Genomic DNA, 51,312 nt, shown 5'->3' on the forward strand with positions numbered 1-51,312 from the left:
GAAAGTTGCGTTTGGGATCAAGATGAAGATGGCATGGCACTTGTCTTGTCTTACCACACGCACGGGGGGTTTGACCCAGAATACAGTGCTGAAGTTCCGAGCGTTGCCGACATTGAGGCAGACGAAGATGAAGGTATCGACGGCTTTGTAGCAACGCCTGGCGGACGCTTGTGGTACGTTGATACGGAGCGAATGGAAGTACGACAAATCTGCGATATCGGATGCTTGCCGAAAGACCCCAATTTTGTTTCGGGTCTCGAGGGCGAAATCTCCTCAGTCTATTCTTATGAAGATCTTCTTGATTACGAGAGTGATTAGGTTGGGACAAGAACACCACGAAACCTTTGTTCTCCATTAAAACCGTAGATCACAATCGGATGCCTTTGGCGTTTCTGAATGTCCGCGCCTGGGCTCGCTGAAAAAGCTCATCGGTCTCGGATTTCATTGACGACTTGAGCTCAAGAAGTTGACTTAGCACCTGCAGCGAAGGTTAGCTTGATGACCAGCCTGTCTTCACTTCGCTTCAAATTCGCAGGACATACCACGCATAATCGTACTTGAGATCAACGACTCACGATTGAACAATCACTTTTTGCTGCCGGAACAGAACGGGGTCAGAACGTGAGAGTTTAAGTCGAAAGTGTGAGCAAGCCAAAACCCCGAAAAGAAAAAACAGAGGGTAGGTTCCCCTAACCCTCTGTTTTTACTTTGGTACCCAAGGCCGGACTCGAACCGGCACGGTATCACTACCGGGGGATTTTGAATCCCCTGCGTCTACCATTCCGCCACTTGGGCCACGGACACTGAATTAGCGCTCATCCAAGCGAAGGTCCAGAGGCAAAAACCATCCAATAATCCATTTGTTTCAACCTCGGCTGTTGACGGTCCGTCAGGCGCATGGTTTGGCTTAGCTCCAGACCGAGAACGGGATTTGAGTGCTTTATGTTACGATCGCTTTATGACTGGACCATTCGTCTGGCCGAACACCCTCACGCGCTGTGGGCGCTGGCCATCGTGGCTTTCATCGAAAGTTCGTTTTTTCCGATCCCTCCGGATGTGTTGATGATTCCGATGATTCTGGCCCGCCCGTCCCGGGCATGGTTGATCGCAACTGTGGCGCTGGTGGCTTCGGTTCTGGGTGGCATGCTGGGTTATGCGATTGGTGCGTTTTTCTATGAAAGCATCGGGCAGCCCATTCTGGAATCCATGGGGAAAGCCCATGCCATGGAAGAATTCAATACCCGTTTCAACGACTTCGGATTCTGGGCCGTTCTGGCCGCTGGTGTGACCCCCTTTCCCTACAAGGTCATCACCATTATGTCCGGCTGGACCGGCATGCCGATTGGAACCTTCATAGCGACCTCGATTCTGGCCCGCGCCTTGAGGTTCTTCCTTGTCGCAGGCCTGCTCTGGAGATTCGGTGAGCCGATACGCGATTTCATCGAAAAGCGCCTGGGGCTAATGTTCACTCTGTTCATCATCCTCCTGTTTGGCGGATTTCTGGTGGTGAAATACTTATGACAAGACGTTCGCAACTTGTCGCACTGGCAAGTCTTGGATCATTGGCCCTTCTTCTGGCCGCTTTTGGCTTTCAGCATCTGGGCGGGCTTGCACCATGTAAAATGTGCATCTGGCAGCGCTATCCTCATGCGGTGGCCATCGCGATTGGCGCAGTGGCGCTGGTGTTGCCCAGGCTGCGATTCCTGCCTTTGCTGGGCGCGGCAGCTGCGGCGGCGACTTCGGCTGTGGGTGCATTTCACGCCGGAGTCGAGCAAGGCTGGTGGGAAGGTCCAAGCAGCTGCACATCGGGTAGCATCAGCGGCCTGTCCACTGACGATCTGTTCGATCAAATCATGTCCGCGCCTTTGGTGCGTTGCGATGACATCCCTTGGGAGATGTTCGGCATCTCGATGGCAGGTTGGAACGCCGTTGCTTCTGCCATACTGGTGCTGATCTGGCTGGCCGCGTGGAAATCCCGGGCGGTTTAGAACTGATCCAACTCTGCATCCCAGTAAAGAAAATCGATCCAACTTTCATGCAGGTGGTTCGGTGGGAATTTCCGTCCGATATTGCGCAGCGCTTCGGCATCAGGTTGGCGCGGCGGCTTGCGTAAGGTCATCCGGGCCTGGCGCAGCGATTTTGATCCTTTGCGCAGGTTGCACGGGCTGCACGCCGCCACCACGTTCTGCCAACTGGTCACACCACCGGCGGCCCGCGGCACCACATGATCGAAGGTCAGGTTGTCCCGGCTGCCGCAGTACTGGCAGCGGAATTCATCCCGTAAAAATAAATTAAAGCGCGTGAAGGCCACGCGCTTTCTGGGTTTTACATAGTCTTTCAAAACAACGACCGAAGGTATTCGGATTTCGGTGCTCGGACTGCGAACGACTTCGTCATATTCAGCCACGATATCCACCCTGTCCAACCAGGCGGCCTTGATCGCTTCTTGCCAGGGCCACAGTGACAGCGGGTAATAGGACAAGGGGCGATAATCGGCGTTCAAAACCAGGGCTGGGTGTTGTTTGAGCGTACCCGGCTCCCTTACAAATTCGGTCCTGAAGTCTCCGTCCATCACAGAATCGCTCCTCGCTCTCAGCTGCCTGTTTGTGACACCAGAGCGGGGAGCACCCGCCCCGGTCTTTTAATAACTATATATCGTGTTAAAGCTCTGACAAGCCCTGAGTTTCCACAATATGTCGCAGACTGGGTAAAGCGAATCCGTAACAGGCACATGACAGTTATCCACAGCTTGCGCCGGGGGCGCCCTTCGGGCTATGCGCGGGTCATGTCCTGGTTCATTCGCTTCAACAAACCATATGACGTGCTGCCGCAGTTCACGGACCGCGCCAATGCGGATAGCCCACGCAGCACGCTGTCCGATTTCATCGATCTGCCCGGTGTCTATCCGGCGGGAAGGTTGGACCGTGACAGTGAAGGTTTGATGCTGCTAACGGATCATGGAAGGCTGCAATCACAGATTTCGGACCCAAAGCACAAGATGCCCAAGACCTACTGGGTTCAGGTCGAAGGCATCCCCGACGAGGCTGCCCTGAAAACGCTTCGAAACGGGGTCGAATTGAAGGACGGCCTGACCCGCCCTGCCAAGGCCTGCCAGATCGACGAGCCCGTGGCGCTCTGGCCCCGAACCCCACCGATCCGCGACCGCAAGACCGTGCCGGACAGTTGGCTTGAACTGACCATCCGCGAGGGCAAGAACCGACAGGTGCGGCGGATGACGGCGGCAGTTGGCCTGCCGACCCTGCGCCTGATCCGGTACCGCATCGGAGACTGGACCCTGGATGATCTTGAACCTGGGCACTGGGACAGTCTGCCAATGCCGACGCTGAACGCGGCCCCGCAACGCAAGCGCGACCGTCGCCCGCGCCGGTGACAGACCCTGCCCTGATCTGCTAAACTGGGGTCATGAAGATAACGCCTGACATCCCGGCCCCGTCGGCCATTCTTGAAGCGGCGCTCTACGTCGACGATCTGGACGCGGCAGAACAGTTTTACGGTGAAGTTCTTGGGCTGGAGCGTATTCAACGTGTTGCTGATCGCCATGTTTTCTATCGCATCGGCGGATCGGTGTTGCTGATTTTTAATCCCGACAAGACCGAACAACCGCCCCTCAGCCCCGACATGCCCGTTCCGCCTCATGGTGCGCGCGGCCCCGGACATGTGTGTTTTGTGCTGTCGCGTGAGGACATCGCGGCGATGCGCAAACACCTTCTGGACTGGAATATTCCGGTAGACGCCGAGTTTGACTGGCCCGGAGGCGTAAGTTCCTTGTATGTGCGCGATCCGGCCGGAAACTCGGTAGAGTTCGCCGAAGGTCACTTGTGGGACTGAACCTGTTCAAACCGTTTCGAGATTCTGTTTACCGGCGTGCCATCACGCAACGGCACTCCATAAGCGATCGAGTAATCCCGGAAACCCATTTTTTCATAATAACTTAGACCCGAAATATTATCGGCCCGGATTGTTGCATTGATTGCACGAATCCCCAATGCGGCGGCCGTTTTGATCGTTTCCCGAAACAGGGCACGTCCAGCACCACGAAGTGCGGGTCTGCGACGTGTGAACGTGGCGATGTCCGCGCAATCCTCAGGCAACGTGTCATGCGTACCCAACCACTGAAAGCCAACCACGTCACCCTGTTCATCCAAGCCAACGTGGCAGCATATCTTATCCAAGCCTTCCAGATAGCTTTGCGCGAACAAGGGCTCGGAAAACGGAACTTCGAACGCGGTTGTGCCTCCAATCTCGATGACCTGATTGAGGATGCGGCACGCTTCGGCCACATCCTCCCGCATCATTGGTCGCACGACGATCACTTTTACAAGCTCAGTTTGTCGCGCATGAAGGCCAGCGCCACGCTGAGCCCATCCGGCGCGATACCGTGCCCCGTGCCTTTCATGACATGGGCATAGACCTCTTTGAAACCAGCAGCTTGCAAGGCTTCGGCCGCTTCCGGCAATGATTGAGGCGGGACAACGTCATCAGCGTCGCCATGCACCAGCAAGACAGGCATCTGGCTGACGGTTTCATCCGGCAGCATATCGGGCTCCAGCAAACGGCCTGAAAAGGCTACAACCCCGGCCACGGGATCTTCCCGGCGTGGTGCGACATGCAGGCTCATCATCGTGCCCTGGCTGAAACCAAACAGAACAACCTGTTCGGGCAGCACATCTTCGTCCACCATCAGCGCGTCCAGAAAGGCGTTGAAGTCCTCGACAGCCATTTCCATACCACGGCGGGCCTCATCCTCGGAAGACCCATCGATCCAAGGGATCGGGAACCACTGATACCCATTGGGCATTCCGGGGATCTGCTCGGGCGCGTCCGGGGCCACGAACAATGTGTCAGGCAGATGCTCGCCCAGCGGATCGGCCAAACCCAGCAGATCGGCACCGTTTGCGCCATAGCCATGCACGAACACCACGACCGAGCGCGTGTCTCCCGAAACAGGCTCTTTCCGGAGCGCATTCAAAACCCGTGTCATCTGATCCCTTCTCTTTGCTTTGCAACCCGGTAATAGGCCCACAGAACCCGCGCCGCAACCGAACGCCAGGGCGACCAGGCCTCGGCCATTTTGCGCAGTTCCTTGTCTGTCGGACGTTCAGGCAGGTCATAGAGGATGCGCGCCGCCTCTTGCAGGGCCAGATCACCGGGTGCGATGACATCTGCGCGACCCAGCGAGAACATGGCATAGATTTCGGCTGTCCAGACACCGATTCCCGATACTTGCGTCAAAGTAGCGACGACATCTGCGTCAGTTGCATCGCGCAACGCCTTATAGTCGATGCGTGCCTCGGCCAGAGCCCGCGCATATCGGATCTTCTGACGGCTCAGGCCAACGGCCCGCAGATCATCATCCGTCGCCCACAGGATCTTGCGCGGGCCGGTCAGCTTGGCATCCCGAAGCCGTTTCCAGATCGCATTGGCCGAAGCCACACTCACCTGCTGGCTGACAATTGCACTCAGCAATTGCGCAAACCCGTCAGGGCGGCGGCGCAGCGGCAACGGGCCGGTCTGATCCATCGCGTAGGCCATTCGCGGACAGGATTGGGCCAGCCATTCGGCCCCTTCGGCAACACAGTCCGGTGTTTCGATGATGCGGCCTGCGGACATGCGGCCTCCCTGCTCTGCTATCTCGGGCACGTTAGGCGCATGTGACGCAGATGCAACCCGCTTGTGCCGCAAACACTTAGCCGATAACCATTCGCCCATGACCATGATTTCAACCCTTCCGGACGACCGGCAGGCCAAACGCAATGTGGCCGTGCTGGTGGCTGCCCAAGCCATACTGGGCGCGCAGATGCCCATGATGTTCATCGTTGGCGGACTTGCAGGTCAGTCGCTGGCTTCGAACCCCTGTTTGGCGACCCTGCCGATATCCCTGATCGTTCTGGGATCGATGCTGGCGGCCACGCCGATCTCGGCCATCATGCAAAAATGGGGCCGCCGCGTGGGGTTTCTTGTCGGGGCAACCGCCGGCGCTTTGGGCGGATTGATCGGAGCTTATGGCCTGTTCCTTGGTTCCTTCCCCATCTTTCTGGTCGGCAGCCTGCTGACCGGCATCTATATGAGCGCACACGGGTTCTATCGCTTTGCAGCAGCAGACACCGCTTCAGACGATTTCCGCCCCAAGGCGATTTCATATGTCATGGCGGGCGGATTGGCGGCCGCCATCATTGGGCCTCAGATCGTGAAGCTGACGTCTGAAGCTTACGTCATCCCTTTTCTGGGTACATATATGGCCGTAATCGGCATCAACGTTCTGGGTTCGGTGCTGTTCTTCTTTCTCGACATTCCGACGCCTGCGAAACCTGCGGCTGATGAACCCAAGGGGCGGTCACGGATCGAGCTGTTGAAAACGCCCCGCATTGCCGTCGCGATCATCTGTGCCATGGTGTCTTATGCGCTGATGAATCTTGTCATGACCTCGACACCGCTTGCGGTTGTCGGATGTGGGTTTTCGGCCAATGACGCGGCGGATATCGTGACAAGTCACGTGCTGGCAATGTATGTTCCCAGCTTCTTCACCGGGCACCTGATCGCCCGGTTTGGCGTTGAAAAGATCGTCGCTCTGGGCCTGGCCATACTTGCCGCATCAGGAGTGGTTGCGCTGCAAGGCGTTGAATTGGGAAACTTTTTTGTTGCCCTCGTCCTTCTGGGCATTGGTTGGAATTTCGGCTTTATCGGCGCGACCACGATGCTGGCCGCATCTCATGAACCGCAAGAGCGTGGTCGGATGCAGGGCCTCAATGACCTGCTGGTGTTTGGCGGTGTGACACTTGCATCGCTGGCCTCGGGTGGGTTGATGAACTGCTCGGGCGGATCCGCGATCGAGGGGTGGAATGCTGTTAACCTTGCCATGATCCCCTTGCTGACACTGGCAGGTGGCGCATTGCTGTGGCTGGTTCTGCGCCCGGCCGATCCCGAAAGCGTCTGATCACCAGCGCCCGCTGCCGACGGTCCACATCAGGGACAGGCGCTGACGCATTTCGCCTGGTTCAAGCGTTCCTGCCGCCACCCGCTGGGGCTGGGCGATGGCCTGCTTCAGAACCCGTTCCGCCAGCCAGCCCGCATACAGCGCGGGACGCGCCTCAGGCGCTATCTCGCCTCGGTTTGATCGTGCATTGCGCAATCGATCCAAGGCGGTTTGTGCCAATTGCTGAACGCCACCCGTCGTGCCATCAAGCAAAGGTACACGACCCCGCTTTTCCAGTTCGGGAATGGCGCGGAACCAATTTGCCACACCGACTCCGTACCCGAAGTCGCGCAGCACGCTTTCCTCCGCCGCACCCAGCGCCTGCGCTGAGGCCACGAAAAGCGACCCGGAACTGTGTTGGATATAGGCGTCAAAATGCTCCTGATCCTCAAACGGGTCCTTATATATATCCCAACGCCTTACGGCGACAAATTCATCCAGAATACCTGCCAGATGAGGCGACAGGACCCGAGACAGAGGCGTCACCACCTCATGCCGCCGCACAGGGGCGCCTTCTGCAATCTCCTGCAACGCGTCGCGCCACCATTGCAGCCGCATTTCGGCGATCATGGGCTCTTGCGTCACCCACGGAGCGCGGGCGACTTCAACATTCAGCGCATAGACCGGAAACAACACCGACCGGGCCGACACCGGAGCCGCCATCGTCGCGCGGAACCGGTCAGGATCAGCCCGCTGCACCAGCGCGGCGCAGGCTTTGACATCGTCATCAAAAACCACGCTCACTCGGCCGCTGCCTTTTGCGGATCACAATCACGGACCAGTTTCCACTGGATCGCATCCAGCAGCGCCTCAAAGGACGCATCAACTATGTTCGCGCTCACGCCAACGGTCGACCAGCGCCGCCCCTGACCGTCTTCGCTGTCGATGATGACGCGGGTCACCGCCTCGGTCCCGCCCTGGGTGATACGGACCTTGAAATCGACAAGGCGCATGTCTGACAGGACCTGCGAGTATTGACCCAGATCCTTCGCCAACGCTTTGGCCAGCGCGTTCACAGGCCCCCTGTCGTTGCCGGACTCGTCCATGGATTCGCTGACCGACAGTTTCTTTTCACCGTCCACTTTCACCACGACGACAGCCTCGGACAGGCTGACCATCTTGTTGTATTTGTTCTTCCGACGCTCAACAGTGACCTTGTAGCGCTTGACCTCGAAGAATTCTGGCAGTTGCCCCAGTTCATCCCGCGCCAACAGTTCGAAACTGGCCTGTGCGGTGTCATAGGAATACCCTTCAGCTTCACGGAGCTTGATCCGTTCAAGGATGCGGCCCAATGCGGGATCGCCGGATTCAACGCTCAGCCCTGCTTCGGTCAGACGTTTGCGCAGGTTCGACTGGCCAGCCTGGTTCGACATCGGAATGATGCGTTCATTGCCAACGCTCGCCGGGTCCACGTGTTCATAAGTCGACGGGTCCTTGAGGATCGCGCTGGCGTGCAAACCAGCCTTATGCGCGAAGGCCGATGCGCCTACATAAGCCGCCTGCTTGCTGGGCACCCGGTTCAGAACATCATCCAACATGCGGCTGGTTCGGGTCAGCCCGGCCAACGCATCAAGGCTGACGCCTGTTGCAAACTGCGAGGCGTAGGGTTCTTTCAGCAGCAATGTCGGGATCAGCGCCGTCAGGTTTGCGTTGCCACAACGTTCACCCAGACCATTCAGCGTTCCCTGAATTTGCCGCGCACCTGCTTCGACAGCCGCCAGAGAACAGGCCACTGCGTTCTCGGTGTCGTTATGGGTGTGGATACCCAACCGTTCACCCGGCAGGCCTGCCGCGATCACTTCGGACACGATCCGCCCGACCTCGGACGGCAACGCGCCACCGTTGGTATCGCATAGCACAACCCATCTCGCACCCGCCTCCAGTGCCGCACGGCAAACTTCGGTCGCGTATTCCGGGTTGTCCTTGTACCCGTCAAAGAAATGTTCCGCATCGAACAGCGCCTCGCGCCCTTGCGCAACGATATGTGCCACCGAAGCACGAACGTTTTCCGTGTTCTCTTCAAGCGAAATACCAAGCGCATCGGTCACGTGATAGTCATGAGACTTGCCAACCAGACAAACGGCCTGCGTTCCCGCATTCATCACCGCAGCCAGCACATCGTCATTCTCGGCCGAGCGCCCCGCCCGCTTGGTCATGCCAAAGGCCGTCAACCGGGCCGCGGTCTTTGGGGCGGCGTCAAAAAACGCGCTGTCGGTGGGGTTGGCACCGGGCCAACCGCCTTCGATGTAATCCACCCCCAATGCGTCCAGCGCCTGTGCGATCTGTACTTTTTCAGCGGTCGAAAACTGCACGCCCTGCGTCTGCTGCCCGTCACGCAGGGTGGTGTCATAGAGGTAGAGGCGTTCTCTGGTCATCAGACCTCCTCCAGCTTGGCGGCATCAAAGCCGGCACCCGGCACCAGTTCAACACCTTCCTTGCTCATCCGGACCTCAAGCCCCGCTGCAACATACGCTGCCTTTAGTCGATCAACTTCCGAGAAGTCTTTGTTTTGCATCGCAGAGGCGCGCGCGTTCGCCAAACGATCGGCATGGGCGGTAAGGTCAATAGACGTTGTGTCCGCCCAATCACCCATCTCGGGCAATAGCAGACCTAGCAGTTGCGCACTTGCCAGCAAACTTGCCGCGTTACCATCTGAAGCCAAACGGTAAAGCTCGGCCATGGCACCTGCTGAGTTCAGGTCGTCACTCAGCGCTGCGATCACTTCAGGTGCCGCGCTGGCGGCGGGTTCGATGCCTGATGTCAGCGCCCGCCACTTGCGCAGCGTCGCCTCTGCCTCACGGGCCTTCTTCTCGGTCCAGTCCATCGGCTTGCGATAATGCGTCTGCAGAAAAACGAACCGGATCACTTCGCCCGGAACGCCCTGCTCCAGCAGATCATGCACGGTAAAGAAATTGCCCAGAGATTTGGACATCTTCTTGCCTTCGACCTGCAACATCTCATTGTGCAGCCAGACCCGCGCGAATTCACCATGCGGATGCGCGCATTTGCTCTGCGCGATCTCGTTCTCGTGGTGCGGGAACATCAGGTCGTTTCCGCCACCGTGGATATCAAAACTCTCGCCCAACAACTCATAGCTCATGGCCGAGCATTCGATGTGCCACCCCGGACGTCCCCGCCCCCATGGGCTGTCCCAGCCCGGCAGTTCATCAGTTGACGGTTTCCACAGAACAAAATCCATCGGGTTCTTCTTGTAGGGCGCCACCTCGACCCGCGCGCCTGCGATCATGTCGTCCACCGAGCGCCCCGACAGTTTTCCGTAGCTCTCTTTCCAACTGTCGACAGCAAACAGAACATGGCCTTCGGCGGCATAGGCATGGCCCTTGGCGATCAGATCTTCGATCATTGCGATCATCTGAGCAATGTACTGGGTCGCGCGCGGCATTTCGGTTGGCTCCAACGTGCCCAAAGCACCCATATCATGCAGGTACCAGCCGATGGTTTCATCAGATCGTTCCTGCACCAACTGCTCGAGCGTTCCTTCGGCCCCGGCCTGCTTGCGCTTGAGGGCGGTCGCGTTGATTTTATCGTCCACGTCGGTGAAGTTGCGCACATAGATCACGTGTTCTGCGCCGTAGACATGGCGCAACAGACGATAAAGAACGTCGAACACCACAACCGGGCGGGCGTTGCCCAGATGCGCGCGGTCATAGACCGTCGGACCACAGACATACATCCGCACGTTTTCAGGATCGATCGGTACGAAGTCTTCTTTCGTCCGCGTCCGCGTGTTGTGCAGCTTGATCGTCGTCATCGGTCGGGCTCCTAGGAAACAGCAAAGGCTTGCGCGTTGGCGCGGGCTTAGCAACTTGTCTCAGGGATGAAAACGAAAGAAACCGGCCCGCTTGATAAATCAGCAGGTAATGCAGCAGATAATGATGCAGGTCACCGGGTTCATGTCCCATCGGTTATCATGGCGTCACCCTCAAGCCAAGCATTGAGTTTACTCGAACGCTTCGGCACAGTGCCGGTCATGGATCGAAACTACGTCAATTCCATCTGCAAAGAACTCCCCGGAGCCGAGCTGTCGGACCTGTGGGGCGGCGGGCATGACGCCTGGAAAATCGGCGGCAAGATGTTTGCCTGTATCGGAATTGCAAATGACGGCGTGTCGGTCAAAACGCCCGACGTTGAAACGGCGCAGATGGTGATCGATGCTGGTGTCGGAATGAAAGCCCCCTATTTTCACCGTAGCTGGGTCCGCCTGCCGTTTGATGCCGAAACAGACGAGCTGCGCCATCGTTTGACGGTTTCATATGACCTCGTTCGCGCGTCGTTGACTAAAAAACTTCAGGCGACCTTGCCACCGCGAAGCTGATTGACAAACCGTTTCTGCTCTGCCCCATTCAGCGCAAGGCAACCAGGGGCGATGGTATGAAATTGTCTGAACGCATCACGCAGATCACCGGCGGCGGCAGCGACGGCTGGGACGTGTTTTACCGCGCCCGCCGGATGCTGAGCGAAGGACTAGCCGTAACCGAGCTGACAATCGGTGAACATGACACCCGAACCGACCCTTCGATTCTTCAGGCGATGGAGCTCTCGGCCCGCAACGGCCATACAGGTTACGCGATGGTGCCCGGCACGGACCTGCTGCGCGACACGGTTGCCGCACGGGTTCAGACCCGCACAGGTGTTCCGACCTCGCGGAAGAACGTTCTGATCACCCCCGGCGGGCAAGCCGCCCTGTTCGCGTCACATATGGCCGTGTGCGACCCCGGTGATGTGGGCCTGTTCCTCGACCCTTACTATGCCACCTATCCCGGAACAATTCGGGGCGTTGGCGCTGTTGCCCGCGCGGTTCAAACCACCGCTGAAGACGCTTTCCAGCCCAAAGCCGAGTGGATCGACGCTGCTGCTGAAGGCGCTGTTTCGCTGTTGATCAACACGCCGAACAATCCGACCGGTGTGGTCTATTCCCGTCAATCGCTGGAGGAGGTCGCCGATGTCTGCCAGCAGCGCGATCTCTGGCTGATTTCGGATGAGGTTTACGACACGCAGGTCTGGGACGGCGAACACATTTCTCCGCGTACGCTGCCCGGCATGGCAGAACGCACACTTGTGGTTGGATCCATGTCCAAGTCCCACGCCATGACCGGGTCGCGGTGTGGATGGGTCGTCGGCCCCGAGGAGGTCATCAGCCATCTGATCAACCTGGCCACCCACACCACCTACGGCGTTCCCGGGTTCGTGCAGGATGCCTCCAGTTATGCGCTGACCGCAGGTGTTGAACTGGAAGAAAAGATCGCCGCCCCGTTCCGCCGTCGACGTGCCCTGGCAATGGATATACTGGCCTCGCAAAACACCGTAGGCCTCGTACCTACGCAGGGTGCCATGTATCTGATGCTGGATATCCGCGCGACCGGGTTGTCGGGGGACGCGTTTGCCAACGCGCTGCTGAACGCACACAGAATTGCCGTCATGCCCGGCGAAAGCTTCGGCAAGGCTGCTACCGGGCACATACGGGTTGCCATGACCGTGGAGGATGAACGCTTTGCAGTGGCACTGAAAACGCTTTGTACTTTCGCGTCACAACTTGCGAGGAAGCACGCAGCAGAATAGACCGTTTGTCAGAAACGGAATGTTGTACGCAGATTGAAGACGTTGGAATCCAAGCCACCGGTGGATCGGGTAACATCATCGAAGTCTTGCCGCAGCGCTTCACCGCTGATGACAAAATTCTCACCAATCGGATAAGCAATGCCGATTCCGTAAACGGCGGCGGTATCGCTATCGACGGATGTTTCGGCCCGTGCCGCGCCAACGACCACATACCCCAGCGCACTGCCGAAATCGTACCCGCCACGCAGTTTCAAACGGGTCATGCTGTCCAGGCTTCCCTGAGACTGGTTTAGGTTCAGGGACAGGCGGTTGTATTCAAGTTCACCGCCAAGAACGAAATTCCCGAAGTCCTGATCATAGCCTACATGCGCCCCAAAAGAAGTGTCATCTCCGCTTGATCCCCCCGGTCCATCCGCATCCGCGTATCCAAAGCTGAGCCCTACGTAGCCACCCGTCCAATCCTCTGCCAAACCAGAGCTGGCGCTGACGATCAGAGCCGCAGCAATCAGGGCAGGAAGAGGTTTAAAAGTCTGGTTCAACGCAACTTCGCTCGGGCTTCAGATCATGTGTTAGGTTCAAAATTAACTGGGATCGCTTTGGTCGGAATTCAATTCCCTGCACGTAAAGCTCAAGGGTAAGTGAATGCAGTATAACAGATTTCAGTCATCGCGGGAGAAAATCTGTCTCAGAAATCCGTCAGAGTTTTGTTGGGCAGATATTTGCTGAAGTAAATTCCGTCGAGGTCGCAAACAGAACAGAATGCGTCGCCGTGTTTTGGAATTCTTGCGCCAAACGTTGAGAGGCGGAATGACGGACCACGACTGGAAAATCAGCCTGATCAGCCGCACCATTGGTGCGGACAGGGGGCGTGCAGCGAGAGGGCGGCCGTAAGCGGCCATTAGCCAGTTCCCCAAACATCTCTCAACGATCGGAAAAAGAAATGAACGACCAATCCCGCAACACCTCGCGCAGCGGCGGACGCGCAGCGCGTCGCGCGGCCCGTGCCACTGCATTGCCTGATCATCTGCGCCCCGTGCGCCCCGGTATGGAAGGCGGCGTTCTGAATGTCCTGACACAGGCCCAGATAGAACGTATCCACGAGGCCGCCCTGACAGCACTTGAGACTATTGGTCTTGCCGACGCTCCGCAAAGCGGAATCGACTATTTGGTCGGTGCAGGCTGTATTTTGGGTGATGATGGCCGCATCCGCTTTCCCCGTGCCCTTGTCGAAGACACGATCGCAAAAGCGAACCGCAAGGTTACGTTGTACAGCCGCGATGGAAAGACCGATCTGGAACTGGCAGGTACCAAAGTACATTACGGCACGGCTGGCGCCGCCGTTTCCATGGTCGACGTTCATGGTCGTGAATATCGCGATTCAACCGTGCAGGACCTGCATGATGCCGCACGCATCTGCCAGCAGCTTGACAATATTCACTTTGTTCAACGCCCCATGGTCTGTCGCGATATCGCCGACAACCTGGAAATGGACCTGAACACGATCTACGCAAGTTGCTCGGGAACGTTCAAACATATCGGCACGTCCTTCACGGAACCAAGCCACGTCGCCCCCGCGATGGAGATGATCTACATGATCGCGGGCGGCGAAGACAAATATCGCGAGCGCCCTTTTGTCTCGAACTCGAACTGCTTCGTCGTCCCGCCGATGAAATTCGCCACAGAAAGCTGTGAAGTGATGGAGGAGTGCATTAAGGCCGGTATGCCGGTGCTGTTGCTGTCAGCCGGGATGGCTGGTGCCACCGCGCCATCGACAATCGCCGGTGCAATCGCCCAGGCGACAGCGGAATGCCTTGCTGGTCTGGTTTATGTAAATGCCGTAAGCCCCGGTGCCCCCGCAATTTTTGGCACCTGGCCTTTTGGCCTTGATCTGCGAACTGGCGCAATGTCCATCGGTTCGGGTGAACAAGCCCTGTTGACGGCAGGTTGTGCCCAGATGCACCGTTTCTACGATTTGCCAGGAGGCGCAGCAGCCGGTGCATCAGATTCGAAGCTGCCTGACATGCAAGCCGGATGGGAACAGATGTGCTCGAACGTGATGGCGGGGTTGTCCGGGTTGAACATGGTTTATGAGGCCGCTGGTATGCACGCTTCTCTGCTGGGTTTCTGCTTTGAAAGCCTCATTCTCAGCGACGACCTGATCGGTCAGGCACAGCGCTGTGTGCGCGGGATCGAAGTGACGGATGAAACCTTGGCACTGGATCAGATTGCGTCCGTATGCATGGGGGGGCCTGGTCATTATCTGGGAACGGATGCAACCCTCAGCCGGATGCAGGCTGACTATGTCTATCCGACGTTTGGCGACCGCTCTTCCCCCAAGGAGTGGGTGGAGCTCGGCAAGCCGGATCTGGTTGAAAAGGCAACTGCCCGCAAGGAAGAGATACTGTCCACCCCGTCAGCGGCCCGGTTCGACCCGCTGCTTGACGCGGAGCTTCGGGAAAAGTTCGACATTCACTTGCCGATATAGCATCTGAAAAAGCGGCCCGATGAGTGTCGGGCCGCCCTTTCTTGTTTACCCGTTGCTGGGCGGCAGCAATCCTGCCTCTTGCGCAACGGCCACCTCATCAGCGTCCAGCGCCCCGTCGCCGTTTGCGTCCATCGCCGAGAACGTGTCGGCGTCAACGTCGGGCAACACGGCCTGGATTTCCTCGATGGTCAGAACGCCATCGCCATTGGCATCGGTTGAGGACTGCGCCGAGAGCACTCCCGGTAGGGTCAGAGCAGCGATGGAAATCCCAATCAAATACTGCGGTTTCATTTTGGTGCCTCCTGGATAGGTTGATTATGTCTTCGTCCGGACAGGACCCAGAAACACCGCAACAGCCACGCGCGTCACCCGTTTTGCGCGATCGGGAGGAAATCGCGCCAATCCTTGCGTGTTTGACCGAGTCGGAGTCGCGAAGCGCCGCCGGGCAAAACTCCGCCAGACCCATTTCGGCGGGACATGCCCGAAAGGCATTGCCTGATCCGGCAAGACTGCGCTTATCCGAGCAGCTCGGCGCAAAAAAAGAAAGGGGGCCGAAGCCCCCTGTCAGTTTCGCCATCCAGGCTCATTTCGTTGACCGCCCGGTATTTTTTTGCCTGCGGCCTGGACGTCGCATGGAACGAGCGCACCCGTTCCGTGAAAGAGTGGGAGGGAGCAAGTATTCCGCCCCACCCTGTTCCCGGCCAACACTGGCATGTCGGCCGAGTGGAGAAAGGTCAATTGGTAAGTTATGTGTCCTTTCTCCGTGTTCGTCGGGGTCGGTTACCTAGGACAGCGTCCGACCCCTACGCCCCGGGGTGCCGGGGCGTTGTTCTCAGCTACACCCGCTTGTCGCGCCGCAGGTGTTGCACTTCATGCAGGTGCCGTTGCGCACCAGCGTGTAGTTTCCGCATTCACCACAAGGGTCACCTTCATAACCCTGCATCTTGGCCTTTGTGCGGGCGTCCATGCTGGTGGCCACCGCCGTTTCGGCTGGCGGTTCTTCGAAACCAGCTGCGGGTTCGGCCATGCCATTCAATTCAGCCTGGCCAGCATTGAACACAGCCAGATCCTGTGGCAAGCGCTTGCGCAGATACCCAGTCGAGCTGATTTGCTTCAGCACTTCCAATGACTTGGACGCGGCACTTTCGCTGATTTCAGAGACGTTCGAGACACCCTCGTCTTCACCGCGACCCAGATCGTCAAAGGTAGCGCCCTCGGGTTTCACATGGGCCAGATCGGTGCGATCCAGGTAGGACACGGCCAGTTCGCGGAAGATGTAATCCAGGATCGACGTCGCATTCTTGATCGAATCGTTACCCTGCACCATCCCCGCCGGTTCGAACTTGGTGAATGTGAACGCATCCACGAACTCTTCCAGCGGCACGCCATATTGCAGGCCAACCGACACGGCGATGGCGAAGTTGTTCATCATCGCCCGGAAGCCAGCGCCTTCCTTGTGCATGTCGATGAAAATCTCGCCCAACTGACCGTCTTCGAACTCACCTGTGCGCAGGTACACCTTGTGGCCACCGACGATTGCCTTCTGGGTATAGCCCTTGCGGCGATGCGGCAGTTTCTCGCGATGGCTGCGGATGATCTCTTTGACCACAACCTTCTCGATCACCTTTTCTGCCAGGACGACGGCCTTTTCCTGCATCGAACCGCTTTCCAGCACTTCTGCCGCCTCGTCGTCATCCTCGACCAGTGCAGCCGCCAGCGGCTGCGACAGTTTCGAGCCGTCACGATAAAGCGCGTTGGCCTTCACACCCAACGACCAGCTGAGTTCATAGGCTTTCTGGCAATCCTCGATGGTTGCGTCATTCGGCATGTTGATCGTTTTCGAGATCGCACCCGAGATGAAGCTCTGTGCCGCCGCCATCATGGTGATATGACTGTCAACTCCAAGGAAACGCTTGCCTTTCTTGCCACACGGATTGGCGCAATCGAAGATCGAGTAGTGCTGTTCCTTCAGATGCGGCGCACCTTCCAGTGTCATGGTTCCGCAAACGTGGTCATTGGCTGCCTCGATATCCGCACGGGTAAAGCCCAGATGCCGCAGCAGATCGAAGGTCGGATCGTTCAGTTTGGTCGCCGGGATGCCAAGAACGCCCGTGCAGAAATCTTCACCCAGTGTCCATTGGTTGAAGACGAACCGGATGTCGAAGGCGCTTTCCAGCGCGGCGTCCACCTTTGCCAGTTCATTCGGGCCAAAGCCGTGACCGGTCAGCGAGGTATGGTTGATCCCCGGCGCGTTGCCGATGGTGCCGTGACCTACGGCATAGGATACGATCTCTTCGATCTGCGACGAGGAATAGCCCAGCTTTTCCAGCGCCGAAGGCACCGAGCGGTTGATGATCTTGAAGTAGCCGCCACCGGCCAGCTTCTTGAACTTCACCAGTGCAAAGTCAGGCTCAATCCCGGTGGTGTCGCAATCCATCACCAGACCAATGGTGCCGGTTGGAGCAATCACGGTGGCCTGCGCGTTGCGATAGCCGTTCTTCTCACCAAGGCTCAGCGCCTCATCCCAGGCTGACATGGCCAAATCGACCAGACGTTTGTCGGGGCAGTTGCCATGATCCAGCGGCACTGGCTTGACCGCCAGTTTCTCGTATCCGTCTGTCACGCCTTGCGCCGCACGGCGATGGTTGCGGATGACGCGCAGCATATGGTCCGCGTTGCGCTCATAGCCTGTGAACGGGCCAAGCTCACCGGCAATCTCGGCCGAGGTCGCATAGGCCACGCCGGTCATGATCGCAGTCAGCGCGCCACAGATCGCCCGACCCTCGTCCGAGTCGTAGCTGTAGCCCATGTTCATCAGCAATCCGCCGATATTGGCATAGCCCAGACCCAAGGTGCGGAAGTCATAGGACAGTTGCGCAATTTCTTTCGACGGGAACTGCGCCATCGTCACCGAGATTTCCAGCGTCAGGGTCCACAGGCGTGAGGCATGCATATAATCCGCTGCCTGGAACTCTCCATCCTTGAGGAAGGTCAGCAGGTTCATCGACGCCAGATTACAGGCCGTGTCGTCAAGGAACATGTATTCCGAGCACGGGTTCGAGCCGCGGATCTCACCATCTTCGGGGCATGTGTGCCATTCGTTAACGGTGTCATGAAACTGGATACCCGGATCAGCACAAGCCCATGCCGCATGGCCGACTTTCTCCCACAGATCGCGCGCCTTGACGGTCTTTGCGACTTTGCCATCGGTGCGGTTGATCAGCTGCCAGTCCGCGTCTTTCTCGACAGCAGTCAGGAACGCGTTGGTCACGCGGATCGAGTTGTTCGAGTTCTGGCCCGAGACCGAGCTATAAGCGTCCGAATCCCAGTCTGTATCATAAGTCGGGAACTCGATGCTGTCGTGGCCCTGCTTGGCGTAATCCAGAACGCGTTTGATATAAGTTTCCGGGATCGCGACCTTTTTTGCCTCTCGAACGGCCGTTTTCAACGCGTCGTTCTTTTTCGGATCGTAGGCATCTTCCTGCGCACCGTCCCACGTGCGGATAGCCTCGAAAAGGCCGTTCAGCATCTTCTCGTGCATCTTCGATCCGGCAACGATCGAGGCCACCTTCTGCTCTTCAATCACCTTCCATTCGATGAATTTCTCGATGTCAGGGTGATCTGCATCGACGATCACCATCTTTGCTGCCCGACGGGTTGTCCCGCCTGATTTGATCGCGCCAGCGGCGCGGTCGCCGATCTTGAGAAAGCCCATCAGCCCCGAAGACTTACCGCCACCCGACAGCGCCTCGCCTTCTGCACGCAGATGGCTGAAGTTGGTCCCGGTGCCCGAGCCGTATTTGAACAGGCGCGCCTCGCGCACCCACAGGTCCATGATGCCGCCTTCGTTCACCAGGTCGTCATCAACCGACTGGATGAAGCAGGCATGCGGCTGCGGATGTTCATAGGCCGATTTCGACTTGGTCAGCTTGCCGGTCTTGTAGTCGACATAGTGGTGCCCCTGCGCCGGTCCGTCGATGCCATAGGCCCAGTGCAGGCCAGTGTTGAACCATTGCGGAGAGTTCGGTGCCGCGCGCTGGGTCGCCAGCATATAGCGCATCTCGTCAAAATAGGCGCGCGCGTCTTCTTCGGTCGAGAAATAGCCGCCCTTCCAGCCCCAATAGGCCCAGGCACCGGCCAGACGGTCGAACACTTGCTTCGACGATGTTTCTCCTTCGAACTCTGCGCCCTCAGCCGGAACCGAGCGCCACAGAAATTCGGGAACATCTTTTTCTTTCACTTTCTTGAGCTTGGTGGGCACCCCCGCCTTGCGGAAGTATTTCTGCGCAATTACATCGCTTGCGACCTGCGACCAGCTGGAAGGGACTTCGACGTCATCCAGCCGAAAAACAATTGTACCGTCCGGATTTCGGATTTCAGACGTTGCGGACACAAAATTCAGTTCCGCATAGGCGTCCTGATCCGATTTGGTGAATTTTCTTTCAATCTTCATGTCCGCAGCCCTGGTTAATACAGCTCAATTTTCGATTCCCGACACCAAATCTTGTGTTGCAGGGTGTCGCCCACAACGCCCTGAGAAGCGTGCAAAAAGGTACTGTTCGCTGCCTGAGACAGCGTAAAGCCGCTAGTGCGACCGCACGTTAATCGCTTGTGCTTATCCGACCCTCGCCCGCTGCCTTTTCCGGTTTAAACACCAGATATTGTGGCACTCTCGTTGGCTCATACAATTTGACGTATGTTCCCATAGTAGGTCAACGCCCTTTTTCGGTCATTTTTGAAATCTTTTATATTGACCTGACAGTTGTGTAAGCCCGTCTGCGAGCGGGCTGCGATTCCTCCACAGCTTCATCCACGGCAAATTTCCGCCGACGCTTGGAAGTCTCATAACGAATTCCCGTTTTTACCAGCATAGTTATCAGCATTTGATCAACTAATGGCATGCTGGTTACGCTGAACGAGAATCAACACCGTTCGGGCAGACGGACCCGCGCCCTGCACAAAACGGTGCCCCCAAGAGGGAGGAGACTCAAACGAATGAAGTTGTTTCATTCTATCCCGGCGGTAGCCTGCATCGTGGCGTGCGCACCACAAGATGTGCCCATCGCGTCACGCAGCGCACAGTTTGAAACCTTCCCTCAGCGCCTGTTCGACACGTTTGAAACCAGTTGTTCGGGCCCCGGCGAGTCTTTCAAGAAAACCAGGAATCAAGTTTTTGAATGCAGTGAATTCCTGCCTCCCAAGGCGACGGCTTATCTGATTCTGAACTATGACGGCCATCCGCAGGATCTTCCTCAAAGTGTCATGCGCCTTACATCAACGAAAACAAACGCCGGATATCGAGTAGACGCACGCGTTTTCTTCCACGTGCCGCAAAAATCCGGCACCGCAGTTGAAGTTCCAGTTGAAAGCAAGGTTATGGACCAAGCCATCAGCGAGCTCTACCAGTCAATGGGAGGCTCGCCGAATTAGCTTGATGGAAATGGTCGGGGCGGCAGGATTCGAACCTACGACCCCCTGTACCCAAAACAGGTGCGCTACCAGACTGCGCCACGCCCCGGACCGTGCGCCTTCCTAACGATGCCGATCTGATTTGAAAAGCCCTAACAGGGCCAAATTGCGGGTCCTTGCGAAAAAATTTCGTGCTTCATCTCTGTCCCGGGCGCGATGGAGTAGCGCGCAGACAATCCGCCATTAATTTCCAACACCGCAAAAACGGAATCGCCCCCTTCAATCGGCGTAAGATCACCCGGAATCGCCCCTTCATGCACACGCGTCACCAAACCGGTGCGATCCACAAAAATCATATCAAGCGGGATCAGGGTGTTCTTCATCCAGAAGGCAACAGGCTGCGGCGGATCAAACACGAACAACATGCCGGATCGAGTCGGCAACGATTCGCGAAACATCAATCCGCGGGCTCTCTCCTGCGGCGTGACAGCGACTTCGACGTTAAACTGCACCGTCGCACTGTCATTTCTGAGCGCCACCCGGTCCGACCTGCATGCAGCAACAGCACTTCCTGCCCACAACGTTAAGAATATGGTCAAGACTGCCAGAATCCGTTTCATGCGGTTCAGCTATCCAATGCTGCTTCCCAGGCCAGAACCTGCGCGGCCATCCGGCCACGCTTGCCGTCGATCACTCTCATGGCCAGCGCTTCGCCGGGCTGAAGATCAGCGAGCCCCGAGCGGCGCAACACCTCAATGTGAAGGAATACGTCTTCGTTACGCCCAAAGACATTCGCAAATCCGAAACCTTTGCCTTTGTCGAACCACTTTACCCGCGCGGCTTCCAGGGGCGCTTCTGCAATAACCTCCGGATCCAGCTCGGCGAAGTCGGCAAGCATCATCGAGTCGGTCCGCGCCGGCGGATCAATGGCGACAACCTCTACCGCCTGAACCCCCCGGTCCGTGCGGTGAGTCATGATTTCAATGCTGGCACCGTCCGCAACCGAGCTCTGGCCGAAATTGCGCAGAACATTCACGTGCAACAGGATATCAGGGCCGCCCTCTTCGGACACAACAAAGCCATACCCCTTGGCAGGGTCGAACCATTTTACGTGTCCACGGACGCGGTACATGTTGTTCAGGTCTTCTGGCACGGTTTTCCCATCGCGAATATCAACAGTTCGTTAAGGGTTTGTTGTTTATGGGAATGGCAGGCAAATTCAAGCTGAAAAAATCCTTTATTTTCTGCTTGTTGCATTTCACGACACGTGAACGTCATGGATTCAACCTTTCAACATGCCACGCCGATCCCGGCTCAATTCGTTGCCATCTGAACCGATCATGCAAGCGGAATGCTCCATCGGCCCAGAACTCAATCTCTGTAGGCGTCAATCTGTACCCGCCCCAAAATGGCGGACGCGGTGGATTCGGCCCAAGTTTCGCGGTCACTTTTGCGACCTCTGCCATCAAAGCTGTCCGGCTCGAAAGCGGTTGCGACTGCTTTGAAGCCCACGCGCCCAGCCGGCTTTTCAATGACCTTGATGCATAATACTCATCTGCCTGGGGCCCGTTTTCACGACTTATTGTACCACGAACACGAAGTTGACGCCGCAAAGATTTCCAATGCATCACAAACGCAGCTTTTCCGGCGGTGTCCAGTTCTCTGGCTTTGGCACTTTCGTAGTTGGTAAAGAAAACAAACGAATCCGCTTCGATTTCCTTCAACAACACCATGCGTGCATTGGGCAAGCCATCCGGGTCAACGGTTGCAAGCGCAATCGCATTCGGATCGTTCAGTTCGGTTTCTTCAGCCTCAGCCAACCACCGGGCCGCTATTTCAAACGGATCGGAGCCAGCAAAGATGCCATCACGCTCGGTCATTTCCATCCCCTGGAAAGTATTAACGACGAACCTAAGGCGAGAACCCGCTGCGGGCAAGAGCGCACGGCCTTGATGCAACGCAACCAATGGCATAAACCAACTCAACATAACGCGAAGACAGGCGGAGAACCGAACATGTCAAATCAGTTGATGGCCGGCAAGCGCGGCCTCATCATGGGACTGGCCAATGACAAATCAATAGCATGGGGAATCGCCCGCGCCTTGTCGAATGCCGGGGCCGAGCTGGCCTTTTCCTATCAAGGCGACGCTTTGAAAAAGCGCGTCGACCCACTGGCGGCGCAATTGGCGAGCGAAATCGTTCTGCCCTGCGACGTCAGTGACGAGGCATCTATCGATGCGCTTTTTACGGCACTGGAAGAGAAATGGGGCAAACTGGACTTCGTCGTTCACGCCATCGGCTTTTCTGACAAGAACGAACTGCGCGGCCGGTATGTCGACACCAGCCGCGCCAATTTCAAACTGACGATGGATGTGTCGGTCTATTCTTTCACAGCAGTGATGCAGCGCGCAGAAAAGATGATGTCCGAAGGCGGTAGTGCCTTGACGCTTACGTACTACGGGGCCGAACAGGTCATGCCGCATTACAATGTGATGGGGGTTGCCAAGGCCGCGCTTGAGGCGTCGGTCAAATACCTGGCTGAAGATCTGGGCAAGGATGGCATCCGGGTGAACTCTATTTCAGCCGGCCCGATCAAAACCCTGGCCGCCAGTGGTATCGGTGACTTCCGCTATATCATGAAGTGGAATGAATATAACTCTCCCCTACGCCGGAACGTGACCATTGACGATGTCGGAAACTCGGCCCTGTATCTGTTGTCGGATCTGTCCAGCGGCGTAACCGGTGAAAACCTGCACGTGGATTCCGGGTATCATATTGTCGGCATGAAGGCCGTTGACGCACCGGACGTTGAAAAAGGTTAAAAACATGAGCGCCAAAGACCGCCTGCCCCACGAAAAAGGCTTTCACATCAGCTGGGACCAAATTCATCGCGATTCGCGTGCACTGGCTTGGCGTCTTGACGGGCAAGGGCCCGATGATGGCAACTGGCGGGGTGTTGTCGCGATCACGCGCGGGGGCATGGCGCCTGCAATGATCGTCAGCCGCGAACTGGACATCCGCACAGTCGATACGATCAGCGTACGTTCATACCACCATCAGGAACAGGGTGAGGCAGAGGTGTTGAAAGCTCCGGACGTCGAACTGATGGGCGACGGGACCGGTATTCTGATCATCGACGACCTTGTAGACAGTGGAAAGACGCTGGAACTGGTGCGGGATATGTATCCGAAGGCACATTTCGCAACGGTTTACGCCAAACCCAAGGGCCGCCCGATGGTGGATACCTTCATCACCGAGGTCAGCCAGGACACATGGATCTTTTTCCCATGGGATATGGCCCTTCAATATGTCGAGCCGTATCGCGGCACCGATTGATTCCAGAACAGTAGACCGCACATGACGCTCAGCCGTACCGCCGCAACATTCGCACCTCCGGTGATGGAGGCACGCCGATGGGTCGAGGGCGTTGCGTTCTCATCCGACCGCCCGTTGATCAACGTAAGCCAGGCGGCCCCGATCGATCCGCCGCCGCTGGCCTTGCGGCAGGCCATGGCCGAGTTTGCCGTTCGCGTAGACAGCGCACATCTTTATGGCCCGGTTTTGGGCAATGACGATCTGCGCGCTGAACTGGCGGCGCAGATCAGTTCTCACTATGCCGCACAGGTAGATGCACCTCGGATCGCCATCACATCAGGCTGCAATCAGGCGTTTTCGGCCGTGATATCGGCGATCACCGGCGAAGCGGATGAGGTCATTCTGCCAACCCCATGGTATTTCAACCATAAAATGTGGTTGGACATGGCCGGAGTACAGGCCGTGGACCTGCCGACCGGCGATGACCTTCTACCCGATCCAGAGCGTGCGCGCGATTTGATTACGGACAAGACCCGCGCCATTGCACTGGTCACGCCCAACAATCCGGGCGGTGTCGAATACCCTGCCGAACTTGTCAGGGCCTTCTATAAGCTGGCCCGTGAAACCGGGATTCGCCTGATCGTCGATGAAACCTATCGCGATTTTGACAGTCGCAGTGGCCCCCCTCATGATCTGTTTCAGCAACCAGACTGGGACGAAACCCTTGTCCACCTGTACTCTTTTTCCAAGGCTTATCGTCTGACGGGCCACAGGGTTGGCGCCATCGCGACAAGCCCGGCGCTGTTGGCCGAGGTGGAGAAATTTCTGGACACGGTCGCCATTTGCCCGGGCCAGATCGGCCAGTTCGCAGCGTTATGGGGGATGCAAAACCTGTCGCAATGGCTGGCCGGCGAGCGCGATGAAATTCTGGACCGCCGCGCAGCCATTGCAGAAGGGATTCCGGCGCTTGAAGTCCGGGGGTGGCGACTTTTGGGACTTGGAGCCTATTTCGCCTATCTCGAACATCCGTTTGACATGCCGTCGGATGAGTTTGCCCGTCGTCTGGTCAGCGAAGCAGGTGTGCTGCTGTTACCCGGCACCATGTTCATGCCGGATCATGACCCGGCCGGAAAACGACAGGTTCGCATTGCTTTTGCCAATCTGGATCGGGCCGGGCTGGGTCAATTGTTCGACCGGTTGCAGGACCTGTCCTTCTAAGCTTGCCCCTCGGCGGTGTGCGTCGTATTCAGGGCCGCAACCGACAGGGCAGAACTCTGCCGAAAAAACAAGAGGGCATCATGGCCGCAGGCGCTAAAAGTCTTTCGAAAACCTTTGTCTGGATTCTGATGGGCCTGCTGATGCTGGGCCTTGCGGGATTCGGCGCGGTCAACCTCAGCGGGACGATCCGCACAGTTGCGCAAGTCGGCGACGAAAGCATCTCGGTAGAAGATTATGTGCGCGAATTGCAGCGCGAGATCCGAGCGGTCGAAGCACAATCCGGGCAACCTTTGCAGATGTCGCAAGCGCGCGAGCTGGGTCTGGACCGAAACGCCCTTGCCCGCCTGACCGCTTTGGCAGCGCTGGATAACGAGGTCGGTCAGCTTGGGATTTCCATCGGCGATGAGAACCTTCAGCAAGAGATCATCTCGATTCCGGCGTTTCAGGGTGTCAACGGAACTTTTGACCGTGAATCCTATCGCTTTCAGCTGGAACAGGTCGGCATGACCGATTCCGAATTCGAATCCGATCTGCGCAAGGAATCCGCCCGAACGATCGTACAGGGCGCAATCATGGGCGGCGTGAAAATGCCGGCAACGCTGACGGACACGATGGTCGACTACATCGGTGCGCGGCGCAGCTTTACGGTCGCAACCGTTGGAACCGAAGCGCTGGATACACCCGTGACCGACCCAACGGATGCGCAGATCCAGACATTCTATGATGACAACGGTGACCAGTTTACGCTGCCCCGCACCAAGAAACTTAGCTATACGATTCTGTCGCCTGCAATGTTGGTTGACACGGTGGAAATCGACGAAGACGCGCTGCGGAAACTTTATGAAGAACGGTCCGACGAATACAACCAGCCCGAACGCCGCCTTGTTGAACGCCTGAACTTCTCGAACGAACAGGCCGCCAATGACGCTTTGGCGCAGCTTGAAGTTGGTGGCACGACCTTTGAACAGTTGGTTCGGGATCGCGATCTTGAACTCAACGACATCGATCTGGGCGACGTGACACGTGAGGATCTGGGCGATGCTGCGGACGCCGTATTTGCGGCCGAGCTTGACACAGTCGTAGGCCCGTTGCCTTCGGTGTTTGGTCCGGCCCTGTTCCGTGTCAACGGATCACTGGCCGCGAACAATGTTCCATTTGAAGAGGCCGAGCCGGCACTTCGGGAAGAGTTGGCGACGGAACGCGCCCGCCGTCTTATCGAGGCGCAATCCGAAGATATCAACGACATGCTGGCCGGCGGTGCCACTCTGGAAGAACTGGCTGAAGAAACCGAAATGGAACTGGGTCAGATCGACTGGACCCGCGACAGCGCTGAAGGCGTTGCGGCATATGACGGGTTCCGAGCGGCCGCGGAAGCTGTGCAGGAAGGGGATTTCCCAGAAATCGCATTCCTCGAAGACGGGTCAGTTTTTGCCCTGCGCCTGGACGAGGTTCTGCCGCGCCGCCCAGAACCACTGGAGAGCGCACGCGACCGTGTCACTGCGGCCTGGCAACAGACCGAGGCCAACAAAGCCCTGCGGGAAAAGGCGGATGCCATTCTGAACCAACTGGCCACTGACGGTGATTTTGCCACGACCGGTCTGCCCTTCCGCGTCGAAAACGCCCTGACCCGTACCGCGTTTCTGGATGACGTTCCTGCCGATTTCATGAACGAAGTATTCGCCATGGAACCCGGCGAGTTGCGCGTTATTGGCGGCAACGGAGCGGCCTGGATTGTACGTCTGGATGAAATCCTGCCTCCGGAAGATACGGATGAACTGCGCCAGTTGCATGATGCCTTGAGCACACAGATGGATCAGGCTCTGGCACAGAATATTTTCAACGCCTACGTGCGTGATGCCCAGACCCGGGCGCGCCCCGTCGTGGATCAGCAGGCTCTGAACGCCGTGCAGGCGAGCTTTTAAACGAGACCGATATGGCCCTGACACCCGAATTCGACACCTTCGCGCGCGCCTATGAAGCGGGCGAAAACCAGGTGGTTTACACACGTCTGGCCGCCGATCTGGACACACCTGTGTCACTGATGCTCAAGTTGACGGGCGCGCAGAAAGACGCGTTCATGCTGGAATCGGTGACGGGCGGTGAGGTGCGTGGCCGCTATTCGATCATTGGTATGAAACCTGATCTGGTCTGGCGCTGTCGCGGCGAAACATCTGAGCTGAACCGCTCGGCCCGTTTCGATTCCGAGGCGTTCTCGCCTCAAGATGGCAACCCGATGGACAACCTGCGGGCGCTTCTGGCCGAAAGCCGAATGGAATTGCCCGATGACTTACCCCAGGCCGCTGCCGGGCTGTTCGGGTATCTGGGATATGACATGGTTCGGCTGGTGGAATACCTTCCGGATGTGAACCCCGATCCCCTGGGTCTGCCCGATGCGATCATGCTGCGCCCGTCTGTCATCGCGGTGCTGGATGGGGTCAAGGGTGAGGTAACAGTGGTTTCACCCGCCTGGGCCAGTGACGGTCAATCCGCCAAAGCTGCGTATGCGCAGGCGGCTGAGCGTGTAATGGATGCGGTCCGGGATCTGGAACGCACGATGCCCGCAGAAACCCGCGATCTGGGTGACGCGCGCGAAGTCGCCGCACCGGTGTCGAACTTTACCAAGTCCGGCTATATGGAGGCGGTTGAAAAAGCCAAGGAATACATCCGCGCGGGTGACATTTTCCAGGTTGTTCCGGCTCAACGCTGGACGCAGGATTTTCCGCTGCCGCCCTTCGCACTCTACCGTTCCTTGCGGCGCACGAATCCGTCGCCGTTCATGTTCTATTTCAACTTCGGCGGTTTTCAGGTCGTGGGCGCAAGCCCCGAGATTCTGGTACGTGTGTTTGGCAATGAAGTGACCATTCGCCCCATCGCTGGCACCCGCCCCCGTGGCGCGACGCCAGAAGAAGACAAGGCGAACGAGCTTGATCTGCTGGCCGACAAGAAAGAACTGGCCGAGCATCTGATGCTGCTGGATCTGGGTCGCAACGATACCGGTCGCGTTTCAAAGATCGGAACCGTACGTCCGACCGAAGAGTTCATTATCGAACGCTACAGCCACGTGATGCACATTGTGTCGAACGTGGTGGGCGAACTGGCCGAAGACAAAGACGCGCTGGACGCTTTCTTTGCCGGGATGCCGGCAGGCACGGTCTCGGGCGCGCCCAAAGTGCGCGCGATGGAGATCATCGACGAGCTGGAGCCCGAAAAGCGCGGCGTCTATGGCGGCGGCGTCGGCTATTTCAGCGCGGGCGGCGACATGGACATGTGTATCGCCCTGCGCACGGCCATCGTGAAAGACCAGAAACTCTATATCCAAGCCGGCGGTGGCGTCGTTTATGACAGCGATCCCGAAGCCGAGTTCATGGAAACCGTTCATAAATCCAACGCCATACGGCGCGCCGCGGCAGATGCCGCCCGGTTCACCGGGAACGGAAACGGCTAAAAAAACAAGGGCGGCCGATCAGATGATCACCGCCCCTTTTCGTTGCTTTCTGCGCGGTTCACTGCACCTGTTTCATCATGACAGCCGAGATCGGAGCCATTGCCACACGGTTGCCCCGATCTTCCAGCCCCCACAGCAACAGGGCTGAAATCGTCTCGGGACGCACGCGGCCCAGCATGACCACTGTCCCTTCCTGACCGGCACGGAAAGCGGCCTGATCCAGGAACCTGCGCATGATTTTGGGGTCCTGCCGTGCGCCGTCTATATCACGGAAAACGACACTGGACGGAATTCCGTTTCGGGCTGCCAGCTTCTGCACAGTGTTGAGCCCATTGTCCTGCGTAATCAGCCCCCGGCCAGTTCCCGCAGCAATCGCAGCGACCTGATCGGCCAGTTTGCGATTGCCCTGAATCCCGCTGTTCACGCCTTCCAGAATACCTACTGTTTCCGGCAGGGTATCCAGCCACACCGACAGCGACACTTCGGCATCCTGTGCGCTTGCCGCCTCGGGCAGATCCGCCAGGGCCAGCACCTCGAACCCGGCCTCGCGGTGACGTGCCATCTTTTCTGCCGCGTCAGGATCCGATGGATTCACGGCGAAGCTGATCGGATACGGAAAGTCCTGCAACGCCTCGGACCCGAAAGCGCCCTCGTCATCAATCAGAATGATCGACATCAACGGCTTGGCTTCGGGGTTTTCGAACTTTGCCGCAAAACGCTCGATCGGTTTGGCCGATTTCGGCTGTTCAACCGAGGCCTGTTCCACGACGGGCTCATCATCGCGTTCCGTCAACGGTGCGACACGTTTTCCGATAAATGAACTGGCACTTGCTTCCTGCTCACCCCCGATCTGGGGCAGCGCAGCAATACGCGGCAGTTCGCGTGGCAGGGTGTCTTCATCCCCTTCCACAGCAATCGGGCTGTTTTCAAAGGGGTTCTGTTCTTCGGCCTCTGTCGTCTCTGGCTCCGGTTCTGGCACGGCCTGTGGCAGAGGGTCTGGTTCGGGCGCAAGAACGGCCACCTCGGTGTTCTCGGGCTCTGCTGGCGGGGCCGGTGTTTCATCACTTACGGCAGGCAGCGCATCGTCTGGCTGAATCGCCGGAACCTGACTTGGCTCTGGCAGGGCGGCAGGTGCTTCGGTCACAAAAGACACTTCATTTGCACCTGCTGCTTCCGGTTGGTTCAGCGCGTCCGTTGCCGCGCCAACAACTGGCTGAGAATCGACTGATGTTTCCAGACCCGACAGATCGGCCAGATCCTCGCCGGCGTCATCGGCGGCTTCTGGCGCACGCGGAGCCAGTTCCACGAGGTCAGCATCGGAACCAGCCTCAGCCACTTCAGCCGGAGCCTCTGGTGTTTCAGAAATCGTCGGCGCCGGTGCTTTGGTTGCGACAACCGGGGTATTCACCATCGGCGTCTTGAGAGACACGACCGCACCCAAGATCAAAACAACGACCGCCCCAGCGACCATTCCTCCGAAAAATCCGCCCATTTTCCTGCCTTTCGCCTCTTTCATCTGCCTCGTCCAGCTCTGCGCCATCTGGTGTGACGCTCGGCCAATTGAACGCGTCAGAAACGGTATGTCCTCTTGACGCTGCCGCTCAAGCCTGAGCATGTATGTGCGGACATTATACCGTGGCCCGGGGCTGCATCGCCAGCCCGAAATGCCCAAGCGAAGATAAGTGCCCATATGCTGCTGCTGATCGACAACTACGACTCGTTTACCTACAATTTGGTACATTATTTAGGCGAACTTGGTGCCGAAATGGTCATTCGTCGAAATGATGCGCTGGATGTGCAGGAAGCGATGGCCATGAACCCTGCCGGCATCCTGCTGAGCCCCGGTCCCTGCGACCCGGATCAGGCGGGGATTTGTCTTGCACTGACACAAGCTGCTGCCGAAACCAAAACACCGCTATTGGGGGTTTGCCTGGGCCATCAGACCATAGGTCAGGTGTTTGGCGGCAAGGTGGTTCGATGTCACGAGATCGTTCATGGCAAGATGGGCACGGTGAAGCACACCGGCAAAGGCCTGTTTGCCGGACTGCCCTCACCCTTTGAAGCAACCCGGTATCATTCGCTGGTGGTCGAGCGCGAGACCCTGCCCGATTGCCTGGAGATTACGGCCGAGCTGGAAGACGGCACCATCATGGGACTGCAACACAAGGAATTGCCGATCCACGGTGTGCAGTTCCATCCGGAATCCATCGCATCCGAGCACGGCCACGCCCTTCTCAAGAACTTCCTGCAAGAACTGAAAGTCCCGGCATGAGCGACGCGCTTAAACCGCTGATCGGAGCCGCTGCCGATCGCCCTTTGACTCGTGATGAGGCCGAAAAGGCCTTTGCCATATTGTTCGATGGCGAAGCCACGCCCAGCCAGATCGGCGGTTTGCTCATGGCCATGCGGACGCGCGGTGAGACGGTCGATGAATATGCTGCGGCCGCGGCCGTGATGCGCGCGAAATGCAATGCCGTGAAAGCACCTGAGGGAGCGATGGATATCGTAGGCACCGGTGGCGATGGCAAAGGCACCCTGAATATCTCGACCGCGACAGCCTTTGTCGTGGCCGGTGCCGGAGTAACGGTCGCGAAACACGGCAATCGCAACCTGAGTTCTAAATCCGGCGCGGCGGACGCATTAGGCCAGATGGGCATCAATGTCATGGTTGGCCCACAAGTCGTTGAGAACGCGCTGAAAGACGTCGGAATTGGCTTCATGATGGCGCCAATGCACCACCCTGCCATCGCCCACGTAATGCCGACCCGGCAGGAACTGGGAACGCGCACGATTTTCAATATTCTTGGCCCCCTGACCAACCCTGCTGGCGTCAAACGACAATTGACCGGCGCCTTCAGCCGCGATCTGATCCGCCCGATGGCCGAAACGCTTGGCCTGCTGGGGTCGGACCGGGCCTGGCTGGTGCATGGCTCGGACGGGACGGATGAGCTTACGATCACCGGCATCAGCTGGGTCGCCGCTCTGGAAGACGGGATCGTGAAAGAGGTCGAACTGCACCCAGAAGACGCAGGTCTTCCCGTGCATCCTTTCGAAGAAATCATCGGTGGCACACCCGAGGAAAACGCCGTTGCGTTCCGGGCTTTGCTGGACGGTGACCCGTCAGCGTATCGTGACGCCGTGCTGCTGAATTCGGCCGCCGCTCTGGTCGTCGCAGAGGCCGCAAACGATCTGCGCGAAGGCGTGGCCATGGCTGCTGACAGTATCGACAGTGGCAATGCCAAAAACAAAATCACGGCCTTGGCCGCCAAGACACAGGAAGCCGCATGACCGAAACCGTTCTAGACAGAATCAAAACCTACAAACTGGAAGAAGTCGGGGCGGACAAAGCCCAGAAATCTTTGGAAACACTGGAAGATGAGGCACGGGCCGCCTCGGAAACACGTGGATTTGCGAAGGCTCTGCAATCCGCATCTCGCCAAGGCTATGGCCTGATCGCAGAGATCAAGAAAGCCAGCCCGTCCAAGGGTCTGATCAGACCTGACTTTGATCCACCCGCTCTTGCAAAGGCTTATGAAGATGGTGGCGCGGCGTGTTTGTCCGTCCTGACTGACACCCCCAGTTTTCAGGGCAGGAAAGAGTACCTGACGCAAGCACGCGAGGCGACATCTCTGCCCGCTTTGCGTAAGGATTTCATGTACGACCCGTATCAGGTGGTCGAAGCACGCGCCCTGGGTGCGGACTGTATTCTGATCATCATGGCCTCGGTCAGTGATGATCAGGCGGCTGAACTGGAAAACACTGCATTCGATTGGGAGATGGACGTTCTGATCGAAGTCCACGACGAAGCAGAGCTTGAACGCGCCGCACAACTGAAAAGCCCTCTGATCGGAATCAACAACCGCAATCTGAAGACATTCGAGACAACGCTCGACACGACGCGTCGCCTGTCCAAGCTGGTGCCCGCCGATCGCACCATCGTTTGCGAAAGCGGACTGAGCACGCCAGACGATCTGAGGGACATAGCGCGGTATGGGGCCCGCTGCTTTTTGATCGGTGAAAGTCTGATGCGCCAGGACGATGTCGAAGCGGCAACGCGTCACATCCTGTCTAAACCGCTGATCCCCGGAGTAATGTGATGCCGCTGACCCATTTCGATGCCCAAGGTCAGGCGCATATGGTCGATGTCTCGGCCAAGGACGTGACAGATCGTGTCGCCGTCGCCGCAGGTCACATCAAGATGGCGTCAGAAACCTTTGAACTCATTTCGGAAGGCCGCGCCAAGAAAGGCGATGTTCTGGGCATTGCCCGTTTGGCCGGCATTATGGGCGCCAAGAAAACGCCGGACCTTATTCCGTTGTGTCACCCTCTGCCGGTGACCAAAGTGGCGGTCGAGCTGACACTTGACCCGGATCTGCCGGGTGTTCAGATCGAGGCCACCGTCAAGACCTCGGGCCAGACCGGGGTTGAGATGGAAGCGCTGACCGCCGTATCGACAGCCGCCTTGACGGTATACGACATGACCAAGGCCGTCGATAAGGCGATGGAAATAGGCGGCATTCGCGTTCTGCTTAAAGATGGCGGCAAATCAGGGCGTTACGAGGCAAAATGATTACTGTCGAAGAGGCGCGCGCCCTGCTGTTCGATCTTGTGGGGCCATTGCCGGCAGAAGAGGTTCCACTGGCCCAGTCCGCAGGGCGTGTTTTGTCGCGGGACGTCACGGCCACGCGGGACCAACCGCCTTTTGCCGCGTCTTCGATGGATGGCTATGCAGTCAAATCTGACGAGGTCGAACCGCACGCCATGTTCAAAGTTGTGGGCGAGTCAGCAGCCGGACGTCGTTTTGAGGGCACTGTAGGCCCCGGACAGGCAGTTCGCATCTATACTGGCGCCCCCGTGCCTGATGGCGCGGATTTCGTTGTGATTCAAGAGGATACAGGCCGCCGCGGTGATCTTCTGACAATCACGGAAACACCCGGCACCAAAACGAACATCCGACCCGCTGGCGTGGATTTCAACGCTGGCACATCCATATCCGCACCGCGTTTGATCCGCGCTGAAGATGTTGCCTTGATGGCCGCGATGAATATCCATCGAGCCCCGGTCTCACGCAGGCCCATGATCGCCCTCATCTCGACCGGTGACGAGTTGGTCATGCCCGGGGAAGAACCCGGCCCGGATCAGATCATTGCCTCGAACACATTCGGCCTGCAGGCAATGCTCGAAGGATTGGGCGCTCTGGTTCGCGTGCTTCCAATTGCACGCGACACAGTATCATCGCTTGAAACCGCCTTCGAACTTGCGCGGGGTGCAGACCTTGTCGTGACGATCGGCGGGGCGTCGGTTGGCGATTATGACCTCGTGTCGGACGTCGCGCGGGGGTTGGGGATGGAGCAATCTTTCTACAAGATCCGAATGCGCCCCGGAAAACCCCTGATGGCCGGTCGTATCGGCGAAGCGGCCATGGTCGGATTACCGGGTAATCCGGTCAGCGCCATGGTCTGCGGCTATCTGTTTCTGGCTCCGATGGTGCGCCGGATGCTGGGGCTTGAACAGGTACTGCCCCCCTTCCGCACAGCACGGCTGAGTGGTCCCCTGCCGGAGAACGGGCCGCGCGAACACTATATGCGCGCCGTGGTCACTGATGCCGGAATCGAAGCTTGCGCAGATCAGGACAGTTCCCTTCTCAGTGTACTGGCCCAGTCCAACGCGCTGTTGGTCCGTGCCCCGTACGATCCGGCGCGCGACATCGGGGAAATGGCTGAATACCTGCCGATCTAGGATGTTCTCAAATTTGTTGACACAAAACGTGAACATGCGTAGAACAAAAGAAAACGCATGAGCGACGAGGTGTGAGCGATGCTGACCAAGAAGCAATTGGATTTGCTGGAATTCATCCACAAACGCGTGCAGGCGGACGGTGTTCCGCCCAGTTTTGATGAAATGAAGGCTGCTCTCGACCTGCGGTCGAAATCCGGCATTCACAGGTTGATAACCGCATTGGAGGAACGCGGGTTTATCCGCCGCCTTGCCCATCGCGCTCGCGCTATTGAGATTGTGAAATTGCCCGAAAGCCTTGGCGGCGAGCCGACGGCCGGCTTCACGCCCCGCGTTATCGAAGGCGACAGGCCCAAGGGCCCTCGCCCTGCGAATGTAGAACCTGTTTCGGTGGACGCGCTGGAGTTGCCAGTCATGGGCCGGATCGCAGCCGGCGTTCCAATCGAAGCGATCAGCCATGTTTCGCATCACGTGGCCGTCCCTGGCCCCATGGTTTCGGGACAGGGTCAACACTATGCATTGGAAGTTCGCGGCGACTCGATGATCGACGCTGGCATCAATGACGGTGATGTGGTCGTCATTCGGGAAACCTCGACCGCGGATAACGGTGACATCGTCGTTGCCTTGGTCGAGGATCAGGAAGCGACCCTCAAGCGGTACTTCCGCCGCGGCAATGCAATCGCGCTGGAGGCTGCAAACCCGGCCTATGAAACGCGCGTCCTGCCCGACGAGAAGGTCAAGGTTCAAGGCAGGTTGGTCGGACTGATCCGCACCTATTGAGCCTGCTTGGAATGACGGTCCCCGGCAGTTTTCGGGGACCAAAGCCGATGGCCGGTCATGTCTGCGCTTGAGGTCAGCTTTCCGTTCGAAACTGACAGGCTGCCGGTTTTGTACAACCGTTCCGGATCAAATACCCCGCACGAACCTTGCAGGGTAAGCGCAACAGCCGAGATGATGATCTGGTTATCCCGACATTCATCAAACGCCTGCGCCGCCCTTTTTCCGGTGATATGGATGATCTCATAGTCCTTCAGCGTGTATCGTTGAACGATGCTGCTGTCCGGCCATCTGAGCGCCGCCTCGATCTGATCAACGCCGTCTCCGTCATTTTCAAGCCAGACACCGGCGACAAACCCGCTTCCTTTGCTTTTGCTGAGGGCCCTGCCCTTTTCGGTCATTACGCCCACCAAACCGCCGTTTTCCGCAATCAGGACATCCGGTCTGTGCCCCGAGTTCCAAAGCAGAAATGCCAAGACAACAGGCATTGCTCCGGCCCATCGCGCTTTTCCCTGCCATAAGGCCATCCATAAGGCGCCAAATGCGAGCAGGGGCAGGATGTACCAAGGCGGGCTGACAACAAAACTCTGCGCGCCCTCCAGGTGCGACACCCAGCCGGAAACCGTAATGATCCAATGCAACGCCCACCCCATGACAGTCAGGGCAATTGCCTCCAGTCCAAACGGGGCCAGAAGCGCGGCAATGACGGCAGAGGGCACGACAAAAAGGCCCATGACAGGTACGGAAAGCAGGTTTGCCAGCAGACCGTAATGGGACATCGTATTGAAATGCGCCGCACCAATGGGAGCTGTCGCAAGACCAGCAATTGCAGATGACATCACCACGCCAACGACTGGTTTCAACCAGTTTGGGCCGGGCAACGGGCCTGCCTCTCGCAACGCTCCGAAGACTGCAACCAACGCTGTGGTTGCGGCGAACGACATTTGAAATCCAGGGCTCAGCAGCGACTCGGGTCGAAGAACCAGCACGATTACTGCGGCAACAGCAACCGCACGCAGCGAAATTGCACGTCTGTCGATCAACACGGCACCCAGCATCACACTGACCATGACAAAGGCGCGTTCGGTCGCAACGTTGCCCCCGGACAACAACAGATAAAGGGTTGCGGAACAAAGCGCGAGCACAGCGGCCACTTTCCGAACTGGAAGTCTCAACGCCACAGGAGGGCACAGCGACAGACCCAATCGGCAAGCCACGAACACGAAACCGGTCAAAAGCCCCATATGAAGCCCGGAAATGGCCAGCAGATGCGCCAGATTTGAAGCCCGCAAGGATGATAACGTCTCCTGCCCCATCCCACTGCGATCTCCGGTGGTGACGGCCGCGGCAAATCCACCGATTTCTCTGGGCAGGATCTGCCTTACCCGCTGCGAAATGGCCATGCGGATCGCAGTGACCCGAATGCCGTCGATCCCCTCTGTCGCTGTTGCGATGGTCATGACCGGGACGCGGGTATAGCCGACCGCGCCCAATCGTTGAAACCAGGCATGGCGGCGAAAGTCGAACCCTCCGGGCTCTACCGGGCCTTGCGGCGGCGAAAGATGACCCGTGGTCATAATACGCTGCCCCGGAGCGATAGTGCCCGCCGGACCATGAACGGAAAGACGGATGCGCTGCGGCCTGCGCTCCTGAGGTTCATCCCCTATACGTACCTGATCAAGCGTCAACCGCAACGCATCCGAGGCAGACCGATCCATGGCGACGACCCTCCCCTCGACAGGGCCATAATATCGCCACGACAGAACCGGCTCTGCCACCATTTGGGCGCGAACGCCTGCAAGAATGAAACCTGCAGTGATCAGCGCCCCCCCGATTGCCAACGTTCCCACCCCCGGTGGCAGCCGGCGGCACAAGGCGACAAGAGCGATTCCAAGACAGGCAAGGCCAGAATAAACTGACCAATCCGGCTCGACGCTGACGCCGAAATACAGACCAATCCCCGTTGCCAGCAAAACCGGCGTCCAGGGGAACAGGTACCCTGTCTGGTGCAGCAGCGCGACCTCGACCCGTGCAAGAACACGCATGGTTGCCCCCGTCCTTCGGGCTCGTTAGACAGGCGTCAAACTATGCCAGATACGGTTACCAAAAGGTTAATTCCCACAATGTCCGACCAGGTCGTCACTCGTTTTGCCCCCTCGCCCACCGGTTTCCTGCATATCGGCGGCGCGCGGACCGCGTTGTTCAATTGGCTTTATGCGCGCGGGCGTGGCGGCAAGTTCCTGCTTCGGATCGAAGACACGGACCGAGAACGCTCAACGCCTGAAGCGACCGCCGCGATCCTTCAGGGCATGGAATGGCTTGGACTGGACCACGATGGCGATGTCATCAGCCAATTCGAAGGGGCTGCCCGTCACGCCGAAATCGCGCATCAGTTGCTGGCCGAGGGCAAAGCATACAAATGTTTCTCGACACAGGATGAAATCGCTGCATTCCGTGAACAAGCACGGGCTGAAGGGAAATCAACCCTGTTCCGCAGCCCGTGGCGAGACGCCGATCCTTCGACACATCCGGACGCGCCTTTTGCTATTCGCATCAAGGCGCCTCAGGACGGGTCGACCGTGATCCGCGACCAGGTTCAGGGCGACGTGAGCATTCACAATGATCAGTTGGATGACATGATCCTTCTGCGGTCGGACGGAACACCCGTCTACATGCTGGCAGTGGTTGTGGACGATCACGATATGGGTGTTACCCACGTGATCCGCGGTGACGATCACCTCAACAATGCCGCGCGGCAGATGATGATATACGAAGCAATGGGCTGGGACGTTCCGGTCTGGGCACATATCCCGCTGATTCACGGGCCTGATGGCAAGAAACTGTCCAAACGCCACGGTGCACTTGGGGCGCAGGAATATCAGGCCATGGGTTATCCCGCCGCCGGAATGCGAAATTATCTGGCCCGGCTGGGCTGGAGCCATGGTGACGACGAGTTTTTCACAGATGAACAGGCAAAGGAATGGTTCGATCTGGATGAGATCGGCAAGAGCCCCGCGCGGTTCGATCTGAAAAAGCTTGAAAACCTGTGTGGACAGCACATCGCAATCTCGGATGATGCTGCGCTGCGGCAGGAGATCGAAGCATATCTGACCGCAGCAGATCTGAAGCCCCTTACGGAAACACAATCCAGTGATCTGGAACGTGCGATGTATTGCCTCAAGGATCGGGCCAAAACCTTCCCAGAACTGCTTGAAAAGGCTCATTTTGTATTGACAATTCGACCAATCGTCCCGGATGAAAAGGCAGCAAAGGCACTGGCATCTGTATCCGATGGTATACTGACGGAATTGACGCCGCAGCTGCAAAATGCTAGCTGGTCGCGGAACGAACTGGAGGAGGCCCTGAATTCCTTTGCCGAGTCAAAGGAGCTCAAGTTCGGCAAGCTGGCCGGTCCGCTGAGGGCCGCTCTGGCGGGTCGTGCCGTTACGCCTTCGGTTTTTGACATGATGCTTGTGCTGGGACGGGAAGAAACCCTGGCGCGGCTTTCTGAAGCAGCGAAATAACCCAAGTTTCATAAACGGGTAACGCTGCTCCGCTAACACCCGGACTGCGCGTCCACGCGCAGTCGTTGCCCGTATCACCGGAGGTTTCTCTGGCGTACGCATGAATGAAGAAGGGACAACCATGACTGAAAGCAACAAAACAGCCACTCTGACCGTTCACGGCAAAGAGTATGAGTTGCCTATTCATTCTCCGACCGCTGGTCCGGATGTCATTGATATTCGAAAACTATATAGCCAGGCTGGCGTTTTTACCTACGACCCCGGCTTCACTTCGACAGCAAGCTGCGACAGCACTATCACCTATATCGACGGCGAAAAAGGCGAGCTGCTGCACCGCGGTTATCCGATCGACCAACTGGCCGAGAAATCGCACTTCCTCGAGGTCTGCTATCTTTTGTTGTACGGAGAGCTGCCGGCGGCGAAGGATCTGGAGAAGTTCGAAACGACGATCACCCGACACACCATGCTGCACGAACAGATGCAGTATTTCTATCGTGGTTTCCGTCGTGACGCACATCCGATGGCCATCATGGTTGGTGTAGTCGGCGCGATGTCGGCCTTTTATCATGATTCAACTGATGTCGCCGACCCGCGGCAGCGTGAAATTGCATCGCATCGTCTGATCGCCAAGATGCCGACAATTGCTGCGTGGGCATATAAGTACCATACAGGTCAGCCCTTCGTATATCCGCGCAATGATCTGGACTATGCGTCTAACTTCCTGCGCATGTGCTTCAGCGTCCCTGCCGAGGAATATGAGGTCAACCCGATCCTCAGCCGCGCCATGGACCGGATTTTGACCCTGCACGCGGATCACGAGCAGAATGCTTCGACATCTACAGTACGTCTGGCCTCGTCGTCGGGCGCGAACCCGTTTGCCTGTATCGCCGCCGGTGTTGCCTGCCTTTGGGGTCCTGCCCACGGTGGTGCCAACCAAGCGTGCCTGGAAATGCTGGAAGAGATCGGCACTGTTGATCGCATTCCCGAATATATCGCACGGGCCAAAGACAAAGATGATCCGTTCCGCCTGATGGGCTTTGGCCACCGTGTCTACAAGAATTTCGATCCACGCGCCAAGGTCATGAAGCAGTCGGCAGACGAGGTTCTGGATCTTCTCGGCATTGAGAACAACCCGAAACTTCAGGTCGCCAAGGAGCTGGAGAAGGAAGCACTGGAAGATCCGTATTTCGCCGAGAAAAAGCTGTTCCCGAATGTCGATTTCTACTCGGGCATCATCCTCGAAGCGATGGGTTTCCCGACCTCGATGTTCACGCCGATCTTTGCCCTGTCGCGCACCGTTGGGTGGGTCAGCCAGTGGAAAGAGATGATCGCAGATCCTCAGAACAAGATCGGGCGTCCGCGCCAACTGTATCTAGGCGAAACACTGCGCGATTACGTCGATATCGAAAATCGCTGATTGGCGCATGTAAGCAATCTATTCCAAAGGCCCCGGTACAACCGGGGCCTTTTTTTGGGTTAGAGCAATGGAAGTTCGAAAAACGGTATTCAATCGTAAGGCAGCACAATAAATTGGGGCGCATGACCTCAGAACAGGCTCATCTGATCTCCGGGCTGCGGTGGCACCGCAAACAGGTCGCAGCGCAACGGGGCCGACTTTACGGACAACCCCAGACGCTTGCAGGACTTCGAAAACCTTTGAGCGATGATTCCCGCGTACTCACCCTCGCCCCGCATTCTGTGACCCCAACGCGGATCGTAATCCCGCCCACCATGCATTTCCCGCAGTTTGGACATGATCTTTTCCGCTCTTGAGGGCTCATGGCCGGCAAGCCAGTCCTGCCAAAGCTGCGAAACCTCACGCGGCAAGCGCAACATGATCCAGCTGGCAGCATCTGCACCGGCTTCTTTTCCGGCTTCCAACAGGTTTTCCAGTTCATGATCCGTCAGTCCAGGCACAATGGGTGATGTCATCACACGCACCGGAACACCGGCTTCGGTCAGTGCCCTGATCACACGCAAACGACGAGGCGGTGACGGCGCCCGAGGCTCCATGCGGCGGGAAAGGTCAGCGTCCAGAGTGGTCAGTGAAATACCAACGCGCACCAGCCCCCGACCGGCCATGTCGGCGAGCAACTCAAGATCGCGCTCAATCAGAGCTCCCTTGGTGACGATTGCAACCGGATGGTTAAATTCACGCAGCACCTCAAGACATGCTTTTGTAATCATATGCTTTTTCTCAATTGGCTGATACGGGTCTGTATTTGTACCAATTGCAAGCGGTGCCACTTTGTAAGACTTGGCGGACAATTCCTTGCGCAGAACACTGCTCATGTTGGGCCGCGCGATCAGACGCGTTTCAAAATCCAAACCGGCAGACAGGCCCAGATAGGCGTGGCTTGGCCGCGCAAAGCAGTAAACGCAGCCATGTTCACACCCTCGATACGGGTTGATCGAACGATCGAAGGGCAAATCGGGGGATTTGTTGTAGGTAATAGCGCTGCGGGCAAACTCTTCACGCGTCTCGGTTCGAAGAAATGGCAGTGCCTCGGTGTTATCCCATCCGTCATCAATTGCCTCGGTGGCGAAGCGTTCGAACCGACCAGATTCGTTCGACGCTGCGCCTCTTGCCTTGATTGGTTGCGTTGCACTCATAACATTCACTTGTTCGCTATTTGTTCCAACCTCGAACATAGGCACACTAAAGGGTTTGCGCAAGCAATCCCAAATTTCCAACCAAAGAGAACGAGATGAAGGGAATACAGGATAATCTTGCAGACTTTTCTATCGAGCCACCCCATTTTTTGTCTTATAGGTCGGTCCCGAAACGACCGACGTCGCAATCGTCACAGTCAGGATGCGACGTTTTGGCCAAAACGGAAAAAATGCCACCACGGGCCGATAGCCCGCCCAGCACAGGGAATACCCCATGTCCGACGAAGAAGACATCGTCCTGTCCGAACTGAATGACGACGAACTGGTCGAGCAGATGTTCGACGATCTCTATGACGGCCTGAAGGAAGAGATCGAAGAAGCCACCAATATCCTGCTGGAACGGGGATGGACGCCTTATGACATTCTGACCAAGGCTCTGGTCGGTGGCATGACCATCGTGGGCCATGACTTCCGCGACGGCATCCTGTTCGTGCCCGAGGTTCTGCTGGCTGCGAACGCCATGAAAGGCGGCATGTTCATCCTCAAGCCGTTGTTGGCAGAAACCGGCGCACCGCGCGTCGGCAAGATGGTCATCGGCACCGTAAAGGGCGACATCCACGACATCGGCAAAAACCTTGTGTCTATGATGATGGAAGGCGCAGGCTTCGAAGTTGTCGATCTGGGAATCAACAACCCGGTCGAAAACTATCTGGAAGCGCTGGAAAATGAACAACCCGATATCCTGGGTATGTCCGCCCTGCTGACCACCACCATGCCCTACATGAAAGTGGTCATCGACACGTTGGTCGAGCAAGGCGTTCGCGACGACTACATCGTTCTGGTCGGCGGCGCACCGCTGAATGAAGAGTTCGGCAAGGCCATCGGCGCAGACGCCTATTGCCGCGACGCTGCTGTTGCAGTGGAAACCGCCAAGGAATTTGTTGGCCGCAAGCACAATCAACTGGCTGGGTAAGACCCGTAAGATCCTGATTGAAAGGCCGCCCGATCCAGGGCGGCCATTTCGATTCAGGGGCGTTTCTTCATCAGACGATGAGGATTATCCGATTTTAAACGAAAGCGGGTCTAAAAAAACGAGGCATCCTAATCCAAGGGGGTCTCGTGGCAACTACGTTCACAGTCATTTCGCTCGGCAATCTTGCCGATATCGACAGTTCCGAAGGCAACACCATAGCCGAGAACGCCTCGGCGCTCGTGGGGCGAACCTTTGGCGGATCGGGCGAACCGCTGGCTCACGACAGCGCCACCTGGAGCGCGGTCGGCAATCCGGGTTCGATCTACAACATGAACAACATGTCAACCAATGATCGGTTTTCGATCGATGGCGGGCCGCCGCAGACATTCGATGGCACTTCGATTTACAACGCCACGATCAACTATTTTGATGGATCAACAACCAAGATTACCGCAGTCGTGGCGCAGGATGTGGATGGCACCACCTATCTGATGCCGGAATTCTCGGACAATTCAGACCAATCAGCTTTGGAGGCTGGCCCTGTCCGCTCGATCACATTCAACAGTCTTGCCGGAAACCGGTATTCAGGCCTGACAGCCCGTCGCGAGGATTGGGACCTGGTTCCCTGCTTTACACCCGGTACGCTGATCCGCACTGATCTGGACGAGCGGCCGATTGAAACCCTGTCCTTTGGCGACAGGATCGAAACCCATGATCATGGGCTGCAAACCCTGCGCTGGATGGGGCGGCGATCCGTCAAGGCAACGGGTCCGCATGCGCTTGTTCTTTTCAAAGCCGGTGCGGTTGGAAACACGCGCGATCTTCTGGTGTCGCAGCAGCACCGCATGCTGATCAGGGATTGGCGTCTTGAGCTACATACCGGTCATTGCGAAGCACTGGCACCTGCCAAACATCTCGTGAATGGGTCTGACATCGTTCTGCGACCCGGCAGGATGGTGACTTACATCCATTTGCTGTTCGACCAGCATGAGCTACTCTGGGCACAAGGGTGCCTGAGCGAGAGCTTTCACCCCGGCGCGCAAATCTGGAACAGTCTCGACATTGCCGCACGGCAAGAGATCCAGTCGCTGTTTCCGGACCTGTCGCTGAATGGCATCGCTGCGTACGGACCGCTGGCCCGGCCCCTGTTGGCGGCGTTCGAGGCGCATGCGTCGGCGGCCTGACATGAGATGTCGGATCGGGGCTTGCCCAATGGCCGCAATCATCCTCCTATGGAAACAACCCCGAAGGATGCCAACTGATGTCAAACGAATCTCTGCCAGATGATGCAAGCCTGACCACAAAGGGCTATGACGATGTGGGCAAGGGCAGCATCCTATTGATCGCTTGCGGCGCTCTTGCGCGGGAAATACTGGACATCAAAACGCGAAATGGCTGGGATCACATGGCTCTGACCTGCCTGCCGGCGATCCTGCACGTTCACCCGGAACGGATCACGCAGGCCGTGGAAGACGCAGTGGCCAAGCATCAGGGCAATTTTGACAAGATCTACGTCGTGTACGCCGATTGCGGGACCGGAGGTCTGTTGCAAACGGTCTGCGAGAAACTGGGGGTCGAAATGGTAAAGGGACCGCATTGCTATTCCTTCTTCGAAGGGAATCAGGCCTTTCAGGACCGTGGAGAAGACGAAACAACGGCCTTCTATCTTACAGATTTTCTGGCCCGGCAATTCGACGCTTTTGTCTGGAAGCCCCTTGGATTGGATCGCCACCCGGAACTGCGTGACATGTATTTCGGGAATTACACCAAACTGATCTATCAGGCCCAGATCGACAGCCCGGACCTGACGCAACGCGCCCGCGAATGTGCAGACCGAATGGGACTGGAGTTCGAACGCCGGTTCACCGGTTACGGCGATCTGGAAAACACGTTATCAGACTGGGCAAACCGCCCAAGATGAATCAGGCATTTTCCTGTGCGACCTGTCGGATGCGTTCGATCATCGACCGCAGACCGTTTGAGCGCTGAGCGGACAGGTGGTCGTTCAGCCCAAGGCGTGCCAGTTCAGCCCCTGCATCGACTTTGGGAACTTCGGCTACCGGCAACCCATTGTACAAAGACCGAAGAACCGCGATCAGCCCGCGCACGATCAGTGCATCGCTGTCGCCATCAAACTTGAAGACACCGGACTCAATCATCGGATGCAGCCAGACCTGACTGGCACATCCATGCACCTTTGTCGCCGGAACCTTGAACGCGTCGTCCAGAGGCTCCATCGCCTTGCCCTGCTCGATGACATGGCGATACCGGTCTTCCCAATCCTCGAGAAATTCGAAATCCTCGACAATCTCTTCAAAGGCGGGCGTGGCCATGATGCGGTGGTCCTTCGGTTACATTCATAATTGTGACGTAAGCCGACGACCAGCTACTGTCCAGCCCCCGCGGTGGCTTTTCAACGCGAAGAAATTGCGCTAACCCATTGCCTGAACTCGTGTGAAAGTCTGTGGGTCCATGCAAAAATCTCTGTCCGTTCTCATCATCGCCACGCTGACCCTGACTGCCTGCAGCAGCTGGCGTGATTCTCGGGTAAACCCGTCGAACTGGTTTGGATCCAGCAGATCTGTCGATGCCGATACCCCACGCGATCCGAATGCCGCCGACGCACTCGTTCCTCAGCAAAGCGAAGGTACCGGTCTGTTTTCACGCCCCGATGCCGAAGACACCAGCATTCCAATTGGTCAGATTGACGAGTTGCGCATCGACCCAACACCCACCGGCGCGATCATATATGCGTCCGGCACGGCTGTCAGACAGGGGGCGTACGATGCGCGTCTGGTTCCTGTTGAATCGGACGAAAACCAGAAAAAAGGAACACTGGAGTTCGTATTCCGCGTGACCTACCCCAGCTATGAGACACCGCAAGGGTCAGAGCGTACACGGATGGTATCAGACGCCATCAATGTCTCGAAACAGGAACTGGAAGGTATTCGTCTGGTCCGTGTGGTCGGGCAACAGAACGCCCTCGAATCTCGGCGCCGGTAAGCGCCGTTAAAGCGTAACCACCTTGACCGACTGCCCTTTGGCCGCCAAGGCAATTTTTCCTTCACACAGCTTGAGCGCGTCCTCGCCGAAGACCTCGAACCGCCAACCGGACATCGCCGGAAGATCGCGCTCACCGGCCGCGATCTGATCCAGTTCCGAGCTTGTGGCGATCAATTTCGCCGCCACACCAGAGCTTTCGGTTTTGGATTTAAGAAGAACCCGCAACAGGTCTGACAGTGCCGGGTTGACCTTGAGCTTGTCGCGCGAATTGTCGACCTTCGGTAATTTGTCGGCCGGGCAATTCATGCCACGCTGGACTGCGGCCAGAATACCTTCGGCAATCGCTCCTTTGCGGGCTTCGCGCAGCAAAAGGCGGGATCCGCCCAAATCCGAATTCGTTTTGGGTTTGGTCGAAGCCAACTCAACCAACGCATCGTCCTTGAACACACGGTTCCGAGGCACGTTGTTTTCCTGTGCGTAGGCTTCGCGAAACTGCGCCAGTTCGCGCACGATAGCCAGAAACTTGGCCGAGTTCGTACGCGTCTTTACCCGTTTCCAGGCCTCTTCGGGACGGATGTCATATGTGGCGGGCTGTGTCAGCGTCCGCAGTTCTTCGGCAACCCAATGGCTGCGCTCTGTCTTTTCAAGTTCTGCGGCCAGGTATTCATAGATCCCGCGCAAATGCGTCACGTCTGCCAGAGCATAGTTTTTTTGAGCATCAGTCAGAGGACGGCGGGACCAGTCGGTGAACCGAGAAGTCTTATCAACGCCCTGCTTGCAGATTTTCCGGACCAGAGTTTCATAGCCAACCTGTTCGCCAAATCCACACACCATCGCTGCGACCTGTGTGTCAAACAGCGGCTTGGGAAAGACGCCGGCTTCGACCCAGAATATCTCAAGATCCTGACGGGCAGCATGGAACACCTTAACCACGTCTTCGTTCCGGAACAGGTCATAAAGCGGTTCAAGCGACAGGCCATCGGCAAGCGGATCAACCAGAACCGCGCTGTCTTCATCCTCGGACGGGACCGCCAATTGCACCAGGCACAATTTGGAGTAATAGGTCCGCTCGCGCAGGAATTCGGTATCAACTGTGATATAGGGATTGTCTGCAGCGGCCTTGCAGAAATCGGCCAGCTCTTGCGTCGTCGTCAGGGTTTTCATGCGCCGTACTAGTATCGCTCTTGTTTTTGTGACTGCCCGTTATTGTCGTCGTCCCGAGCGTTGTCGACGACCATAGGCCGATTTTTATACGGGTGTAAATCACCCAGAACGTGTTCAGGGCAACAGGACTGGCGACCTGTTGCCTTCTGCAAAGCGCCGCAACACTTCGGGGTACAGTTTATGCTCCCACACCAACACCCGCGCAGCCAGCGACTCTGGTGTATCTTCCGTTTCAATTGGAACCCGCGCCTGGCCCAGAATCGGACCGTCATCCAGCGCCGCCGTCACCTCATGCACCGAGCAGCCGTGCTCTGAATCCCCGGCCTCAATCGCGCGCACATGAGTGTGTAACCCTTTGTATTTGGGCAATAATGAAGGGTGAATATTCAGCATCCGACCTTGAAATCGGGACACGAAATCTGCTGTCAAAACCCGCATGAAGCCAGCCAGACAGACAATGTCAGGCTTCGCCTCTTGCAGGGGCTTCAGAAGCTCGGATTCAAACGCGGCGCGATCCCCCCTGAACGGGCGATGATCAACCACTGCGGTCGGAATGCCACGGTCCGCAGCTTTTTTCAGCCCGCCAGCCTGCGCATCATTGGAGAGCACCAAACAAGGCCGCGCCGGATGATCTCCGGTCATGCTGTCGACCAGCGACAACATGTTCGACCCGCCCCCGGAAATCAGGATCGCGACGCGCTTGTGACTCACAGCAGTTTGCCTGAATAGGCAACACCGGGCGCTTCGGTGACGGTACCGATCCGAGCGACGGTTTCACCAGCATCCGTCAACAGGGACGACAGGTCATCAGCCTTGTCCGCAGCGCACACGACAATCAGGCCGATGCCGCAATTGAAGGTCTTGAGCATTTCCGCCTCTACGATTCCACCGGTCTCTGCCATCCAGTTAAAGACGGGCGGCAACCGCCAGCTGTCCAGATCGATCTCGGCCCCTAACCCTTCGGGCAGCACACGCGGAAGATTTTCGGTCAATCCACCGCCGGTGATATGCGCCAGCGCGTGTACACCACCCGCACGAACCGCAGCCAAAACCGGTTTTACGTAAAGGCGTGTGGGCGTCAGCAGCGCCTCACCCAGAATCCCCTCACCAAAGGGCGACGGCGAATCCCAGCCCAGACCGGACAGCTCGACCAGCTTACGCACAAGCGAATAGCCGTTGGAATGCACCCCGTTCGAGGCCAGGCCCAACAACACGTCCCCGGATTGAACGCCCGCAGGCAGATCTGCGCCGCGTTCCATCGCACCAACCGCAAAACCGGCCAGATCAAAATCTCCATCTGGATACATGCCCGGCATCTCGGCGGTTTCACCACCGATCAAGGCACAGCCGGACTGTGCGCATCCGTCGGCAATCCCTTCGATGATCCGTGCCGCCGTATCGGTATCCAGCTTACCGGTTGCGAAATAGTCGAGGAAGAACAGCGGCTCGGCCCCCTGGCAGATCAGGTCATTGACGCACATGGCCACCAGATCGACCCCGACTCCGTCCACGACACCAGTATCGATCGCGATCCGCAACTTGGTGCCCACACCATCCGTCGCACCTACCAGGATAGGGTCTTGGTATCCGGCAGCCCTCAGATCGAACAGTGCGCCGAATCCGCCCAGGCCGCTCATCACACCGGGTCGGTTGGTCCGCTTGGCGGCGGGCTTGATCCGATCGACCAGGGCATTCCCCGCGTCGATATCCACACCTGCATCGGCATAGGTGATTCCGTTTTTACCCGCTGTCATGTTCGGTCCCTCAAGAAAGCTTTGCGGGCGGGTTATTCGATTGTGGCGTTTGTTGCAACGGTCAGGCTTGACGCGGCTGTTCACCGTGATACCCAAGGCGCTTAGGCGGGCCTGTAGCTCAATTGGTTAGAGCAGAGCGCTCATAACGCTTTGGTTGGGGGTTCGAGTCCCTCCGGGCCTACCATTTCGCCGAAACATCAGGATCTGCTTTTATCGCCTGCACGCGAACGCGTTGCCTCATTCACTCGATTCTTCGATTCCGAAATACGCGTCGAACTTTTCTTGTGTCACTTGCCACTCAAAGGAATAGCCATCGCGCCCACCAAAGCTGTAATTCTCGTGACTGCCGGACAGGTCCGGATCTTGATGCACCGCAGCCAAATACGTTTCAAAATCCGCAGGATCGACCCAGAACGAAGCATCCATGATCATCATGTAATAGTCGAAGGCAACAGGTTCATCGAACTTGCCAAAATCATTCTGCAAATAGTCCAGCATTTCAGCACAAAAAATCGCCATATTGGCACGCACCTGAACCGGCAGCGGCGCAAGATCCTCGTCGCCATCAACTACTTCCTGCTGCGACGCGTACCACAACTCGGACGCCAGCGACTCAACAAGGTCGGACCGCAACCATTTCAGACAGGTATCGCCTGAACCGATAAAGCCGATCAGACGTTCGACCCGTCTTTCATCGGTTTCTTCATACCACTGCCAAAGTGGCAGCAAGGCCGCAATTGTTGCGCAACCAACGAACCCCTTTTCGGCCAGTTTTACGAATCCTGCGATAACCATCTCATGCGTCCCCCAAAAATGAAAAAAATATGGGAACAGGATGCCATGGACAGACAAATTAGCAAAATTGAATTCAATACACAGACATAATGGGGATTTATCGGCCTATGATTATATCCGCGCACAGCCCGCCAAGACGCTCACTTTTGCCCAGACGCAAAATACCGCCGTGCGCGCGTGCGACATCGGCCACAATCGCAAGACCTAGGCCAACGCCACTGCCCTGATTCTGATTGCGTGCCGGGTCGAGACGCGTGAATGGCTTGACCGCTTCAGTACGCTGGTCCGCCGGTATACCGGGGCCGTCATCCTCAACGCGGATTCGCATCGATTTCGCGTTCAGAAACAGGCTGACCTCGGCCCGGCTGCCATAGCGAACGGCGTTTCCTATCAGGTTTTCGACCGCCCGGCGCACAGCCATGGGGCGCAACATGACTGTCCCCTGCCCTTCGACCGCAATCAGGTCTGCCTGATGACCGGTCCGTTTCGCGTCATCCACGATCTGGCGGAGAAATTCATCCGGTCGGACCTCTTCCGTCGATCCTTCGGCGGCCCCACGCGAAAATTCCAGAAACGCATCCAGCAAGGACTGCATTTCAGTCACATCCTTTTGCAGTGGTGCGGCCTCATCTTCGGGCAACATCGACAGTCCAAGCTTCAGACGAGTCAACGGAGTACGCAGATCGTGACTGACACCAGACAGCATCAACGTCCGCTGCTCCATCTGGCGTTCGATCCGGGATCGCATATCCAGAAACGCGTTACCCGCCGCGCGTACCTCGATTGCTCCGCCGGGTGAATACGGAACGATTCGCCCCCGCCCGAATGCCTGCGCCGCATCGGCGAGGCGCGTAATGGGACGCAATTGGTTTCGCATGTAAAGAAACGAGATCGTCGTCATGATGACCGCAAAGAACACCATGGTGACAATCAATTGATGCGGAGCCGCAGGCGACAACCTGCGCCGATCAAATGTCAATTGCAGCAGGCCCAGATGCGTATCCAGGTAAACCCGAGCCTCCTTGCTGCTGGGCAAAGCGACGGCGACGAGATCGGGCAGCCAGATATGTAGTTCAGATTCGACCTGTGGTGCGATGAAGTCATACCATCGCCGCGCGCCGATCGCAGGTTCTTCGTTAACGCCAAGAAATCTGGCCTTCATCTCAAGGGCCTGCAAATCGGGACGAATCGACGCCAGCGCCTGTTGTTGTGTTTCCGCGCCCTCGATCATTGTCGTGATCAACGTCACCTCACGGGATGCCGCGCGCGTCATCTGGCCGGTGACATCCTCAAGATGCTTTTGAAGGAAAGCGATACCCACGACCAGCAACAGCACGATCACAGGCAAAACCAGGATCAGTGCCGCCCGGGCGTAAAGACTGCGAGGCATATAAGGTTTGAGCCAGTGCGAAGACATGCGCTAAACCTAGCGGGCTGCCCGGACAAGAGGAAGAGCACAGAATGCCATCACCAGATGATTTCAATCCACCCGTTGGAAAACCCGAGGAACTGCACTTGGGTTTGCGGCGTATTCTGGCCCCGAATCCCTCTCCGATGACTTATCGTGGCACCAACACATACCTGCTGGGTGATCGCGACATCGCGGTCATCGATCCAGGGCCAGCAAGCGAAGCACATCTGGGCGCGATTCTGGATTCCTTGGTGCCGGGTCAAAGGATCAGCCATATCATTGTCACACATACGCATGTGGACCATTCACCTCTGGCGGCTCCGCTGGCGGCGCGCACGGGGGCAGAGATTTATTCCTATGGTGGGCCCGAGGCAGGACGCAGCGCCGTCATGACCGATCTTGCCGCGCAGGGGCTGACTGGCGGCGGCGAAGGCATCGACAGCACGTTTCGCCCGGATGTCGAAGTGGCGGACGGTGAATTCATCAATGGTGACGGATGGCAGCTCGAAGTCATTCACACTCCGGGCCATCTGGGCAATCACATTGCCTTGGCCTGGCAGAACATCTGTTTCACAGCGGATCATGTCATGGGTTGGGCCAGCTCGTTGGTGTCCCCTCCGGATGGTGATCTGACCGACTTCATGGCTGCCTGCCATCGGCTGCGCGCGCGCGACTGGTCGGTTTTCCACGCGGGCCATGGTGCACCGATCACCAGCCCTGCCGAACGTTTGGACTGGCTGATTGCGCATCGCCAGACCCGCGAGGCCCAGATCCTGAGCGCACTGGAAGATGCAGACGGGACAGCTCGGCATCTGGCTGAGCGCATCTATACGGATACGCCAGCGGCATTGTTGCCAGCGGCCGAGCGAAATGTTTTCGCTCATCTCGTTGATCTGACTGGGAAAACCAAAGTGGCGCCCATTGGCCCACTGTCGGTTGCATCTGTTTTTCGACGGTTTCTCTAAAACAGCAAAAATTTTTGATCGTTCTCTTACTTAACCACTGGACGTCTGGAATCGGGGTTGCTATACGCGCCTCAGTTCCGGCGTAGCTCAGCGGTAGAGCAGTTGACTGTTAATCAATTGGTCGTAGGTTCGATCCCTACCGCCGGAGCCA

Annotated in this window: 50 protein-coding genes and 4 tRNA genes (1 of these 54 cut by a window edge); 30 read left to right on the forward strand and 24 right to left on the reverse strand. The window is 57.5% G+C overall.

Translation table 11 applies throughout. From position 1 onward, the window contains the following. Positions 1 to 318, forward strand: partial view of a DUF4329 domain-containing protein gene (locus AC2FJB_RS16935; RefSeq protein WP_496719647.1) — the 3' portion only. The gene continues 300 nt to the left of window position 1, outside the view; 318 of the gene's 618 nt are visible here — the last part of the coding sequence; the start codon falls outside the window, past its left edge; the stop codon is at positions 316 to 318. A gap of 391 nt (positions 319 to 709) precedes the next feature. Here the strand turns inward: AC2FJB_RS16935 and AC2FJB_RS16940 are convergent. Then, positions 710 to 795, reverse strand: a tRNA-Leu gene (locus tag AC2FJB_RS16940). A 147-nt stretch (positions 796 to 942) separates the two neighbouring features. Between AC2FJB_RS16940 and AC2FJB_RS16945 the strand changes: the two genes are divergently transcribed. Together AC2FJB_RS16945 and AC2FJB_RS16950 are read left to right on the forward strand one after the other, a co-directional pair. After that, positions 943 to 1,521: a YqaA family protein gene (locus tag AC2FJB_RS16945; protein ID WP_117868870.1), complete on the forward strand. Its 579-nt coding sequence runs from the start codon at positions 943 to 945 to the stop codon at positions 1,519 to 1,521. Continuing rightward, positions 1,518 to 1,988 (forward strand): disulfide bond formation protein B, encoded by a 471-nt coding sequence (locus tag AC2FJB_RS16950; protein WP_117868869.1) that lies wholly within the window; start codon positions 1,518 to 1,520, stop codon positions 1,986 to 1,988. Before AC2FJB_RS16945 ends, AC2FJB_RS16950 begins: the two co-directional genes overlap by 4 nt. Here the strand turns inward: AC2FJB_RS16950 and AC2FJB_RS16955 are convergent. Further along, on the reverse strand, positions 1,985 to 2,572 hold the full coding sequence (locus tag AC2FJB_RS16955; RefSeq protein ID WP_117868868.1) for an HNH endonuclease: 588 nt from the start codon (positions 2,570 to 2,572) through the stop codon (positions 1,985 to 1,987). The genes AC2FJB_RS16950 and AC2FJB_RS16955 overlap by 4 nt on opposite strands. A gap of 213 nt (positions 2,573 to 2,785) precedes the next feature. Between AC2FJB_RS16955 and AC2FJB_RS16960 the strand changes: the two genes are divergently transcribed. Next, complete coding sequence (locus AC2FJB_RS16960) at positions 2,786 to 3,391, forward strand: rRNA large subunit pseudouridine synthase E (protein ID WP_496719714.1); 606 nt, start codon at positions 2,786 to 2,788, stop codon at positions 3,389 to 3,391. Between the two features lie 32 nt (positions 3,392 to 3,423). Continuing rightward, a complete protein-coding gene (locus tag AC2FJB_RS16965; RefSeq protein WP_496719645.1) occupies positions 3,424 to 3,849 on the forward strand; it encodes a VOC family protein in 426 nt (141 codons plus the stop codon). Here the strand turns inward: AC2FJB_RS16965 and AC2FJB_RS16970 are convergent. From AC2FJB_RS16970 to AC2FJB_RS16980, 3 genes are read right to left on the reverse strand one after another with little or no spacing between them, the layout of a single operon-like run. Continuing rightward, positions 3,834 to 4,316 (reverse strand): GNAT family N-acetyltransferase, encoded by a 483-nt coding sequence (locus AC2FJB_RS16970; protein WP_496719712.1) that lies wholly within the window; start codon positions 4,314 to 4,316, stop codon positions 3,834 to 3,836. The genes AC2FJB_RS16965 and AC2FJB_RS16970 overlap by 16 nt on opposite strands. Positions 4,317 to 4,336: 20 nt before the next feature. Beyond that, positions 4,337 to 5,002, reverse strand: coding sequence for an alpha/beta hydrolase (locus AC2FJB_RS16975; RefSeq protein WP_299893606.1), 666 nt, complete (start codon positions 5,000 to 5,002; stop codon positions 4,337 to 4,339). After that, on the reverse strand, positions 4,999 to 5,631 hold the full coding sequence (locus AC2FJB_RS16980) for a DNA-3-methyladenine glycosylase family protein (protein ID WP_257600791.1): 633 nt from the start codon (positions 5,629 to 5,631) through the stop codon (positions 4,999 to 5,001). Before AC2FJB_RS16980 ends, AC2FJB_RS16975 begins: the two co-directional genes overlap by 4 nt. Positions 5,632 to 5,728: 97 nt before the next feature. Between AC2FJB_RS16980 and AC2FJB_RS16985 the strand changes: the two genes are divergently transcribed. Further along, positions 5,729 to 6,955 (forward strand): MFS transporter, encoded by a 1,227-nt coding sequence (locus AC2FJB_RS16985; protein WP_257600792.1) that lies wholly within the window; start codon positions 5,729 to 5,731, stop codon positions 6,953 to 6,955. Here AC2FJB_RS16985 and AC2FJB_RS16990 read toward each other — a convergent pair whose 3' ends face one another. Genes AC2FJB_RS16990 through cysS form a run of 3 tightly spaced genes read right to left on the reverse strand, consistent with a single transcriptional unit; the run spans position 6,956 to position 10,766 of the window. Further along, the gene (locus tag AC2FJB_RS16990) at positions 6,956 to 7,732 is read right to left on the reverse strand and encodes a phytoene/squalene synthase family protein (RefSeq protein WP_170344735.1); all 777 of its coding nucleotides are present in this window, start codon (positions 7,730 to 7,732) and stop codon (positions 6,956 to 6,958) included. Positions 7,733 to 7,734: 2 nt separating this feature from the next. Further along, entirely contained in the window at positions 7,735 to 9,369 is a 1,635-nt protein-coding gene (gene cimA, locus AC2FJB_RS16995) for a citramalate synthase (RefSeq protein WP_170344166.1), read from the reverse strand. Continuing rightward, positions 9,369 to 10,766 (reverse strand): cysteine--tRNA ligase, encoded by a 1,398-nt coding sequence (cysS, locus tag AC2FJB_RS17000; protein ID WP_496719641.1) that lies wholly within the window; start codon positions 10,764 to 10,766, stop codon positions 9,369 to 9,371. The genes cimA and cysS overlap by 1 nt, the downstream gene beginning before the upstream one ends. A 66-nt stretch (positions 10,767 to 10,832) precedes the next feature. Between cysS and AC2FJB_RS17005 the strand changes: the two genes are divergently transcribed. Beyond that, positions 10,833 to 11,330 (forward strand): MmcQ/YjbR family DNA-binding protein, encoded by a 498-nt coding sequence (locus AC2FJB_RS17005; protein ID WP_496719639.1) that lies wholly within the window; start codon positions 10,833 to 10,835, stop codon positions 11,328 to 11,330. 56 nt (positions 11,331 to 11,386) lie between these two features. After that, positions 11,387 to 12,574, forward strand: a complete 1,188-nt coding sequence (locus tag AC2FJB_RS17010) for a pyridoxal phosphate-dependent aminotransferase (protein ID WP_496719637.1) — start codon at positions 11,387 to 11,389, stop codon at positions 12,572 to 12,574. 8 nt (positions 12,575 to 12,582) lie between these two features. On the opposite strand, the gene AC2FJB_RS17015 is transcribed toward AC2FJB_RS17010, so the two are convergent. Further along, positions 12,583 to 13,113, reverse strand: coding sequence for an outer membrane protein (locus AC2FJB_RS17015; RefSeq protein WP_299893618.1), 531 nt, complete (start codon positions 13,111 to 13,113; stop codon positions 12,583 to 12,585). A gap of 401 nt (positions 13,114 to 13,514) precedes the next feature. Between AC2FJB_RS17015 and AC2FJB_RS17020 the strand changes: the two genes are divergently transcribed. After that, a complete protein-coding gene (locus AC2FJB_RS17020) occupies positions 13,515 to 15,059 on the forward strand; it encodes a trimethylamine methyltransferase family protein (protein WP_496719635.1) in 1,545 nt (514 codons plus the stop codon). A 45-nt stretch (positions 15,060 to 15,104) separates the two neighbouring features. Here the strand turns inward: AC2FJB_RS17020 and AC2FJB_RS17025 are convergent, their stop codons facing one another. Together AC2FJB_RS17025 and AC2FJB_RS17030 are read right to left on the reverse strand one after the other, a co-directional pair. Continuing rightward, positions 15,105 to 15,350, reverse strand: a complete 246-nt coding sequence (locus tag AC2FJB_RS17025) for an EF-hand domain-containing protein (RefSeq protein ID WP_117868858.1) — start codon at positions 15,348 to 15,350, stop codon at positions 15,105 to 15,107. 541 nt (positions 15,351 to 15,891) lie between these two features. Then, positions 15,892 to 19,512 carry a vitamin B12-dependent ribonucleotide reductase gene (locus AC2FJB_RS17030; protein ID WP_496719632.1) on the reverse strand — a complete coding sequence of 1,207 codons (3,621 nt, stop codon included), beginning with the start codon at positions 19,510 to 19,512 and terminating at the stop codon, positions 15,892 to 15,894. A gap of 542 nt (positions 19,513 to 20,054) precedes the next feature. On the opposite strand from AC2FJB_RS17030, the gene AC2FJB_RS17035 reads away from it, so the two are divergent. Then, a complete protein-coding gene (locus AC2FJB_RS17035; protein WP_496719630.1) occupies positions 20,055 to 20,489 on the forward strand; it encodes a hypothetical protein in 435 nt (144 codons plus the stop codon). A gap of 11 nt (positions 20,490 to 20,500) precedes the next feature. Here AC2FJB_RS17035 and AC2FJB_RS17040 read toward each other — a convergent pair. The 4 genes from AC2FJB_RS17040 to pdxH form a co-directional block, all read right to left on the reverse strand. After that, positions 20,501 to 20,577 (reverse strand) — tRNA-Pro (locus AC2FJB_RS17040). Positions 20,578 to 20,620: 43 nt separating this feature from the next. Beyond that, positions 20,621 to 21,088 (reverse strand): DUF192 domain-containing protein, encoded by a 468-nt coding sequence (locus AC2FJB_RS17045; protein ID WP_117868855.1) that lies wholly within the window; start codon positions 21,086 to 21,088, stop codon positions 20,621 to 20,623. A 5-nt stretch (positions 21,089 to 21,093) separates the two neighbouring features. Then, positions 21,094 to 21,600, reverse strand: a complete 507-nt coding sequence (locus AC2FJB_RS17050; RefSeq protein ID WP_371415306.1) for a cold-shock protein — start codon at positions 21,598 to 21,600, stop codon at positions 21,094 to 21,096. Positions 21,601 to 21,742: 142 nt separating this feature from the next. Next, the gene (pdxH, locus tag AC2FJB_RS17055) at positions 21,743 to 22,348 is read right to left on the reverse strand and encodes a pyridoxamine 5'-phosphate oxidase (RefSeq protein WP_117872743.1); all 606 of its coding nucleotides are present in this window, start codon (positions 22,346 to 22,348) and stop codon (positions 21,743 to 21,745) included. 135 nt (positions 22,349 to 22,483) lie between these two features. On the opposite strand from pdxH, the gene fabI reads away from it, so the two are divergent. The 5 genes from fabI to trpE all read left to right on the forward strand — a co-directional run bounded on the left by fabI (position 22,484) and on the right by trpE (position 28,446). Next, positions 22,484 to 23,290: an enoyl-ACP reductase FabI gene (gene fabI, locus AC2FJB_RS17060; RefSeq protein WP_299893634.1), complete on the forward strand. Its 807-nt coding sequence runs from the start codon at positions 22,484 to 22,486 to the stop codon at positions 23,288 to 23,290. A 4-nt stretch (positions 23,291 to 23,294) separates the two neighbouring features. Beyond that, positions 23,295 to 23,804: a xanthine phosphoribosyltransferase gene (gene gpt / locus AC2FJB_RS17065; RefSeq protein WP_496719628.1), complete on the forward strand. Its 510-nt coding sequence runs from the start codon at positions 23,295 to 23,297 to the stop codon at positions 23,802 to 23,804. Positions 23,805 to 23,825: 21 nt separating this feature from the next. Further along, a complete protein-coding gene (locus tag AC2FJB_RS17070; RefSeq protein ID WP_496719626.1) occupies positions 23,826 to 25,001 on the forward strand; it encodes an aminotransferase in 1,176 nt (391 codons plus the stop codon). A gap of 80 nt (positions 25,002 to 25,081) precedes the next feature. Further along, on the forward strand, positions 25,082 to 26,923 hold the full coding sequence (locus AC2FJB_RS17075; protein WP_496719624.1) for a peptidylprolyl isomerase: 1,842 nt from the start codon (positions 25,082 to 25,084) through the stop codon (positions 26,921 to 26,923). 11 nt (positions 26,924 to 26,934) lie between these two features. Continuing rightward, the gene (gene trpE, locus AC2FJB_RS17080; protein WP_496719622.1) at positions 26,935 to 28,446 is read left to right on the forward strand and encodes an anthranilate synthase component I; all 1,512 of its coding nucleotides are present in this window, start codon (positions 26,935 to 26,937) and stop codon (positions 28,444 to 28,446) included. Between the two features lie 58 nt (positions 28,447 to 28,504). Here the strand turns inward: trpE and AC2FJB_RS17085 are convergent, their stop codons facing one another. After that, entirely contained in the window at positions 28,505 to 29,962 is a 1,458-nt protein-coding gene (locus tag AC2FJB_RS17085; protein WP_254683796.1) for a polysaccharide deacteylase family 2 protein, read from the reverse strand. A gap of 174 nt (positions 29,963 to 30,136) precedes the next feature. Between AC2FJB_RS17085 and AC2FJB_RS17090 the strand changes: the two genes are divergently transcribed. The 6 genes from AC2FJB_RS17090 to lexA all read left to right on the forward strand — a co-directional run bounded on the left by AC2FJB_RS17090 (position 30,137) and on the right by lexA (position 34,962). Further along, complete coding sequence (locus tag AC2FJB_RS17090; RefSeq protein ID WP_117868849.1) at positions 30,137 to 30,718, forward strand: anthranilate synthase component II; 582 nt, start codon at positions 30,137 to 30,139, stop codon at positions 30,716 to 30,718. Beyond that, complete coding sequence (gene trpD / locus AC2FJB_RS17095; RefSeq protein WP_496719619.1) at positions 30,715 to 31,734, forward strand: anthranilate phosphoribosyltransferase; 1,020 nt, start codon at positions 30,715 to 30,717, stop codon at positions 31,732 to 31,734. The genes AC2FJB_RS17090 and trpD overlap by 4 nt, the downstream gene beginning before the upstream one ends. After that, positions 31,731 to 32,543: an indole-3-glycerol phosphate synthase TrpC gene (gene trpC / locus AC2FJB_RS17100; RefSeq protein WP_117868847.1), complete on the forward strand. Its 813-nt coding sequence runs from the start codon at positions 31,731 to 31,733 to the stop codon at positions 32,541 to 32,543. Before trpD ends, trpC begins: the two co-directional genes overlap by 4 nt. Next, a complete protein-coding gene (gene moaC / locus AC2FJB_RS17105; RefSeq protein ID WP_496719617.1) occupies positions 32,543 to 33,016 on the forward strand; it encodes a cyclic pyranopterin monophosphate synthase MoaC in 474 nt (157 codons plus the stop codon). The genes trpC and moaC overlap by 1 nt, the downstream gene beginning before the upstream one ends. Beyond that, positions 33,013 to 34,185, forward strand: coding sequence for a molybdopterin molybdotransferase MoeA (locus AC2FJB_RS17110; protein WP_496719615.1), 1,173 nt, complete (start codon positions 33,013 to 33,015; stop codon positions 34,183 to 34,185). Before moaC ends, AC2FJB_RS17110 begins: the two co-directional genes overlap by 4 nt. A gap of 78 nt (positions 34,186 to 34,263) precedes the next feature. Continuing rightward, the gene (gene lexA, locus AC2FJB_RS17115) at positions 34,264 to 34,962 is read left to right on the forward strand and encodes a transcriptional repressor LexA (protein WP_299893653.1); all 699 of its coding nucleotides are present in this window, start codon (positions 34,264 to 34,266) and stop codon (positions 34,960 to 34,962) included. On the opposite strand, the gene AC2FJB_RS17120 is transcribed toward lexA, so the two are convergent. After that, the gene (locus AC2FJB_RS17120; RefSeq protein WP_496719613.1) at positions 34,956 to 37,004 is read right to left on the reverse strand and encodes a ComEC/Rec2 family competence protein; all 2,049 of its coding nucleotides are present in this window, start codon (positions 37,002 to 37,004) and stop codon (positions 34,956 to 34,958) included. The two genes, lexA and AC2FJB_RS17120, sit on opposite strands and share 7 nt — an antisense overlap. 78 nt (positions 37,005 to 37,082) lie before the next feature. Here AC2FJB_RS17120 and gltX point away from each other — a divergent pair, with 78 nt between their 5' ends. Next, positions 37,083 to 38,483: a glutamate--tRNA ligase gene (gene gltX, locus AC2FJB_RS17125; RefSeq protein ID WP_496719611.1), complete on the forward strand. Its 1,401-nt coding sequence runs from the start codon at positions 37,083 to 37,085 to the stop codon at positions 38,481 to 38,483. A gap of 121 nt (positions 38,484 to 38,604) precedes the next feature. Continuing rightward, entirely contained in the window at positions 38,605 to 39,900 is a 1,296-nt protein-coding gene (gltA, locus tag AC2FJB_RS17130) for a citrate synthase (protein WP_117872740.1), read from the forward strand. A gap of 128 nt (positions 39,901 to 40,028) precedes the next feature. On the opposite strand, the gene AC2FJB_RS17135 is transcribed toward gltA, so the two are convergent. Further along, positions 40,029 to 41,096, reverse strand: a complete 1,068-nt coding sequence (locus tag AC2FJB_RS17135) for a PA0069 family radical SAM protein (RefSeq protein ID WP_496719609.1) — start codon at positions 41,094 to 41,096, stop codon at positions 40,029 to 40,031. A 274-nt stretch (positions 41,097 to 41,370) separates the two neighbouring features. Between AC2FJB_RS17135 and AC2FJB_RS17140 the strand changes: the two genes are divergently transcribed. The 3 genes from AC2FJB_RS17140 to AC2FJB_RS17150 all read left to right on the forward strand — a co-directional run bounded on the left by AC2FJB_RS17140 (position 41,371) and on the right by AC2FJB_RS17150 (position 43,990). Further along, complete coding sequence (locus AC2FJB_RS17140; protein WP_117868841.1) at positions 41,371 to 42,069, forward strand: corrinoid protein; 699 nt, start codon at positions 41,371 to 41,373, stop codon at positions 42,067 to 42,069. Between the two features lie 146 nt (positions 42,070 to 42,215). Continuing rightward, the gene (locus AC2FJB_RS17145) at positions 42,216 to 43,253 is read left to right on the forward strand and encodes a Hint domain-containing protein (protein ID WP_496719607.1); all 1,038 of its coding nucleotides are present in this window, start codon (positions 42,216 to 42,218) and stop codon (positions 43,251 to 43,253) included. 77 nt (positions 43,254 to 43,330) lie between these two features. Beyond that, on the forward strand, positions 43,331 to 43,990 hold the full coding sequence (locus AC2FJB_RS17150; protein WP_496719605.1) for a DUF1638 domain-containing protein: 660 nt from the start codon (positions 43,331 to 43,333) through the stop codon (positions 43,988 to 43,990). 1 nt (position 43,991) lies between these two features. Here the strand turns inward: AC2FJB_RS17150 and AC2FJB_RS17155 are convergent, their stop codons facing one another. Then, positions 43,992 to 44,402, reverse strand: a complete 411-nt coding sequence (locus tag AC2FJB_RS17155; protein ID WP_117868838.1) for a SufE family protein — start codon at positions 44,400 to 44,402, stop codon at positions 43,992 to 43,994. A gap of 139 nt (positions 44,403 to 44,541) precedes the next feature. Between AC2FJB_RS17155 and AC2FJB_RS17160 the strand changes: the two genes are divergently transcribed. Then, on the forward strand, positions 44,542 to 45,072 hold the full coding sequence (locus AC2FJB_RS17160) for a hypothetical protein (protein ID WP_117868837.1): 531 nt from the start codon (positions 44,542 to 44,544) through the stop codon (positions 45,070 to 45,072). Positions 45,073 to 45,078: 6 nt separating this feature from the next. Here the strand turns inward: AC2FJB_RS17160 and rnd are convergent, their stop codons facing one another. The 3 genes from rnd to purM form a co-directional block, all read right to left on the reverse strand. Beyond that, positions 45,079 to 46,236, reverse strand: coding sequence for a ribonuclease D (rnd, locus tag AC2FJB_RS17165; RefSeq protein WP_496719603.1), 1,158 nt, complete (start codon positions 46,234 to 46,236; stop codon positions 45,079 to 45,081). Positions 46,237 to 46,350: 114 nt separating this feature from the next. Next, a complete protein-coding gene (gene purN, locus AC2FJB_RS17170) occupies positions 46,351 to 46,947 on the reverse strand; it encodes a phosphoribosylglycinamide formyltransferase (protein WP_496680725.1) in 597 nt (198 codons plus the stop codon). Continuing rightward, on the reverse strand, positions 46,944 to 47,990 hold the full coding sequence (gene purM / locus AC2FJB_RS17175; RefSeq protein WP_299893669.1) for a phosphoribosylformylglycinamidine cyclo-ligase: 1,047 nt from the start codon (positions 47,988 to 47,990) through the stop codon (positions 46,944 to 46,946). The genes purN and purM overlap by 4 nt, the downstream gene beginning before the upstream one ends. A 107-nt stretch (positions 47,991 to 48,097) precedes the next feature. Between purM and AC2FJB_RS17180 the strand changes: the two genes are divergently transcribed. Beyond that, positions 48,098 to 48,174, forward strand: a tRNA-Ile gene (locus AC2FJB_RS17180). A 53-nt stretch (positions 48,175 to 48,227) separates the two neighbouring features. Here the strand turns inward: AC2FJB_RS17180 and AC2FJB_RS17185 are convergent. Continuing rightward, positions 48,228 to 48,785, reverse strand: coding sequence for a hypothetical protein (locus AC2FJB_RS17185; protein WP_117868833.1), 558 nt, complete (start codon positions 48,783 to 48,785; stop codon positions 48,228 to 48,230). Positions 48,786 to 48,882: 97 nt separating this feature from the next. Continuing rightward, positions 48,883 to 50,202, reverse strand: a complete 1,320-nt coding sequence (locus AC2FJB_RS17190; RefSeq protein WP_496719601.1) for an ATP-binding protein — start codon at positions 50,200 to 50,202, stop codon at positions 48,883 to 48,885. A gap of 44 nt (positions 50,203 to 50,246) precedes the next feature. Here AC2FJB_RS17190 and AC2FJB_RS17195 point away from each other — a divergent pair, with 44 nt between their 5' ends. Continuing rightward, positions 50,247 to 51,161 (forward strand): MBL fold metallo-hydrolase, encoded by a 915-nt coding sequence (locus AC2FJB_RS17195; RefSeq protein WP_496719599.1) that lies wholly within the window; start codon positions 50,247 to 50,249, stop codon positions 51,159 to 51,161. A gap of 76 nt (positions 51,162 to 51,237) precedes the next feature. Further along, positions 51,238 to 51,312: transfer RNA gene (locus AC2FJB_RS17200), tRNA-Asn, on the forward strand.

The sequence above is a fragment of the Ruegeria sp. CDSC085 genome (genome assembly GCF_059610465.1).

Bases quoted from the DNA above. Each gene is read 5' to 3' on its own strand.
- AC2FJB_RS16945 (WP_117868870.1), top strand. From the start codon at position 943: ATGTTACGATCGCTTTATGACTGGACCATTCGTCTGGCCGAACACCCT.
- AC2FJB_RS16950 (WP_117868869.1), top strand. From the start codon at position 1,518: ATGACAAGACGTTCGCAACTTGTCGCACTGGCAAGTCTTGGATCATTG.
- AC2FJB_RS16955 (WP_117868868.1), bottom strand. From the start codon at position 2,572: ATGGACGGAGACTTCAGGACCGAATTTGTAAGGGAGCCGGGTACGCTC.
- AC2FJB_RS16960 (WP_496719714.1), top strand. From the start codon at position 2,786: ATGTCCTGGTTCATTCGCTTCAACAAACCATATGACGTGCTGCCGCAG.
- AC2FJB_RS16965 (WP_496719645.1), top strand. From the start codon at position 3,424: ATGAAGATAACGCCTGACATCCCGGCCCCGTCGGCCATTCTTGAAGCG.
- AC2FJB_RS16970 (WP_496719712.1), bottom strand. From the start codon at position 4,316: ATGATGCGGGAGGATGTGGCCGAAGCGTGCCGCATCCTCAATCAGGTC.
- AC2FJB_RS16975 (WP_299893606.1), bottom strand. From the start codon at position 5,002: ATGACACGGGTTTTGAATGCGCTCCGGAAAGAGCCTGTTTCGGGAGAC.
- AC2FJB_RS16980 (WP_257600791.1), bottom strand. From the start codon at position 5,631: ATGTCCGCAGGCCGCATCATCGAAACACCGGACTGTGTTGCCGAAGGG.
- AC2FJB_RS16985 (WP_257600792.1), top strand. From the start codon at position 5,729: ATGACCATGATTTCAACCCTTCCGGACGACCGGCAGGCCAAACGCAAT.
- cimA (WP_170344166.1), bottom strand. From the start codon at position 9,369: ATGACCAGAGAACGCCTCTACCTCTATGACACCACCCTGCGTGACGGG.
- cysS (WP_496719641.1), bottom strand. From the start codon at position 10,766: ATGACGACGATCAAGCTGCACAACACGCGGACGCGGACGAAAGAAGAC.
- AC2FJB_RS17005 (WP_496719639.1), top strand. From the start codon at position 10,833: ATGAAAACGAAAGAAACCGGCCCGCTTGATAAATCAGCAGGTAATGCA.
- AC2FJB_RS17010 (WP_496719637.1), top strand. From the start codon at position 11,387: ATGAAATTGTCTGAACGCATCACGCAGATCACCGGCGGCGGCAGCGAC.
- AC2FJB_RS17020 (WP_496719635.1), top strand. From the start codon at position 13,515: ATGAACGACCAATCCCGCAACACCTCGCGCAGCGGCGGACGCGCAGCG.
- AC2FJB_RS17025 (WP_117868858.1), bottom strand. From the start codon at position 15,350: ATGAAACCGCAGTATTTGATTGGGATTTCCATCGCTGCTCTGACCCTA.
- AC2FJB_RS17030 (WP_496719632.1), bottom strand. From the start codon at position 19,512: ATGAAGATTGAAAGAAAATTCACCAAATCGGATCAGGACGCCTATGCG.
- AC2FJB_RS17035 (WP_496719630.1), top strand. From the start codon at position 20,055: ATGAAGTTGTTTCATTCTATCCCGGCGGTAGCCTGCATCGTGGCGTGC.
- AC2FJB_RS17045 (WP_117868855.1), bottom strand. From the start codon at position 21,088: ATGAAACGGATTCTGGCAGTCTTGACCATATTCTTAACGTTGTGGGCA.
- AC2FJB_RS17050 (WP_371415306.1), bottom strand. From the start codon at position 21,600: ATGTACCGCGTCCGTGGACACGTAAAATGGTTCGACCCTGCCAAGGGG.
- pdxH (WP_117872743.1), bottom strand. From the start codon at position 22,348: ATGACCGAGCGTGATGGCATCTTTGCTGGCTCCGATCCGTTTGAAATA.
- fabI (WP_299893634.1), top strand. From the start codon at position 22,484: ATGTCAAATCAGTTGATGGCCGGCAAGCGCGGCCTCATCATGGGACTG.
- gpt (WP_496719628.1), top strand. From the start codon at position 23,295: ATGAGCGCCAAAGACCGCCTGCCCCACGAAAAAGGCTTTCACATCAGC.
- AC2FJB_RS17070 (WP_496719626.1), top strand. From the start codon at position 23,826: ATGACGCTCAGCCGTACCGCCGCAACATTCGCACCTCCGGTGATGGAG.
- AC2FJB_RS17075 (WP_496719624.1), top strand. From the start codon at position 25,082: ATGGCCGCAGGCGCTAAAAGTCTTTCGAAAACCTTTGTCTGGATTCTG.
- trpE (WP_496719622.1), top strand. From the start codon at position 26,935: ATGGCCCTGACACCCGAATTCGACACCTTCGCGCGCGCCTATGAAGCG.
- AC2FJB_RS17085 (WP_254683796.1), bottom strand. From the start codon at position 29,962: ATGAAAGAGGCGAAAGGCAGGAAAATGGGCGGATTTTTCGGAGGAATG.
- AC2FJB_RS17090 (WP_117868849.1), top strand. From the start codon at position 30,137: ATGCTGCTGCTGATCGACAACTACGACTCGTTTACCTACAATTTGGTA.
- trpD (WP_496719619.1), top strand. From the start codon at position 30,715: ATGAGCGACGCGCTTAAACCGCTGATCGGAGCCGCTGCCGATCGCCCT.
- trpC (WP_117868847.1), top strand. From the start codon at position 31,731: ATGACCGAAACCGTTCTAGACAGAATCAAAACCTACAAACTGGAAGAA.
- moaC (WP_496719617.1), top strand. From the start codon at position 32,543: ATGCCGCTGACCCATTTCGATGCCCAAGGTCAGGCGCATATGGTCGAT.
- AC2FJB_RS17110 (WP_496719615.1), top strand. From the start codon at position 33,013: ATGATTACTGTCGAAGAGGCGCGCGCCCTGCTGTTCGATCTTGTGGGG.
- lexA (WP_299893653.1), top strand. From the start codon at position 34,264: ATGCTGACCAAGAAGCAATTGGATTTGCTGGAATTCATCCACAAACGC.
- AC2FJB_RS17120 (WP_496719613.1), bottom strand. From the start codon at position 37,004: ATGCGTGTTCTTGCACGGGTCGAGGTCGCGCTGCTGCACCAGACAGGG.
- gltX (WP_496719611.1), top strand. From the start codon at position 37,083: ATGTCCGACCAGGTCGTCACTCGTTTTGCCCCCTCGCCCACCGGTTTC.
- gltA (WP_117872740.1), top strand. From the start codon at position 38,605: ATGACTGAAAGCAACAAAACAGCCACTCTGACCGTTCACGGCAAAGAG.
- AC2FJB_RS17135 (WP_496719609.1), bottom strand. From the start codon at position 41,096: ATGAGTGCAACGCAACCAATCAAGGCAAGAGGCGCAGCGTCGAACGAA.
- AC2FJB_RS17140 (WP_117868841.1), top strand. From the start codon at position 41,371: ATGTCCGACGAAGAAGACATCGTCCTGTCCGAACTGAATGACGACGAA.
- AC2FJB_RS17150 (WP_496719605.1), top strand. From the start codon at position 43,331: ATGTCAAACGAATCTCTGCCAGATGATGCAAGCCTGACCACAAAGGGC.
- AC2FJB_RS17155 (WP_117868838.1), bottom strand. From the start codon at position 44,402: ATGGCCACGCCCGCCTTTGAAGAGATTGTCGAGGATTTCGAATTTCTC.
- AC2FJB_RS17160 (WP_117868837.1), top strand. From the start codon at position 44,542: ATGCAAAAATCTCTGTCCGTTCTCATCATCGCCACGCTGACCCTGACT.
- rnd (WP_496719603.1), bottom strand. From the start codon at position 46,236: ATGAAAACCCTGACGACGACGCAAGAGCTGGCCGATTTCTGCAAGGCC.
- purM (WP_299893669.1), bottom strand. From the start codon at position 47,990: ATGACAGCGGGTAAAAACGGAATCACCTATGCCGATGCAGGTGTGGAT.
- AC2FJB_RS17185 (WP_117868833.1), bottom strand. From the start codon at position 48,785: ATGGTTATCGCAGGATTCGTAAAACTGGCCGAAAAGGGGTTCGTTGGT.
- AC2FJB_RS17190 (WP_496719601.1), bottom strand. From the start codon at position 50,202: ATGTCTTCGCACTGGCTCAAACCTTATATGCCTCGCAGTCTTTACGCC.
- AC2FJB_RS17195 (WP_496719599.1), top strand. From the start codon at position 50,247: ATGCCATCACCAGATGATTTCAATCCACCCGTTGGAAAACCCGAGGAA.